45 protein-coding genes (2 of these 45 running past the window's edge) are annotated in these 57,671 nt (G+C 49.6%); 11 read left to right on the forward strand and 34 right to left on the reverse strand.

From position 1 onward, the window contains the following. Nucleotides 1-289: the start of a DUF421 domain-containing protein gene (locus tag ASF12_RS05975; protein ID WP_056030868.1), read on the reverse strand. 422 nt of this gene lie to the left of the window's left edge; only the first 289 of its 711 coding nucleotides appear in the window; its start codon is at nucleotides 287-289; its stop codon lies beyond the left edge, outside the window. Nucleotides 290-426: 137 nt separating this feature from the next. Beyond that, nucleotides 427-1,173, reverse strand: a complete 747-nt coding sequence (locus ASF12_RS05980; protein ID WP_056030872.1) for an IclR family transcriptional regulator — start codon at nucleotides 1,171-1,173, stop codon at nucleotides 427-429. Nucleotides 1,174-1,516: 343 nt separating this feature from the next. Here ASF12_RS05980 and ASF12_RS05985 point away from each other — a divergent pair, with 343 nt between their 5' ends. Further along, a complete protein-coding gene (locus ASF12_RS05985; RefSeq protein ID WP_235533052.1) occupies nucleotides 1,517-2,467 on the forward strand; it encodes an alpha/beta hydrolase in 951 nt (316 codons plus the stop codon). 103 nt (nucleotides 2,468-2,570) lie between these two features. Here ASF12_RS05985 and ASF12_RS05990 read toward each other — a convergent pair whose 3' ends face one another. The 11 genes from ASF12_RS05990 to ASF12_RS06040 form a co-directional block, all read right to left on the reverse strand. Then, nucleotides 2,571-4,205, reverse strand: coding sequence for a response regulator (locus tag ASF12_RS05990; RefSeq protein ID WP_056030878.1), 1,635 nt, complete (start codon nucleotides 4,203-4,205; stop codon nucleotides 2,571-2,573). 258 nt (nucleotides 4,206-4,463) lie between these two features. Continuing rightward, the gene (locus tag ASF12_RS05995; protein WP_056030882.1) at nucleotides 4,464-7,736 is read right to left on the reverse strand and encodes a glycoside hydrolase family 48 protein; all 3,273 of its coding nucleotides are present in this window, start codon (nucleotides 7,734-7,736) and stop codon (nucleotides 4,464-4,466) included. A gap of 44 nt (nucleotides 7,737-7,780) precedes the next feature. Continuing rightward, the gene (locus tag ASF12_RS06000; RefSeq protein ID WP_056032878.1) at nucleotides 7,781-10,345 is read right to left on the reverse strand and encodes a glycoside hydrolase family 9 protein; all 2,565 of its coding nucleotides are present in this window, start codon (nucleotides 10,343-10,345) and stop codon (nucleotides 7,781-7,783) included. Nucleotides 10,346-10,785: 440 nt separating this feature from the next. Beyond that, nucleotides 10,786-11,382, reverse strand: coding sequence for a DUF1129 family protein (locus ASF12_RS06005; RefSeq protein ID WP_056030884.1), 597 nt, complete (start codon nucleotides 11,380-11,382; stop codon nucleotides 10,786-10,788). 1 nt (nucleotide 11,383) lies between these two features. Beyond that, nucleotides 11,384-11,710, reverse strand: a complete 327-nt coding sequence (locus ASF12_RS06010; protein WP_056032881.1) for a PadR family transcriptional regulator — start codon at nucleotides 11,708-11,710, stop codon at nucleotides 11,384-11,386. A 224-nt stretch (nucleotides 11,711-11,934) separates the two neighbouring features. Next, nucleotides 11,935-12,528 carry a GTP cyclohydrolase I FolE gene (gene folE, locus ASF12_RS06015; protein ID WP_056030885.1) on the reverse strand — a complete coding sequence of 198 codons (594 nt, stop codon included), beginning with the start codon at nucleotides 12,526-12,528 and terminating at the stop codon, nucleotides 11,935-11,937. 40 nt (nucleotides 12,529-12,568) lie between these two features. Continuing rightward, a complete protein-coding gene (locus ASF12_RS06020; RefSeq protein ID WP_046232156.1) occupies nucleotides 12,569-12,808 on the reverse strand; it encodes a YneF family protein in 240 nt (79 codons plus the stop codon). Nucleotides 12,809-12,953: 145 nt separating this feature from the next. Next, a complete protein-coding gene (queG, locus tag ASF12_RS06025; RefSeq protein WP_056030887.1) occupies nucleotides 12,954-14,120 on the reverse strand; it encodes a tRNA epoxyqueuosine(34) reductase QueG in 1,167 nt (388 codons plus the stop codon). Nucleotides 14,121-14,207: 87 nt separating this feature from the next. Continuing rightward, nucleotides 14,208-14,810, reverse strand: coding sequence for a signal peptidase I (gene lepB / locus ASF12_RS06030; protein WP_056030889.1), 603 nt, complete (start codon nucleotides 14,808-14,810; stop codon nucleotides 14,208-14,210). 18 nt (nucleotides 14,811-14,828) lie between these two features. After that, nucleotides 14,829-15,371, reverse strand: a complete 543-nt coding sequence (locus ASF12_RS06035; protein ID WP_056032884.1) for a DUF402 domain-containing protein — start codon at nucleotides 15,369-15,371, stop codon at nucleotides 14,829-14,831. A gap of 139 nt (nucleotides 15,372-15,510) precedes the next feature. Next, a complete protein-coding gene (locus ASF12_RS06040) occupies nucleotides 15,511-15,933 on the reverse strand; it encodes a GNAT family N-acetyltransferase (protein ID WP_046232160.1) in 423 nt (140 codons plus the stop codon). A 358-nt stretch (nucleotides 15,934-16,291) separates the two neighbouring features. Here ASF12_RS06040 and ASF12_RS06045 point away from each other — a divergent pair, with 358 nt between their 5' ends. Continuing rightward, nucleotides 16,292-16,903 (forward strand): superoxide dismutase, encoded by a 612-nt coding sequence (locus ASF12_RS06045; RefSeq protein WP_056030892.1) that lies wholly within the window; start codon nucleotides 16,292-16,294, stop codon nucleotides 16,901-16,903. Nucleotides 16,904-17,166: 263 nt separating this feature from the next. Beyond that, nucleotides 17,167-17,964 carry a hypothetical protein gene (locus ASF12_RS35170; RefSeq protein ID WP_200931586.1) on the forward strand — a complete coding sequence of 266 codons (798 nt, stop codon included), beginning with the start codon at nucleotides 17,167-17,169 and terminating at the stop codon, nucleotides 17,962-17,964. Between the two features lie 103 nt (nucleotides 17,965-18,067). On the opposite strand, the gene ASF12_RS06060 is transcribed toward ASF12_RS35170, so the two are convergent. The 3 genes from ASF12_RS06060 to ASF12_RS06070 all read right to left on the reverse strand — a co-directional run bounded on the left by ASF12_RS06060 (nucleotide 18,068) and on the right by ASF12_RS06070 (nucleotide 21,720). Further along, nucleotides 18,068-18,988 carry a carbohydrate ABC transporter permease gene (locus ASF12_RS06060; RefSeq protein ID WP_056030900.1) on the reverse strand — a complete coding sequence of 307 codons (921 nt, stop codon included), beginning with the start codon at nucleotides 18,986-18,988 and terminating at the stop codon, nucleotides 18,068-18,070. A 91-nt stretch (nucleotides 18,989-19,079) separates the two neighbouring features. After that, the gene (locus tag ASF12_RS06065; RefSeq protein ID WP_056030903.1) at nucleotides 19,080-20,036 is read right to left on the reverse strand and encodes an ABC transporter permease; all 957 of its coding nucleotides are present in this window, start codon (nucleotides 20,034-20,036) and stop codon (nucleotides 19,080-19,082) included. 34 nt (nucleotides 20,037-20,070) lie between these two features. Beyond that, nucleotides 20,071-21,720 carry a hypothetical protein gene (locus tag ASF12_RS06070; protein ID WP_056030906.1) on the reverse strand — a complete coding sequence of 550 codons (1,650 nt, stop codon included), beginning with the start codon at nucleotides 21,718-21,720 and terminating at the stop codon, nucleotides 20,071-20,073. A 279-nt stretch (nucleotides 21,721-21,999) separates the two neighbouring features. Between ASF12_RS06070 and ASF12_RS06075 the strand changes: the two genes are divergently transcribed. Further along, nucleotides 22,000-23,874, forward strand: a complete 1,875-nt coding sequence (locus tag ASF12_RS06075) for a sensor histidine kinase (RefSeq protein ID WP_056030909.1) — start codon at nucleotides 22,000-22,002, stop codon at nucleotides 23,872-23,874. Then, nucleotides 23,852-24,622: a response regulator transcription factor gene (locus ASF12_RS06080; RefSeq protein WP_056030912.1), complete on the forward strand. Its 771-nt coding sequence runs from the start codon at nucleotides 23,852-23,854 to the stop codon at nucleotides 24,620-24,622. The genes ASF12_RS06075 and ASF12_RS06080 overlap by 23 nt, the downstream gene beginning before the upstream one ends. Nucleotides 24,623-24,718: 96 nt before the next feature. Here ASF12_RS06080 and ASF12_RS34265 read toward each other — a convergent pair whose 3' ends face one another. The 10 genes from ASF12_RS34265 to ASF12_RS06125 form a co-directional block, all read right to left on the reverse strand. Beyond that, nucleotides 24,719-24,889, reverse strand: a complete 171-nt coding sequence (locus ASF12_RS34265) for a hypothetical protein (protein ID WP_155972815.1) — start codon at nucleotides 24,887-24,889, stop codon at nucleotides 24,719-24,721. Nucleotides 24,890-24,915: 26 nt separating this feature from the next. After that, a complete protein-coding gene (locus ASF12_RS06085) occupies nucleotides 24,916-25,698 on the reverse strand; it encodes a hypothetical protein (RefSeq protein WP_056030916.1) in 783 nt (260 codons plus the stop codon). Nucleotides 25,699-25,968: 270 nt separating this feature from the next. Further along, nucleotides 25,969-27,123, reverse strand: coding sequence for a S1C family serine protease (locus tag ASF12_RS06090; protein ID WP_056030920.1), 1,155 nt, complete (start codon nucleotides 27,121-27,123; stop codon nucleotides 25,969-25,971). Between the two features lie 12 nt (nucleotides 27,124-27,135). Further along, nucleotides 27,136-28,389 carry a zinc ribbon domain-containing protein gene (locus tag ASF12_RS06095; protein ID WP_056030923.1) on the reverse strand — a complete coding sequence of 418 codons (1,254 nt, stop codon included), beginning with the start codon at nucleotides 28,387-28,389 and terminating at the stop codon, nucleotides 27,136-27,138. Nucleotides 28,390-28,717: 328 nt separating this feature from the next. Further along, nucleotides 28,718-29,467, reverse strand: coding sequence for a YceI family protein (locus ASF12_RS06100; protein WP_056030926.1), 750 nt, complete (start codon nucleotides 29,465-29,467; stop codon nucleotides 28,718-28,720). A gap of 145 nt (nucleotides 29,468-29,612) precedes the next feature. Continuing rightward, a complete protein-coding gene (locus ASF12_RS06105) occupies nucleotides 29,613-30,476 on the reverse strand; it encodes a M56 family metallopeptidase (RefSeq protein ID WP_056030928.1) in 864 nt (287 codons plus the stop codon). Then, nucleotides 30,460-30,870, reverse strand: a complete 411-nt coding sequence (locus ASF12_RS06110) for a BlaI/MecI/CopY family transcriptional regulator (RefSeq protein WP_056030930.1) — start codon at nucleotides 30,868-30,870, stop codon at nucleotides 30,460-30,462. Before ASF12_RS06110 ends, ASF12_RS06105 begins: the two co-directional genes overlap by 17 nt. Before the next feature lie 136 nt (nucleotides 30,871-31,006). Beyond that, the gene (gene galU, locus ASF12_RS06115; protein WP_056030933.1) at nucleotides 31,007-31,882 is read right to left on the reverse strand and encodes a UTP--glucose-1-phosphate uridylyltransferase GalU; all 876 of its coding nucleotides are present in this window, start codon (nucleotides 31,880-31,882) and stop codon (nucleotides 31,007-31,009) included. 78 nt (nucleotides 31,883-31,960) lie between these two features. After that, nucleotides 31,961-33,412, reverse strand: coding sequence for a sensor histidine kinase (locus ASF12_RS06120; protein ID WP_056030936.1), 1,452 nt, complete (start codon nucleotides 33,410-33,412; stop codon nucleotides 31,961-31,963). Continuing rightward, nucleotides 33,409-34,083: a response regulator transcription factor gene (locus ASF12_RS06125; RefSeq protein ID WP_056030939.1), complete on the reverse strand. Its 675-nt coding sequence runs from the start codon at nucleotides 34,081-34,083 to the stop codon at nucleotides 33,409-33,411. The genes ASF12_RS06120 and ASF12_RS06125 overlap by 4 nt, the downstream gene beginning before the upstream one ends. Before the next feature lie 144 nt (nucleotides 34,084-34,227). Between ASF12_RS06125 and trxB the strand changes: the two genes are divergently transcribed. Together trxB and ASF12_RS06135 are read left to right on the forward strand one after the other, a co-directional pair. Beyond that, nucleotides 34,228-35,172, forward strand: coding sequence for a thioredoxin-disulfide reductase (trxB, locus tag ASF12_RS06130; protein WP_056030942.1), 945 nt, complete (start codon nucleotides 34,228-34,230; stop codon nucleotides 35,170-35,172). Between the two features lie 206 nt (nucleotides 35,173-35,378). After that, complete coding sequence (locus tag ASF12_RS06135) at nucleotides 35,379-37,343, forward strand: glycoside hydrolase family 13 protein (RefSeq protein ID WP_081418633.1); 1,965 nt, start codon at nucleotides 35,379-35,381, stop codon at nucleotides 37,341-37,343. A gap of 163 nt (nucleotides 37,344-37,506) precedes the next feature. On the opposite strand, the gene ASF12_RS06140 is transcribed toward ASF12_RS06135, so the two are convergent. The 4 genes from ASF12_RS06140 to ASF12_RS06155 all read right to left on the reverse strand — a co-directional run bounded on the left by ASF12_RS06140 (nucleotide 37,507) and on the right by ASF12_RS06155 (nucleotide 42,741). After that, nucleotides 37,507-39,201, reverse strand: a complete 1,695-nt coding sequence (locus tag ASF12_RS06140; protein WP_056030945.1) for an alpha-amylase family glycosyl hydrolase — start codon at nucleotides 39,199-39,201, stop codon at nucleotides 37,507-37,509. A 4-nt stretch (nucleotides 39,202-39,205) separates the two neighbouring features. Continuing rightward, nucleotides 39,206-40,042, reverse strand: coding sequence for a sugar ABC transporter permease (locus ASF12_RS06145; RefSeq protein ID WP_056030948.1), 837 nt, complete (start codon nucleotides 40,040-40,042; stop codon nucleotides 39,206-39,208). Continuing rightward, nucleotides 40,039-41,352 (reverse strand): sugar ABC transporter permease, encoded by a 1,314-nt coding sequence (locus ASF12_RS06150; RefSeq protein ID WP_056030951.1) that lies wholly within the window; start codon nucleotides 41,350-41,352, stop codon nucleotides 40,039-40,041. Before ASF12_RS06150 ends, ASF12_RS06145 begins: the two co-directional genes overlap by 4 nt. Nucleotides 41,353-41,430: 78 nt before the next feature. Continuing rightward, on the reverse strand, nucleotides 41,431-42,741 hold the full coding sequence (locus tag ASF12_RS06155; RefSeq protein ID WP_327204898.1) for a sugar ABC transporter substrate-binding protein: 1,311 nt from the start codon (nucleotides 42,739-42,741) through the stop codon (nucleotides 41,431-41,433). A 419-nt stretch (nucleotides 42,742-43,160) separates the two neighbouring features. Between ASF12_RS06155 and ASF12_RS06160 the strand changes: the two genes are divergently transcribed. Then, nucleotides 43,161-44,192, forward strand: coding sequence for a LacI family DNA-binding transcriptional regulator (locus tag ASF12_RS06160; RefSeq protein WP_056030954.1), 1,032 nt, complete (start codon nucleotides 43,161-43,163; stop codon nucleotides 44,190-44,192). A gap of 461 nt (nucleotides 44,193-44,653) precedes the next feature. Here ASF12_RS06160 and ASF12_RS06165 read toward each other — a convergent pair whose 3' ends face one another. Further along, the gene (locus ASF12_RS06165) at nucleotides 44,654-45,514 is read right to left on the reverse strand and encodes a PstS family phosphate ABC transporter substrate-binding protein (protein ID WP_235533053.1); all 861 of its coding nucleotides are present in this window, start codon (nucleotides 45,512-45,514) and stop codon (nucleotides 44,654-44,656) included. A 500-nt stretch (nucleotides 45,515-46,014) separates the two neighbouring features. Between ASF12_RS06165 and ASF12_RS06170 the strand changes: the two genes are divergently transcribed. Both ASF12_RS06170 and ASF12_RS06175 read left to right on the forward strand, forming a co-directional pair. Next, a complete protein-coding gene (locus ASF12_RS06170; protein WP_056030958.1) occupies nucleotides 46,015-46,626 on the forward strand; it encodes a TVP38/TMEM64 family protein in 612 nt (203 codons plus the stop codon). 235 nt (nucleotides 46,627-46,861) lie between these two features. Continuing rightward, nucleotides 46,862-47,296 carry a Dps family protein gene (locus ASF12_RS06175; RefSeq protein ID WP_056030961.1) on the forward strand — a complete coding sequence of 145 codons (435 nt, stop codon included), beginning with the start codon at nucleotides 46,862-46,864 and terminating at the stop codon, nucleotides 47,294-47,296. A gap of 153 nt (nucleotides 47,297-47,449) precedes the next feature. Here ASF12_RS06175 and ASF12_RS06180 read toward each other — a convergent pair whose 3' ends face one another. Together ASF12_RS06180 and ASF12_RS06185 are read right to left on the reverse strand one after the other, a co-directional pair. After that, the gene (locus ASF12_RS06180; RefSeq protein ID WP_056030964.1) at nucleotides 47,450-48,079 is read right to left on the reverse strand and encodes a fumarylacetoacetate hydrolase family protein; all 630 of its coding nucleotides are present in this window, start codon (nucleotides 48,077-48,079) and stop codon (nucleotides 47,450-47,452) included. Nucleotides 48,080-48,117: 38 nt separating this feature from the next. Beyond that, nucleotides 48,118-50,115 carry an ABC-F family ATP-binding cassette domain-containing protein gene (locus tag ASF12_RS06185; RefSeq protein ID WP_056030967.1) on the reverse strand — a complete coding sequence of 666 codons (1,998 nt, stop codon included), beginning with the start codon at nucleotides 50,113-50,115 and terminating at the stop codon, nucleotides 48,118-48,120. 265 nt (nucleotides 50,116-50,380) lie between these two features. Here ASF12_RS06185 and ASF12_RS06190 point away from each other — a divergent pair, with 265 nt between their 5' ends. After that, nucleotides 50,381-51,139, forward strand: a complete 759-nt coding sequence (locus ASF12_RS06190) for an MBL fold metallo-hydrolase (protein WP_056030970.1) — start codon at nucleotides 50,381-50,383, stop codon at nucleotides 51,137-51,139. A gap of 77 nt (nucleotides 51,140-51,216) precedes the next feature. Here ASF12_RS06190 and ASF12_RS06195 read toward each other — a convergent pair whose 3' ends face one another. Then, nucleotides 51,217-57,671 carry the 3' portion of a 5'-nucleotidase C-terminal domain-containing protein gene (locus ASF12_RS06195; RefSeq protein WP_056030973.1) on the reverse strand. Its footprint extends 787 nt past the window's final position, so 6,455 of the gene's 7,242 nt are visible here — the last part of the coding sequence; its start codon lies off the right edge, out of view; its stop codon occupies nucleotides 51,217-51,219.

Genomic DNA, 57,671 nt, shown 5'->3' on the forward strand with positions numbered 1-57,671 from the left:
TCAACACGGTAGGGGAACCCGAGATCCAGCTGCGCATCTTTCGGCTTTTGAGAGCGATCAGAGAAAGCAGGAAAGACATAGCTGTAATCACAACCAGCGACAGCACGATGTATGTGGGTTTCAGGGTGGCATTAAACGCCAAATTCGCCGCCAGAGAGCCCAGCGTAATGCTGGTTACAAAATCGTTAAACGTCATATTCGAAAGAGTCTGCTTTCCGAGAATCCGGGGAATGAGCAGCAGCAGTCCTACTGCGACAATCGTCCGGATCAAAATTTCCACATACGTCATCTTCAAACCTCCTCCCCCCATTATTTCCAAAAGGAATTAAAAAAAGCAGCGCCCGCTTCACTTTTCCTCAAGTGAAGCGGGCGCTGCTTTTCTATTCATCCGTTCAGCATGCAAGCATGCAGCTGCCTTGCTGAACGCTATTTCATCATCGTGCTCATCCGCTTGGACGCTTCCAGCAAAATAGGAGCGGCATCACGCATTTTATCCATCGTCATGCGGCTTGCCGGACCGGATACGGATAAGGCTGCGACAAGCTTGCCTTCCCGTCCAAATATCGGCGCGGAAAACGCGGCTGCGCCAGGCTCCCGCTCCTCAAAGCTCGTCGCATAGCCCTGCTCCGTAATGTCCGCAAGCTGCATCTTATATTGATCGAGATCAATCGTAAACAGCCACGACGGATCGCCAAAAATCTCTTCCCGCACGAGCGGATCGGCGTAAGCGATCAGCACCTTGCTGGATGCCCCTGCGTAAAGCGGCAGCCTCGCTCCGATTGGCGCCACCCGGCGCACAGGCTGATTGCTCTGCACGGCCTGAATGCGAATCCGCTCCGAACCGTCGCGTACGTAAATGCTTACGGTCTCGCCCAGCTTATCTCGCAGACGCTCCATCTCCGGCTGCCATATGACCGCTGGATCATCGGTGCGGGATAAATGTGCAGACAGCTCCCATACTCGCATGCCAAGCCGGTAGCGCTCCGTTACCAGGTCGCGCTCTATAAAGCCTTTATCTTCAAGGGTGGCCAGCATCCGATGGACCGTGCTCTTATGAAGCCCTGTCCGCTCGGCGATTTCCGTCATAACCAGATCCTTTCCCGCTGTAAAACAGATCAAAATATCCAGCGCTCGTTCGACTGCGCGTACGGTTGATTTCCCTTCCTCCGCCATGATGTGCCACACCTCCCTCGTTTCATTAAGTGAAACTCATTCTCACACAGTATAACTCATCGAAGGCTTAATCGTAAAGAAAAGATCCTTTGATTACAAAAGCATTACAACACCTTAACAATACGTCGACATCAATTGACAGGCACTCCCGCTCCGCATACGATTAAAGTACTAGAAATGAGAAGCGTTTACATAGTTCGAGAGGAGGAGAAGGGATATGAGCACAACAATGATGACATCCGTTTCAATGGAGGGAACCTTCCCCCAGGGACTGCACCCTTTCCCTTCTCTGGATAAGCTCCAACTGCCACGCCCGAGCGCAAAAACCAGGAGGTTGCACGCATTGGTTGCCCTTATTGCCTCACTGCTTGCTTTATGCATGATCGTCGTCGTTATCTTCCACGCCTATGTGGCTTGGATGCTCGCCTATCCCTACGTCGCTCCGCTCACTTCCAATCCGAAGGCTGCAATCGGGCTTGATTACGAGGACGTGCTCATTCCAAGCATCAGCGGCAAAACCAACGTCAGCGGCTGGTACGTACCTGCCTACAGCGATGATTCGAACAGCGAGCCAGCTGCACGCACGATCGTGTTCAGCCATGGCTACGGCGCTAACCGTGAAGAAACTTGGGTACCGATGTATGATTTAACGAAGCTGCTTAATGGCCTTCATTATAATGTTATGCTTTTTGATTACGGCTACGCCTCTGCTACTGACAAAACGGCAGCAACTGGCGGTTTGGAAGAATCCCAGCAATTGCTCGCCGCCGTTCAATATGTGAAGGAGCAAGGCTCCAAGGAAGTGATCGTCTGGGGCTTCTCGATGGGGGCAGGAACCGCCATGCAAGCTGCACTGCAATCCAAAGATATTAATGGCATGATTCTTGACAGCCTGTTCGTGCCAAGCGCTGACTCGCTGTTCAACAATGTCAGTCAGGTTGTGAGCCTGCCGCGTTTTCCGTCTGAAGCATTGATCGGAGCGCTGCTTCCGCTATGGACAGGAGTAGGCATCGATTCCGTGCCGGCCGAGCAAATGATGAATACGAGCTACGATATTCCGATTTATATTATACATGGCACGCAGGATGTGAAGTCGCCATACACGACGGCTGAGCATATCGCAGACAAACAGACGAATCCATTGTCCCGCTCGTGGATCGTGCAGCAAGGACAGCATGAAATGCTGTTCCGCGAGCATCCGAGCGAATACATTCAGCGCGCTGCGCTTTTCCTCAGCCAAGTCAACCAGCAGGTGCTCGCTGATCAAGCTGATCCGGCAGCAGCCAGCGCCTAAACCAAGCGGCCTGCCGCAAAGCAAATGCCCCGCACACTGGAGCTTTTCCAGCAGCGGGGCATTTGCTTTGCATATAATTTCTACGATGAACCGTTACCGCAGCTCAAATTCCCGCCTCACCTTTGTAGCGCTTGCGAAACTCAATCGGCGAATAGCCTTCCTGCTTTTTGAACAGCCGTGAAAAATAAGAAAAATTGCTGTAGCCCGTAATTTCCGCCACATCGCTCACCTTCAGATCCGATTGGCTGAGCAGCTTCTTCGCGTATTCCATACGCTGGCTTACGATATAATCCGTTAGCGACGAGCCTGTCTCCTTTTTGAACAATCGGGATAAATACGCAGGGTTAAAATGCAGCAGCGAGGCAATTTCCTCCCGGCTGACTTCCTCGGACATTCGCGACTTTACGTATTGCTCGATTTGCTCTACTATAGTCGGCTCGCTCTCCTTCTGATTCGCCGCATGCTCAATGGCCATCTCAATGACCTGCCTCGTCCACAGGCGCAAATGGGCAAGCGACTTCGTGCACGGCGCACTTCCTTCCCGTTTGACGTTGATCGCGTCAATAACGTACCCAATTGAGATGCCGCTTTGATTGAAGGATTGATAGAGAGACGACAGCAAATGATAATAGAGCGCTTTCAAATCTTCTTTTGAAAGTGGATTTTCCTTGTCGTAGGAAGCGAACCATTCATCGACAGCCTGATACAGCTCCGCATGGCGGCCCTTCTGCAGCAGCAAGGCAATTTCCGCAGGCCAATCCTTGCGGCCAAACAGCTGCTCCGGCATCTGGTGCGCTTGCTCGCCCTCAACCCATACGTCCTTCATGTCACCCGCGCACTCCCGCTCCAGTTTAAGCAAGGAGGCGCTGCGGCTACCGAGAGTACATAGTGCACCTGGCAAGCTGATATAGCATTTTACCCGGCTGTAAAAATAAACCCCGCAATCTTCGACCAGCCCCATGCATCGCCTGCGCAACTCGGCAATGCTTCTCCCCTGCTCCTGTGCATGGTAGACGACGATGAACAGCTCGCCATTGCGGCTCTTGAGAACAGCGCCTGGCCAATTTTCCAGCACGGTTTCCTCTGCACGGTTCATGACCGCGTACTCCAATATTTCTTCATCCTTTATGCCAAAACGCGCTTTCCAGCCGGAGATGCTGACGAGCACCAGCATAAACTCGCCGCTATCTGCTGCATCCGGCTCCATTAAGGACAATTGGCTAAGCAGCGCTTCATTATTCGGCGTTTTCCCCGCAGGATAAAGCACATCGTTCCAGAAGCGCTCGACCAGCTCCTGCTTGTGATGGCGCAGCACCTTCTCAAACTTGCCCATTCGCCGTTTCAGCAAATTATGCTCCCGATCCTGCTCCAGCTTGCGCAGCGAGCGTGCTACCGTTTCCAGCAGCAGCTCATGTCTGACAGGCTTGAGCATATAATCGAAGCAGCCTGCACGCAGCGCCGCCTGGACATATTCGAAGCGATCATGCCCCGTAACAAAAATGACGCTGGCCGAAAATTGCTCCTGGTTCAGCCATTCGAGCAGCTCCAATCCATTTTCACCCGGCATTTCGATATCGCAGATAACAACATCAATCCGCTGGTCGCAAAAGATGATTCGCGCCTCTTCTACATCCATCGCTCCATACACTTCGCTTATTCCGAGCGATCTCCAATTTACCGTCTCCATGATACTTTTCAAAGCATAAGCTTCATCATCTACCACGAGAAGGCGATACATGATAAACACCCTCCTTTGCGCTTTGAAATGTTTATTGCAGCGGCCTGCTTCGCACAAGCCGACTATCGCTTGAATGCATCGCTTCCTTCCAAAAGTTTTCCAATTTAATCTTATCAAATTATGGATATTAACACAATATTTTCTCAATTGCCTGAGAGGGTTTTTCCATAAAGAAAAGAGGGCCGCGCAAGGCATATTCACCCAGCACGACTCCTCTTCCCTTCCGGCAAATTATTTACTTGGCCGCTGCTGCATTTTCTAAGGCTCAATGCCCCATACAAGCGTGCCGTTTTGGTAAAGCGTTACTTTATTCCAATCGACGAGCGAAGTTTTAGTCGCATCGAAGGAATAGTCATTGGCCTCATTCAAATTCGACCAATCATTTTTGGAGACACGCGTCTGGATTTGGCCGCTTGTGCCACCCGCTGCAATGGAGCCTGCTGCAGCTGTGAAGCTGATTTCCATATACGTATCAGCTGTTGCAGTCGGCGAATTCATAGTCACGAAGGAGGCATGCACATTGCTGCTGCCCACTTGCGCATAGTCGCTCCAGAAGCTATGCTGCTGCGTGCCGTCCGCCGTGAAGTAGTAGCGGATTTTCAGCGTGCTCAAGTCTACTGCAGTCGTGCCATCGTTCAAAATATTAAAGTGCGCCATCATCGCATTGTTCGTAGCATTCGTATCAGCCGCTCTATACTGGACCTTGAGATTGCCGCCGACTGGAGGTGCGACAGGCGTCACGGCTACCGTGTTGGACAGCGTCGTTCCAGCAGCATTTTCAGCAACAATTCGGTACGTATAATTGGTGCCATTCACGGCACTCGCATCCGTGTATGCCGTCGTTGTCAGGCCAGTAGCTACAGATGCAAATGCGCTGCCTCCCGAGGAACGCTCGACATTATAGAAGTCTGCTCCAGAAGCTGCTGTCCAAGACAGTGCCGCTGATGCATTGCCTGCAGTACCTGTCACGGTGAATGCACCAGGTACGACGGCGCCCGGTGCAGTAGGCGTAACCGCCACCTGTGCCGAGTTCACGGATTCGCCTACTGCATTTACGGCAGTAACCACATAATAATAGGTTGTGCCATTCGTAACACTTGTATCGCTGTAGCTTGTGCCGCTAACCGCAGTCGCTACTGTCGTGTATGGCCCGCCCGTTGTTGCAGCGCGCTTCACATTGTAGCTCGTTGCGCCAGGCGTCGTGCTCCAGCTCAGGCTCGCCTGTGCATTGCCAGCTGTTCCTGTCAGTGTCGCCGGAGCGCCAGGAACGGTTGGAGCTGCTGGCGTACCCAGCAAACGGTCATACTCGGCATAAGCCGTTGCAATATCTACCTGCGACCAGAAACGGTGGTACTTGAACGTCGGTACGCCGTTATCCCATGTTTGCGTCGTATTGTTCCACGACGTGTTGTATAGATTGGACAAGTACGACCATTGCGGATCCTGCTGAATCAGTGGACGCAAATCAGCGTAGCCGATATAGACGCCATTGCCGCCTTTTGCCGGATCGGAGGCTACTGCACCGCTGCCCGGAAGCGCGTTGCCTTGGCCAAACGTCCCCGTCCATCCGCTCGGGAAGTAAATTTCCTTCGTGAAGTAGCGGTTGTAATCTGCACGCTGCTCTTCTGTGACGATACCAACGCCATCATTGAAAGTCCAAGCCGTATCAAGGAGCTTCCCAGCCATTTCCTTCGCTTCGGCTGCCAGCGGCGTCAGGCTTCCCGTCTCTGCCTGCGTACCCGCTGCGAAGAACGCGAGTGCTTTAACGTAAGTGCCGAGCGCGCCAACGTCCTGGCTCGGATTAATCGTAGTCGCATGGTAGGTCGGATTGCCTGTGTAGGAGCTAAAGCCATTCCATGTATCCGGCTGGCCATTCCACTCTTGGCCTCCCGGAATCCAGAACTCGCCTGGCGCAGCTACAGTCGCTACGTTCACATTGGTTCCGCCCAGTATACGCTGGCCTTGCGCATTCAAATAGTAGCCGTCAGCGTCAGTAACCGGACGCTCATCAACGAATACATAATCCAATGTCCAGTCCACCCACTTCTGGATAACGGTTTTCGCCATTTGGAAGTTTTCCGAGCTAAGGTCGCCATTTTCAGCCAAAATATAATACAGCTCAGCTACGCGCTCAAGCGGCCATACTTGGAAGCCAAACCAAGTGTTCGAATCCGGATCATGATAAACCGGAGCTTCATCATAAGCCATGCCGTAGAATTTGCTCACGCCTGCCGGGTAAGCGGAATATTGGCCATTCCAGCTGTTCGTTGCACCACCGCCCATTGCGCCTTCAGACGATTGCAGCCACGTATAAAATTCCAGCTGGCGTTTAAGCGATGCGTTCCAGTCCGTCTGTGCCGTCGCAGACGAAGGGATAAGTCCGCCATCCTGAGTTGAAAGCGCATATGCGGCAACCGGGTTTTGGTAAGCCTGGTGCGCATGGCTTGCGCCGATACGCCAAGCCCAGTTTCCAGCGCCTTGCTCCAAGCCGCCGCCCCACGACGTATACCATGCCATCAAATACGAGCTGGCATCCTTGCCCGTTCCCGGAGTTGGCGTTCCGCCGCTAGCGCTTCCAATTTTTTGGAAGTATTTATCATACATGCCGTAACGGAGATAATCGCCCATCTTTTTCGCTTTATTCAAGTAAGCGGTATTGTTGTAGCCAAGCTCCTTCGCCCAATACATCACTTGTACGGCGCGGCCGTCCGCATCCGTCGCATTCGTGTAGCGCCACTGCTTAGCAGGCGCCTGATTTTCCTTCGTGAAGAGGGACATGAAGCCTTCGCCTGTTTTGCCGAAGGTCTGATTGTCCTGAGATGGATGCGGGATTGCCTCCCACACCGACTCCTGCTCGCCGCGCTGGAACGTATTAACGTAAGTAGATGTATGCGTTGGGTTTAGAAGATTCCCATAATTGTACCAATTGTCAACGTCGATCAACCAATGCATCAAATACGTTTGGTTGTTGCCGTACGTCGCTTTCAGCTCGGCATCCAGCGGATCTTTGCCCGCGGCATATTTGCCGGAAAGCTGCACCGGATATTGATCCGGGAACGGCTTTTCATCTGCATACGTCGCTGGGCTGTTCGGATTGTAAAAGCTCATCGTCGGCTGCTCTTCCTTGCCGTCTCCTTCATTGACTGGAATGATATACTTCTCCATATTGTCCCAGGCTGCTTCCAAATGGCTCCAGTCCTGCGTATAGTGGCCATACAGCGTCTCCAGCCATAGCCAGTAGCTGTAAGCCTCGGAAGTACTCATATGACCGTAATCCGGCGCTTCACTAATCAGCGTCTCAATGGAGTGATAAGGAATGCCTTCCGGTGAAAAATAACCGTTCGCCGGATTTTTGATCTGGTCGTACATTTGCAGGAAGCGCGACTGCTCAATGCTGACTGCCGCAGCAGCAGCCGCGGATACTTTGGGCGTAGAGCCCCAAAGTCCGGTGGACAGCGTGACGAGCAGCGTTGTTGATAGGACGAGTCCCGTTACTTTTTTCGAAGCTTTCAACGTAAATATCGGTTTCATATCTTCTTACCTCCCTAATTTGGAATAGCAGCTAACTTCTATTACTAAGGTTCGATTCCCCATACAAGCGTTCCGTTCTGGTAAAGCGTCACCTTGCTCCAATCGACGAATGATGTTTTTGTTGCATCGAAGGAATAGTCATTCGCTTCGTTTAAATTCGACCAGTCTGTTTTTGAAATGCGGCCTTGAATTTGACCGCTGCTGCCGCCTGCGCTGATCGAGCCTGCAGCTGTCGTAAAGGTGAGCTCCAAATACGTATCTGCCGTCGTAGTCGGCGTGCTCATCGTCACGAATGCGGCCTGCACATTGCTGCTGCCGATCTGTGCATAATCGCTCCAGAACTGATGAGACTGCGTGCCATCAGCTGTGAAGTAATAGCGAAGCTTAAGCGTATTCATAGCTACAGCGCTTGAACCGTTGTTGAAAATTTCAAACTGCGGCATCATCGCATTGTTCGTGGCATTCGTATCAGCTGCTCGGTACTGTACCTTCAGGCCATCAGCCGGAGTCTGCGTCGGCTGTGGCGTCGGACTTGGCGTCGTCGTTGGTGTTGGCGTCGACGACGGTGTCGGTGTTGGTGTTGGTGTCGGCGTTGGCGTCGGTGTCGGTGTCGGTGTTGGTGTCGCAGATGGTGTAGGAGTTGGTGTTACGCCTCCTCCATCAGGTGTTTGCCCAAATACGAGCGTTCCTGCATCGTATACCGGGATTTTCGCCGTCTTCACCGTTTGACTGGATGTAAGCCCTGCGTAAGAATAGTCATTGGCCGGATTCCATGCCCCTTGAGGACCGGAAATACGGAACTGGATTTCCTTGCGGAAATGCGGTTGGCCGCCAGGGTAGATTTTCGTGCCTGTAAAGTCCGCCAGCACATAATAAATGTGATTTGCCTCGTCAAATGGCTTCAGGCTAACGGCTGCGCCTTGATTATAGTTGGCAGTGACACTTACATTAGCTGCGGTGTAGCCAGCCGCATATACCTCACTTAAATCAATGAAGTAGCGGAAGGACAATTTGTCTCCCATACGGGCGGGCCATGCCGATTGATTATTCAGGAAAGCTTTGATTTCAGTAAAATTCGAGCTGGACTGATTCACTTGCGCTTCTACAAACATTTCATCGGCCTTCGTTTCGGCCGGAGGGAAGTTTGCAAGCGGCTGCTGGCCTGCGCCGTATAGCAGGTTCATTTTTGCAAGGGAAGCCGTAAAGCCTGCGTTGTAGTCCGTCGCTACCTCATTGCTGACGTAGTCGGTTATGGAATCGGTGTATTGATCCGATGCATTCGGTCCGCCAACCAATGCGCCATAAAGCGTATGACGGTGCGAGGTCGGGTTGCTTAGGCTGTCCGTCCACGAGCTGTGTGAAGTACGATGATGCGGGTGCTCCGGTGCATTTACGCCATAACCGACCACGTAGCTGCTGTTACGCGGATTATCGCCAAGCATATATTTAATCTGGCTAACGGCAAAATCGTTATAGCGCGCTTTTTTGACTGGGTCCGCTACAAAATCCGAATATACAAATGCCAGGAAAGAAGCATTCGCCGCATAGCGCAGGGAGCCCCATGAATCCAGCCATGCCAGGCCGCCCGGCGAATACGTAATTCGCGATCCGTTTGTTCCAACGGTCCAATAGTTCAAATTGCGCTCAGTCGATGCGATAAAGTCACTCGCCTCTGGTCTGCCAAGCTCAGACGTAATCCGGGCGAGCAGCAATTGCGCGCCATAACGCTTGTCATCCCAGCCGATTGTCCATTTGTAAGCCCAAGTGTTGCTTGAGCTGTCTGTATCCCAGTCATAAGCGGATTGAATGGCTTTATTCAAATAAGCGTTATCCTCTGTTGCCAGATACAGCCAAGTTGCTGCCCAAGTCAGCTCATCTTTATATCCGCTCCACGAATTGTAGAAAGAAGCAACATCGGTAATACAATCTGAGTATTTGCCCCGGTATGTGTCTGCAAAACTGTAAAGCTCCTTCGCGTGCTGGAGCAGAAGCGCAGAATAAGCCGGATCTGATTGCTTAAACACGATAGAGGAGGAAGCGAGTGCCGCCGCCGTCTCTCCTGCCAAGTCCGAGCCACGGCAGGTTTCCGTGATTTTAAAAGAAGGACGCGCCATTTGCATCACTTCTGCTGGTCCCCACCAAGCATGATCGGCATTGCCGGCTCCAACCTGCCCCCAAAGCTCATTAGGCGCTGTATGCGCTCTCACAAAATAATCGGTAGCCCACTTCAAATTGTCCAAAATCTCGTTCAACTGGCCAGCCTGCTCATAGCCTTCCTTATATTCATAAACCGACCATGCCAGCATAGTAGCTGAAAAAGCCATCGGAAGCCCAAATTTCACATGATCCCCAGCATCATACCAGCCGCCTGTCAAATCGACGCCATGATCGGCTCCGTCGAGCAAACCGGAATCGCCACGCCATTCGACACGGTTCGTGTCCGGAAGCGGTCCTGAACGCTGAGTCTCATAAAAATAAATCGCTTTCTGCAATGCCTCTGCATAATTATAATTACCTGCCGCCTGGACGCTCGAGATTGGCTGCAATGGCACGCTTCCTAGCAGCAGTGCGATTGCAAGCGCCTGAACGAGCACCCATTTGATCCGCATTTTGCGGTTTTTACTCAAAACCAACAACTCCTCTCATCTTTTTCACTGCCACTTGCTTCGTATTGGCATTGTCTCTGTTCTCTCCTCCTCCCGCTTCTATTCCGTCGCCCTCCCCACTGTATAAACTAATACGAGGGTCTAATACCATTTTATAGGATCAAATTCAGGTGGCACTAGTCCTTTAAATGACTTCTTTACTGTCACTTTAATGACTTTTTTGACGTTTTTTTCGTACAACCCCTACTTAAGCCATTCCTTTTTTAGGGATAATAGTACAAATTGTTCCATCATCTAGGAGCAGTTCCAGCCCACCGCTTGGGATGCCTAAAAAAACAAAAAAGACCCGAATGCCTTTCGCCTAGCCAGCGAAAACATTCAAGTCTTATGGAGTGTGTCCTTCCAGATCTATATGAGAACTTGAGGATTATTGCAAGCACGTTCTATTTTTTCTTTTTCAATAGCGGCCCAAACAAGGAGATCAAAATAATGATCAAGCTGACCGAGGCTATCCCATAAGCATAACCCCCATGAAACACGAGCTGCGGCTGAGCGGGCAGAAGACGATGAGCAAACACAACGAATCCAAAATACGCTCCCAGAGTAACCAGACTTATTGCACAAGTAATCCAAACGGATTGGCGCTTCGGCATGAAAGCTCCCTTTCTTAACGCGATCAACAGCCCACAAGCCAATGCAGAGGATAAAATGATATAAGCGATGGTTTCATATAACGGAATAATCAATTCCCCAGTGAAGCCCATTATAAAACGCCATAAAAGCAATAAAGGAAGCAAGAGGGCATACGTTTCAAGCTGCTCCCGCTTTGTTGGCTTAGGCAATTCCCGAATGATTTCATCACAATAGGACTTAGGATTTTGCCCAAAAACCTGCTCGAACGATTTCCCATCTTGTTGGGCCGTTAATAAATGGTCCTCCAGCTCCATAAGTATTTCACTGGCTTTCTTGTCAGAAACAGAGCTGCTGCGAACGTAAAACTTCATTTCGTTTAATAACGTTTCATTTCGTGGATTCAGCATCCTACACACCTTCATTTCCTAAAATTTGGTTTACTGCGACACTTAGCTCTTTCCATTTGCCGCGAAACAGCTCAAGCTGCTGCTCCCCTTCCGGGGTCAGACGATAATATTTGCGGTTTGGCCCAGATGCAGAGGGCCGCTGCGTACTCGTTATAATCTGCTCTTTCTCCAATCGAAGCAAGAGTGGATATATGCTGCCTTCCTTAGCGAACACGAAGCCATTTACGGCGAGCTTCTCCATAATTTCATACCCATATGTCTCCTCCTCAGCTATAACTGCCAGCAGACATCCTTCCAGTACCCCTCTAACCAATTGACTAGACACGATCAAACCTCCATTTCGCAGCCATCCCACTATATTGCAAAGCAAGGTAGCGGATTAAAAAAAGAACTAACTTGTATTGCAAGTTAGTGACTTAATCTTATAATGGTTCCCCCTTTTTTGCAAGCCCAACATTTTTCGATCAAAAAAAACCGCTCCACAAGCTGGCGCATGATGCACACTGGCCTGTGGAGCGGTCTTTGGTTATCCAATCGCTACTACGAAAAAAATTAGGACTTGAGCAAAGCTAAAAATTCGGAGCGCAGAGCCGGATTGGAACGGAACTCTCCGCGCACCGCCGACGTCACCGTCATGCTGCCAGGCTTCTTCACCCCGCGGGAGCACATGCACAAATGCTCGCCTTCCACGACGACCATAACGCCATGCGGCTGCAATTCCTTGTCTAAAATATCCGCGATTTGGCTCGTTATCCGCTCCTGTACTTGCAAGCGTCTTGTAACGGCTTCTACTAGGCGAGCCAGCTTGCTGAGGCCAGCAATCTTGCCGCTTGGAATGTAACCAATATGTGCTTTGCCGAAAAATGGCGCCATATGATGCTCGCACTGGCTGTAATAGATAATATCTTTTACAATAACCAGCTCTTCATGCTGTTCATCGAACGTAACGCCTAGCACCTCGCTCGGATCAACCTCATAACCTGCGAAAATCTCTTCATACATGCGGGTGACGCGTGCAGGCGTCTCCAGCAGCCCTTCCCTTTCCACATTCTCGCCAACAAGCTTCAAAATTTCCTTCACATGAAATTCAATCTGCTCCCGGTTCTGAATGACTTTAGAGTTGACGTAATCTTTCTTTCCCGCCATGCGGACCACCCTCTTTTTCGCTAATCAACAGCTGATGCCGTTATCTGCGCGGCATCTTCTGATTTTTGTTCATATTCTGGTTCTGGTTTTTCATCATGTTCTGGGCACGCGTCATCTGCTGCTTATTCAGATTATAGCCCATTTGCTTCGCCATCTTTTGAATCATTTCTGGATCGCTTTGCATTTTCTCTAGCTGTTTGCGCAAGTAGAATACGCCGATGAAAAACCCACCGACTGCCCCCACGATTAATGTCACAATCGGAATAATGTAACTCCACATAAAAAGCAACTCACCTGACCCTTTCCCGACTTAAACTTGTCTATAATGACCCCTATAATAGCATGTAAACTTGACATTCGCAAACGTTGGAAGCGCAAACGGCGTACCCTATTCCAGCAGCCGCCAAACGCAGGCGGCGGCTGGATCAACGAGGGACCGTATCGGCTCCTTCTGCTAGCGAATGCAGCGCCTGCTCCATATAGCGCCGCGCGTCATCATCCGCCTCCTGCAGCAATGCCTGCCGGATCGCTTCCTCTGCCTCTGCGCCGCCAATGCGGCCCAGCGACCATGCTGCCGTTCCCCGCATAACCGGGCGGACATCCTGGCGCAGCACTTGAATGAGGTCCGGAACTGCACTGGGATCTTTAAAATTGCCCAGCGCAATAACGGCATTGCGCTGAATGGGCTTTTTGCCCCTCCAAGCAGAAGAGCTGCTCGCATATAGACGTTGAAATTCTTTATTGCCAATCGTCAGCAGTGGGGTAAGCAGCGGCTTAACCAGCTCATGATCCGGCTGAAGCTCTGGCTGATGCGTCCAGTTTTTGCCCCGGTTTACCGGACATACTGTCTGGCATGTGTCGCAGCCGTACAGGCGGTTGCCGATTTTTCGCATGTAGCCGTCTTCTACAAAACCTTTCGTCTGAGTAATAAACGAAATGCAGCGGCTCGAATTAAGCTGGCCTGGGCCCACGAGCGCATCCGTCGGGCAAGCATCAATGCATTTGGTGCATTCGCCGCAGCCATCGGTCACTTCCTCATCTGGCTCCAGCGGCAAATTCGTAATCATTTCGCCAAGGTAGATCCACGAGCCAAGATCCTCGGACAATATTGCACAGTTTTTGGCGCTCCAGCCTAGTCCAGCGCGCTCGGCAACGGCCCGATCGGATAAAGCTCCAGTATCGACCATGCTTTCAGCCCGAAAGCCCGGTACGCGCTCTACGAGCCAAGCTTCAAGCCGCCCAAGCCTGTTCCTCAGCACCTTATGATAATCCTCGCCCCAAGCCGAGCGGGACAAAATGCCCCTTCTCGCTCCCGGCTCCGATTTAGGTGGTTGATGGAGCTTGGAGGGATAAGCGATCGCGATGGCGATAATCGATTGCGGCTGGTCAAACAACAGCGCCGGATTGGTACGCTTGTCAAGGTCCGGCTCTTCGAAACCAGACTCGTAGCCAAGCTCACGGTGCGAAATAAGCCGCTGCTTCAAGGTGGTGAACGGATCAGCAGAAGCGACGCCAATTTTGTCGATGCCGAGGCTGCGCGCGGCGGCTTTCATTTCTTTTTTCAATGCAGCGTAATACGCTCGTTCCTCCATCCCTTCACCTCCCATAAGCTTAAGCCTGATGTTTGATTCGCCGTTCTCCAATCACTATGGCTGGGTCTATAAACGCTTTAATTAAATCTATAACGACTTTATTTGTTTGTATGGCCATACGATAAACTGCGCCTTGCCCTCAATCGCTGAAAGCGGAACCGTTCCAAACATCCGGCTGTCCTTGCTCGCCCGCGCATGACGGTTGTCGCCCATCACATAATAACTGCCTGCCTCAACGGTGAGCGGCATCATGTCCAAATCCTCAATGTCCGTATCAATATACGGTTCGTCCACAAGCTCGCCATTGCGATACAAATGCTTGTCCGAAATTTCAATTTGGTCCCCTGGCAAGCCCACGACGCGTTTTACCAGCAGCTCCTGCTCTTTGCCAAACGCAGAGGGGTCCTCCAAAATAACGACATCGCCGATTTTGGGCGTACCGATCAAATAAACGAATTTATTTACAAACAGCCATTCCTTCTCCTGCAAGGTAGGCTCCATGGAATGTCCCTCTACGGTCGAAAGATTAAACACAAACAGATGCAGCACTGTAACGAGAATGAACGATATGCCAACGGTTTTTACCCATTCCCAAAGCTCCTTCGACCAGCCCGGGCGCTTAAGCGCTCCAAGCTGCTCCTGTCCTTCAGCTTCGCCGCTGCTGCCGCCGTCAAATGAAAATCTATCCATTCCTTAACCGCCTCCGCCCTATAAGCTTGTGCGCCATGTTTCATAATAAGCGATAATCACTTCGTCATCAAAAGGAACAGCTTGCTCGTCCATCCGCAAAAGCAGCTCATCCAGCCCTTGCAGCACATGCTCCTGCACATCTCGCGGGTAGTCGTACTTCGCTTTATGAAGCTCGAACTCATCCTCATCTACAACCTCTCGGCTGCCGTCTGGCAGTCGGATGACATCCAAATCGTAGTCGATATAGGTGAGCAGCTCACTATCCCAAGCAAATGGTGAAGCGAGATTGCAGTAATAGCGAATACCGCCTTCCTCAAGCAGCGCAACCACATTATACCACTGTCCGGGCAGAAAAAAAGAAACCGCAGGCACCTGGCTCATCCAAACCTTGCCGCTGGCCTCCACAATGGGTGTCTCAAAGTTGATCGTCACCTTAAAGCCAAGTGCGGCATGCTGCGGAATGAGCAGAGGTGCCGGAATAAGCCAATTATGCTGCCAAATGCGGTGGATGCTGCCATCGTGCTTGGAGCTCCTGATGACGCAATGCTGATAGGGATCCATGTTGTTCTCCTTCTTGCAGGCGCTAAGCGCAGCGCTTAAATAGCCCTCTTTATAAAATAGAAAAGCATATCCCATCGCCAAAAGCAATGGCGATGCAGATATGCCCTGCAAACGGTTATTGGACAGCCAGAGGCTTGTCCTAACCTGCTATAATACTTAGCTGTTGGAAAGAGCGGAAAAAATCTTTGGACACATAGCCCAGCGATTCATAAAGCGGCAAAACGGCTTCATTATGCTCATCAGCTGTAATTAAAATTTTCTTTACTTGGCGTTGTTGGAATCTTAGGCGCAAAGACTCGATAAGCGCTTTGCCAATTCCTTGACGCTGATGGTCCGCATGAACCGCAACACGATAATAGTAGCCCGTGTTATTATCAATCGTACCGATAATGACACCTACAACTTCCGACTCATAGAGAGCGACGAGAACAAGCTCGCTATCCCATGACAATTGACGCGCAAAAGCTTCCATTGTTTGCTCGTAACATTCTTCAGTTAATACATCCGCAAGAAGAGCCGTTAGCAACCTGTAATCTGATAATTGGAAGGAACGAACATTCATTATCGATACACACCTCTATACCATGTCATTGTGCTGCAATTTAATCATTATACTACATCTTCTATCGTTTTCCTTCACAAAATTTTAAAATTTGTTTAAAAAAATCTAAGAATTTAGCGAATTATGACTGAAAACGCTTTAAATTAAGCGCTTACATAAAGTTTTAGCCGATTTTCGTGCATTTGATTGGTTTTTCTCCCGCTTATGCATAATTACTTTAACAATATGACATGCTACTTAAGTCTACCTTATCTATTAAAATTCGACTTTTGAAACATCAATGTTGATTTATGTGATTGGATAGGGGATAATAAGAAGAGTAATTTACATATTCTAATTTTAGGAGGCTGTTTATATTATGGCACATCAATTACCAGCACTTCCGTATGCTAATAACGCTCTTGAGCCCCACATCGACGCTCTGACGATGGAAATCCATCACGACCGTCACCACAACGCTTATGTAACAAACCTGAACGCTGCTTTGGAGTCCGCTCCTGAGCTGCAAGGCAAATCCATTGAGGATTTGATTGCTGATCTGGCTAGCGTACCTGAAGCGATCCGTACAGCGGTTCGCAACAATGGCGGTGGACATGCTAACCACAGCCTGTTCTGGGAAACAATCGGTCCTGACGCTGGCGGCGCTCCAACTGGCGCACTGGCAGCTGCGATTGATAGCGAGCTGGGCGGCTTCGATACATTCAAAGCTGACTTTGCAAAAGCTGCTGCTACCCGCTTCGGAAGCGGCTGGGCATGGCTTTCCGTGAAAGACGGCAAGCTTAAAGTTGCAAGCCTGCCGAACCAAGACAGCCCGATCATGGAAGGCGAAACACCGCTTCTTGGTCTGGACGTTTGGGAGCATGCTTACTACCTGAACTACCAAAACAAACGCCCTGACTACATTGCAGCGTTCTGGAACGTTGTAAACTGGGCTGAAGTTGGCAAACGTTACGAAGCAGCTGTTAAATAATACAGCTTGCCGTTTAAAGCGGAGTCTCCACTTGGAGGCTCCGCTTTTTTTATATAAGCCGATTATAATTCCCCCCTTATAATGGGCTTATATTTCACCCGCGAAACGGCAGCTTTGCCGCCAGAGGACGGTGACAGCCGTTTACGCTTGGTTGTTTTCCAGCTTTCCAGTAAAACTATGCACAAGGATAGGCATTCGCCGCATAACATGAAGTAGGATAGTTAAATGCCTAACTCGACGTGCAAAGGAGTCTGACCTATCGCATGAACGATACTTACGGTTTCACCAATGAGCAAGTGCAGATTTATGTCCCGCCATCTCCGTCTTCCCGCGCAGGGCAAGACTGCGGCTGTGGCGGCCCGCGCATGCTGATGCCCGGAATGCCTGGCGGCGGCCCGGGACTATTCCCGCCTGGACCGGGGCCAGGGCCATTCCCTCCGGGACCAGGGCCATTCCCTCCGGGACCAGGGCCGTTCCCTCCGGGGCCAGGGCCATTCCCTCCGGGACCAGGGCCATTCCCTCCGGGACCAGGGCCATTCCCTCCGGGACCAGGGCCATTCCCTCCGGGACCAGGGCCATTCCCTCCGGGACCAGGGCCATTCCCTCCGGGACCAGGGCCGTTCCCTCCGGGACCAGGGCCGTTCCCTCCGGGGCCGTTCCCACCGTTCCCATTCCCGATTCCGCTGCCGATTCCTATTCCGTTCCCTCCGGGACCACAAGGGAGGGTAACGGTCGTTATTAACGGAGGACGGGTGTTTCCAAACGTTACTCAGGCGTACCGAGTTATCCACCGTATCGGCATGACGATTTATCAGGCGCTGTGGGAAACCGGAGTTGTCCGGTTTGGCTTCAACGGACAAATTACTTCGATCAGCGGCATTCCGATCGGTGGCAATATCAGCTATCTGCTGCGCCTGAATGGCAGAGTTATCCCATCCACGCTGCTGAGCTTCCCGCTTCAGCGCAATGACGCCGTAGCTCTGGAACTGATTTACTCCCCTTCTGGCCGCCAGAGCGATGAGGATTTAGCTGACATTTCCGATGTCACACAGCAGTCCTAAAATAATGGATAAAAAAAGAGCGGGCCTACGAATAACGTAGGCCCGCTCTTTCCAATTCCTGACCAGCTTCAGCTCCCGCTGCAACAAGTGGACAAGCTTTCCTTTATTCCTTGACGCCGCCGAGCGTCAGCCCCGTAACGAAGTATTTTTGCAAAAACGGGTATACGATAATAATCGGCACGGTAGCTACAACTGTAATAGCAGCCCGGATCGACGCTGGCGTTACGATGTTCGCCTGAATATTTTTGCTGCTGGCGAAGGCCGACTCTGCTGTGCCTCCAACGCTCATATTGGCGGATTGCAGCTTTTTCATCAGCTCATATTGCAGCGTGCTTAAGTTAATATTCGAGGAATTATATAAAAAAGTATCGAACCAGCTATTCCATTGCCCCACCGCGACGAACAGCGCAATCGTAGCAATGACGGGCAGGCTGAGCGGCAATATGATCCGCATAAAGATCGAGAAATGCGTCGCCCCATCTATTTGCGCAGATTCTACCAGGCTCTCGGGCAAGCCTTCCATAAAGGATCGCATGACTATAAGGTTGAACGCGCCAATAAGTCCCGGGATGACATACACCCAAAACGTCCCGTACAGATGGAGGTTTTTAATGAGCATATAGGTTGGAATCAGGCCGCCGCTGAAGTACATCGTAAAGATGAAGATGAAGGAAATCGGCCCCCGCAGCACATAATCCTTGCGGCTTAATGTATAGGCCAGCATTGCTGTGCAGAACACGCTGCTTACTGTACCGAGCAGCGTCCGGGCAACGGAAATAAAGAAAGCATGATAAATGAGCCCATCCTGAAACAGCGTGCTGTAATTAAGTGTCGTGAACTCTCGCGGCCACAGAAAGGTGCTGTCCCGAACCGTATCCTGCGCCTGATTAAAGGAAACGGCGAGCGTGTTCAAAACCGGATAAAGCGTAAGCACGAGCAGTGCTAGCAGAAATACGGTATTGCATAGGTCAAAAAGCAAGTCAGCTGCCGACCTCTTTGACCTGCTGAGTGTCGTCGTTGTCATCGTCTCCTCCTGTTCCCTATCGCCTAGCATGAGTGTAAAACAGGCTTTTGCCCTCCAGGACCGGGCGGCAAAAAGCTCATTTTTTCTCCGATTAAAACAGCCTCTCCTGCCCCATCCGCTTCGCCATGCGATTCGCGGCCAGCAGCAGCACGACGCTGATAACCGTCTTGAAAATGCCGGCGGCGGTTGCAAACGAGAACCGCGACAAATTAATGCCGTATTTTAGTACAAATATATCGATCGTCTCGGAATAATCCACCACCATTGGTGTTTGCAGCAAATATTGCTGTTCAAAGCCCGCATCCAAAATATGCCCAATATTCATAATAAGCAGAATAACGATGATGCTGCGAATGCCGGGCAGCGTAATATGCCTTATTTTTCGAAACCGTCCCGCTCCATCGATGCTTGCCGCCTCATAGAGCGAAGGATCAATCGTCGTCATCGCTGCCAAATAAATAATGGCACTCCAGCCGATCTCCTTCCACACATTTGAGGCGCCAATAATCCACCAAAAATAATGCTGCTCGGAAAGCCACATGATCGGCTCCTTAATAATATGCAGGCTCACTAGCAGTTTGTTGACAGCCCCATCTATGGAAAGCACGTTCATAATCAAGTTCGCGGCCACAACCCACGATAAAAAATGCGGCAGGTAGCTGACCGTCTGGACGATACGCTTGAACATGATTTTGCGCACCTCATTGAGCAATAGCGCCAGACCGATCGAGCTGACGAAGCCGAACACAAGATTAATCAAGCTCATCGCGAGCGTATTGCGTATGACGCGGATAAAGTTCTCATCTTGAAACAATTCGCGAAAGTTGGCCAGCCCCACCCATTCGTTATCCAGCATCGCCGAGCCAAGCTTATAATTTTGAAAAGCCATCATCCACCCATACAGCGGCAAGTATGCAAAAATAATGACGTACACCACAAAAGGAATCGACATGACCATTAGCGCCTTCTGGCTGCGCAGCTTGCTCCACTTGCCCCGACTTTTTTTGATTCCGGCATGCTCTTTCACTCGCTCAACCGTTACAGACATCGCACGCTCTCTCTCCCTCCTCGCCGCGAGCTCCTTACCAATTCTCTTGGCGGTCCTTCACCTTCGTCGTCAGCTCATCGAGCCAGCCTTGAACGTCCAGCTTCTCTACGGCAGCGACATATTCATTCCAATATTTTTCGAAGTCATCGGCGTTTTTGGCAACGACCATTTGCGGTGGATATTTTTTATTAATATCGTTAAGCTTCTGGTTGAATACTTTGTTTGTCTCCGTCAGCTCGATGCTCCAGAGCGGGAAATATTTGCGGTTCAGATTCGGGCCGTCGAACAGCTCCTCGTAAGTCGTTGCGCCGTAAGCCTTCAGCAGTTCCTTATCCATTTCATCATATCCGGCGGCAATCTCTTCCGGCTGCTGATACTGCTGGTAGCTGTTGCCGTCAGCCATCGTGCCCGAAGAGCCTGGCCAGTACCAGAGGATGTTGCCGGTTGTTTTCAAGCCGTTTTTCGGATCGGCAAAAAAGTCCCGCTGCTCCTGATTGCGATAAAACCGCCCGGTGTCGCTGACCGTATAGTCTTCGCCCGCCACGCCCCAGTTGCGCAGCAATTGTCCTTCTTCGCTTGCCATGTAATCGGCATATTTGATCGCCGCTACAGGATCCTTCGCATTTATCGTAATCGAGAAGCCCATATTGTAATTCATCGAAGGCACATCCAAATAATCCGGCTGAATGGTATCATCGAAGGTAAGCTGGAGCGGCACAAACATCCGGTTCGCCTTGCCCTGCTGCTTCAGGGAGTCAAGCGCCGTCTGGAACTGCCACTTCTGGTCAAACATCCCCAGCACCCGGCCGCTGGACAGCTTAGCCAAATACTGCTCATAGTTCATCACAAAGGCTTCCTTATCGATCATGCCTTCCCGGTACATTTCATGCAGCTTGGCGTAATACCGCTTCGTAATGTTTTCGTCCGTCTGATAGAAGGCCAGCTTGTTCGCCACCGGGTCAACAATAGCCCGAGAATCGTTAGGGCCGCCGGCCAAAAATTGCATCGCAGTCGTCAACGTGAAATTGCGGTTGTCATAGGTCAAAATTTCAAAAGGAATCGTATCCGCGCCATCGATTTGCGGGTATTTTTTATAATAGGCGCGCAAAACATCGACGTATTGGTCAAACGTCGTAATTTTCGGATAGCCTGCGTCCTTGAGCACTTCCTTCTGTATCCAGAAGGCTGCGCTAATGCCCTTAATCGGCGTCCCCGTAGGCGCAACCTGCGGCAGCGCATAAATATGTCCATCTGCTGTTTTCAGCCGTTCCCAATAGGGCCCATAGATGCGCTTAATGTTCGGGGCATGCTGCTCAATTAAATCCTCCAGCGGGATAAGCGCATTCGCATCCTCGAATTTAACCGTCTGATCCGTATTGATGAGGTCAGGGTAATCGCCTCCGGCGATCATTACCCCTACCTTCTGCTCCTTCTCGCCGACGAGCCGCTCATATTTGATCTTTACTCCTGTTTTCTGTTCAATCATGTCGCCAATTTTTGTATGCTCGGGAACATTGTCGCCGGGATCAAAGATGAAATAGCTGAATGTGGTCAGTTCCTCGCCGCTGTTATTTTTGCTGGTGCCAGCAGCCGTATTCGTACTCTCCGTGCTGCATCCTCCTACTATCATCGACAAGGCCAAAGATGCCCCCATGATCCATGTAAGCGCTATTTTTTTACTCAAGATCGTTGCCACCCTCCCTTTAATATAAATTAACTGTATCAAACAGGAAGCTGCCCAGGTACCCGAAAAACCTTAACATCATACCCCGCAAATCTAATGAGATTGACAGCTATTGCTTCAGCTATGGGCTGGTAAATTACCAAATTCTCTTAATTTAGGGTAGCTATTTCAACAAATAAGTGTTAATTTTACTAATGAAAACGCTTAATTAGCTTTCAAATGACACTATTATACTAACAGAATGGTTTTGTTAGTTTTTAGCCAAAGGAGCAGCACGCGATGAAAATGATGCAAAACCTCCGTCCCTTCCGCTGGAACGACTTGCGGCTGCGAAACAAGCTGATGATTTTATATTTTGCCGCTGTTTTTATTCCGGTCATGCTGACGAATACGTTTTTCTATACGATCACCGCAGGCAATGTCAGAACGGAGAAGGTCCAGGACCTTCGGCAATCGCTTGAAAGAAACAAGGATAACTTTCGCAAAATGCTGGAGGGCGTCATCAGCTTCTCCTCGGTCATCTATAATGATGGCGTCCTCTATAGCGCATTGGATCGCACTTATGCGAGCGAAAGCGAAGTTATTGCAGCCTATGGCGAGGTGCTGAACAACTCGATTAACCGCTTCGTGCCACTGAATAAGCAGTTTTATAATGCGTATTTGTTTACCGACAACGACAGTCTGATTCACTCGGGCCTCCTGCAATTCATCGACTTGCAGACGAAGCAGGAGGGCTGGTATCAAGCGACTACCGATCAGGCGCGAAGCCGAAAATGGCTGCTTTATACGAACACGCCGACCGCGACTTGCAGGCAAACTGGGGCAACAGCTGCTTCGTTAGCAGCCAGCGAGGAGACAGGCGCGGGAGCAGGGTCGGCCGAATGCGGCGCTCCTTATTTGAGCGTGATTCGCGAGCTTGATTTTTACAAAGCCTATTCCAGCTACCATAAAATTCTCAGAGTAGATATTTTGCCGCATTATTTGGAAAACACATTGTTCGATCATTCGTTTCCCGGTGAAATTTATTTACTGAATCCTCAGGGCGATGTCATTTATTCGTCGGAGGCAGAGCCGCCAGCTTTCATCCATGAAGAAGCTCAACGGGGCAAAACCATTATCGCCAGCGCGTTTGAAGGCGTCGATTATCTGAAAGGCTGGGAGATGGTAGGCATCTACCCTAATGAGGTTGTCAATCAAAGCCTGCTTGATTCGCGCAAATTTATTATTTATTTGACGTGCGCAAATCTGCTATTTCCGAGCATTATTATTTTGCTCATTGCCCGGTCGCTCAATCTTAGGCTGGGCATGCTGCTCGGCGGCATTAAACGGGTGAAAAACCAGCGCTTTGAAATGCTGAAGGCCAAACCGGCATCCGATGAAATCGGGCAGCTGACCGAGGAATTTAACCGAATGACGCAGCAGATCAACGGCCTCATCCAAGATGTGTACGTGGCGGAGCTGGACCGGAGGCAGGCGCAGTTTAATGCTCTGCTAAGCCAAATTAATCCGCATTATTTGTTTAATACGCTTGATGCCATTCGAATGAATTGCGTCATTAAAGGTGAAGAGGAAACGGCATCGGTCATTAAGCTGCTCGGCCGCGGCTTTCGCCGATCGCTGAGCTGGGGCGAGGATATGATTCCGCTTCAAGAGGAGATGGCATTCGTCACCGACTATTTGGACATTCAGCATTTCCGCTTCGGCCACCGTCTCTCCTATCAGCTCGATATTGATGAGGAGGTGCTGGAGCTGCCCCTGCCGAAAATGAGCATCCTTCCGCTCGTTGAAAATGCCTGCATTCATGGCATTGAATATTCCGAGCAGCCCGGCAGCATTACCGTATCGGCTAAGCTTCACAGCACTCGCGTAGTCATTCGCGTGTCGGACAATGGCATTGGCATGGAAGAGGAGAAGCTCAGACACTGGCTTGCCCGACTGGAGCAATCCGGCGTGCAGCATCAGCAGGGCAAGCATGTGGGGCTGAAAAATGTATATGACCGGCTCAAGTGGCATTTTGGGAGCGAGTTCAGCTTTAGCCTCGATTCCCGTTATGGGGAAGGCACAACGATTGAACTGCAAATGCCCGCTGCCTTCGCTAAGGATGAATTTATAGGTGAAAGGAGAATCGTCGATGTTGAAAACGTTGATCGTTGAAGATGAGCCGCGGATGCGTGAAGGGCTAAAAAGAATTATTTTTTGGGAAAAGTACGGCTTTAATGTATGCGGGGATGCGGAAAATGGACGGCAGGCGCTCGAATTAATCGAACGCGAGCAGCCCGCGCTAGTCATTACCGACATTCGCCTGCCCGGCATTACAGGGCTTGAGCTTATGAAGGAAGTAACAGGGCGCATGGATACCTGCTTTATTGTCATATCCGGCTATGACGAATTTGAGTATGTGAAGACGGCGCTTATCTGTGGCGCTGTTGATTATATTTTGAAGCCAGTGGAGGAGGAGCAGCTGATTGGCGCTCTGCTGCGGGTGAAAAAACGGCTGCTCAAGGCTTTGCCCAGCACAGCCTCCAGCGCAGGCGGCACTGCGGAACCGGAGATAGGAATTGAGATGGGGATGGGGATGTCTTCGGATGATCCTATCGCTTTTGTCAAAGAGTATGTAGCCTTGCATTATCAGGAGCAGGTGACGATGAAGGAAATTGCCGGCAAAACGTATCTCCATCCCTTCTATCTCGGGCAATTGTTCCGCAAGGCAACCGGTATTTATTTCAACGATTACGTCCATCAAATTCGCGTGGATAAGGCGCAGCTGCTGCTCGCCACAACAAGCAGCAAAATAGCCGACATCGCTGCTGGCGTCGGCTATCCAGATCCGGATTATTTTGTGCAGCAGTTCAAGAAGATTACTGGCTGCACCCCTTCCCATTTTCGAAAAAACCAGCTTTAGTGTGTCATTTCCGTAATGTTAATTTGGATACCTGAAAAATATGATGCTTTCAGGAACACTACTAATCCAAAAATATATATTAATTTCAAAAAAAGTTTAAGTTCGAATTGAAAGTTGGATAATAGAGCTTAGAATACCGATGATTCCTGCTACTATCAGGATAATAGATATCTTCTTTTGTGATATATCTGTGATTAATTTAAAGATACCTAATCCCACAAGAACAATCGCGATAAATAAATTAATGTATAAAAGCCAACTGCTCATTTTATTACCTCCAAACTTATACTATCTTATGAACGTGCCCAAACATAGTAAACAGGAGGAGCATATAAACCTCTAAAATAGATACCTTTGTTTCCACCCAAACTGTCTGCTAAACCAATAGCAGCTCCTCCAAACCATACTACTGCAGCAATAATTCCTGTTACTGCTGCAGTACCAGCAGTAATAATACCGGCCGCTTGTAACGCTGAGGCAACAGCAGCAGAAGCTGCTCCGGTATTCAAACCATTAATTAAAACCTGCGTTGCATACTCAGATAGAGAAAGTTCCCATCCCCACCAATAAAAATACAAACCAACAGGAGGATTATAACTATCTGCATGTACAGTATTTCCATTAAAAGAGAGGGAGTAGTTTGTTTCTCCCATCTCAACGGATATGCCTTGATCCCTATTAATGACATCTTCAAAAAAGATATCATATTCTACATAAACGGTTTTGTTAGTCTCTAAGTTACCCTTTTGAATATCTCCTGTTGAGTATACACGAAAACTTTCGTCCGTAACAAGATTACCGGACTCTATTAGATCATTAATATTATGGACACTGACTACAAGATGATCGAGAATTTCTTGTTCTACTGAGGGTTCTCCAATAATTTCGAAGGTGCCGTCAGGATTCCTATTTAAGTTATTTTCTTCAATTTCTTTTATAGCGGTATATAAATCCTTTTGATATTGAATATTCTCTTTAACAGATGAGTCTATTGGAGTTGCTGCAAAGCTAAAGCTATTAAGAAAGAGGGTGAAAAACAGGATCAAAGATAGAGCCAAACTTATTCTTTTTCTCAAAAATGATCAACCTTTCTTTAATTTGGTATTAGTAGTGTTCATTAACTTATTGTAACTATAAAAATTAAATTGTCAATAATTAGAATTTATAATGAAGAAATTATTAGTAAATAATCATTCCTATTTCACATTGCCGCAATAACCCTCGGATCGATAGGAATAGGAAAAAATGTCAATTCAAAAACATTAATCATTATTTCCCTCCAATTATTTAGCAGACAAAAAGCCAGCATTCCTCATTCGGTATGCTGGCTTTCTCTGCAATTAGCGTTAATGCTGTTCTTTCTCATGTGCGGCCTGCTCAATGACCTTGCCTCTGCCGGTTATCAGCTTGAGCTGATCGTTCTCATAGCCGACCTCGTAAATCACCTGATATTTGCTCAGCTTGTTTTTGCCGCTTACTCGTTCATCTACTGAAATAATCGCCGTTACAGTCGCTTGCTGATCGTTGTTGACCGTGACATGCATATCGTCGATGACGACATTGCGCGTTGGCATATAACCTTCCCGAAATGCGTCATAGCTTGTACCCTCTTTCCAGCTGCCGCCCAGCAAGGAATAGGCATAAACATAATCGGCATTGTTCAAGCTGTCGTAAAAATGAGTAACCAAGTAGCTGGCATATTCACTCATCGTCGCTTCCTGCTTTGCCATGCCCGTGCTATTCGTGCCCTCCTGCTCAGGCAGCACCTCCATCGGCTTCGTCGACCAGGCTTCCACCGTTGCCAGCACATTGACGATTGGAATGCTGAACCCGATCGAACCTTGCTCAATGCCTGCTGAATTAATCCCGAGCACTTCGCCTGTCTCTCTTCTGACCAGAGGGCCACCGCTGTTTCCTGGCGCAATGGGCGCAGAAATTTGATACAAATCCTTATACGAATACGGTTCAATCGTAAAATTACGGCCCAAGCCGCTAACGATGCCAGTCGTTACTGTATTTTGAAAACCAAGCGGACTGCCGATCGCCATCACTTCATCGCCGATTTCCGCTTTTTTATTGCGAACCATCTTAAGCGGCTTCTCGCCAACCAGTCCTGGGACGCGGACAACCGCGACATCCGTCTCCGTGCTGATGCCAATTACTTCGCCATCAAGCTCCCGTGCATCAGACGTGTGGATTTTCACCTTATGAACGCCGGATACGACATGCGCATTGGTGATCAAATCACCTTGATTATTGTACAAAAAGCCTGATCCCTGCTTGCCATTGCCGCTTTCAATCATGACGACCAGCTTCTGCGTTTCATAAATGACGTCTTTAAGCGGCTTGCCTGTTTTCTCCGAGCGCGTATCTGACACGGCAAGCAGCGGCTTGCCACTGAGCTGCTTGGGAATTTCGGAACGGATAAATACGACCGCTCCAGCTCCAAAAAGCAGAAAAGCAACGGACATTATAAGGCTAAGCCAAGTTCCTTTTCTCATCAATATCTTCTCCTAGTCCAAATACCATGTGACATGATCGATGACGACAGTAGCATCGGTCTCTTCAATGCCTTCCACAGTTGCGTCGAAAGTAAAGGATTCGTTAGGCTCTATATAGTTAGGCATGGCGATAGACGTACCCTTCTTTAAAATCTGTTTATCCTTGCCGCGCACCGAATATTGGATTTCAACGGAATAAATCGGCCTAGTGGCAGCATTTTTGAGCAAGGCATGGATTTTGAAGATGCCCGTTTCATCAAAGCTCGTATCCACCTTCACCACTTCAACGGCCGCCGTTTGGTTAAGCAAATCCTCTTCCGCCGCTTTCTGCATCGCACGCTCAATTCTTTCCTGCTCCGCCTGCTCAAAAGCCTGCTTCTCCGCATGAATGCTTTCAAGCAGCTTCGTCAAGTTCGTATCCTCCGGGGCATAGGCCATTCCCTTCTGTACCATGGCGATCGCCTCGGAGAAGCTTTTTTTCTGAAGCAGCTCCTTCGTTTGCTGCTGGCATACAATCGCGATTTTGTCCACAATCTGCTTGCGCACAGCTACCGCTTCTTCGCCGCCTAAACCATTAACGGTATTAAGCTTCACCGCCAAAGCATCCAGCGAATTTATTTGGTCCAGCTCATTTTGCACCTGTACAACGACCATTCTAACATTTAAATCGGCAAACGCCTCGCGCAGCGGAGAAAAAATCTGCTCCTCCCGGCCTGCAAGCAGCGTATTCAGCTGCTTCACTAGCGGTCCAGCCTCCGTCAAAGATCCATTGTCCAGTTCGCTGGCAAGGAGGTTAATTTTATTTTCGATCGCAACCGCCTCGTTGACAATATCCATATCATCCTGAAGAGCACCGTAGGCTGGACGCACCTTCGCTGCCTTCTCAAGCTGGACCATCGCTTCGTGATATTTGCCTCCCCAAGCTTTCTGCTTCGCTTGCTCGTGCCATTCGGCGACATGATCATTCAAATCGCTTTCATATATGTAATAAGAAAATACCCCGGCAGAGGTCGAAATGAACACAACAACAGGCACAAGCGCAATAATAAACTTACGCCCAGCTCCGGCACGGGTTCTTCTGTTTCGTACTGGCGCTTGCTCTGGCACTAATGAGGCGCTTGCCTCCCGAATGAATAATTCATGCTCTTGAATGACAATGGCCTGCGTCTGCTCATTTGCCTGCGCGTCCTGAAGCAGCGGTTTCCCGCATTTGCTGCAGTAAACGGCACTAGGCTCGTATTTATTTCCGCAATGTTGGCAATGCACCTGTGCTCATCTCCTGACGCAATCAAACTTTAATCGTCCTTCCCTCTATTCTATATGAAATAGTAAATGATCTCCATTTTTAAATGATGGGAAATTTAAAAAATTTAATAAGCTTAATAAACTTATGGTTGAATTAGGCGAGCATGCCTGCTCGCTTCACCCGCATCAGCTTTAGCCTATCATAACATTCCTTTTGAATTAGCCAAAATAAGATAATTACCTTATTGATATATGTTTACGTTTCCTTCTCCATAAAAAAAGCAAGAGCAAGGCCTAAGCCCTGCTCTTGCTTAAAGAAGATACCGCTTGGCGGCTCGCCAATCGCGTGTTAGGCATTTTGCGATAGAGTAAGGCGCAGCTGCACGGTAACGTTATTTTCGGTATCCATCACGACGTTATGCGGATTCTGCATGCCGAAGTCCTCAAACGTGACGACCGTCTCGCTCTCCACATTCAGCTTGCCGTCGCTGTATGCCGCTTGTCCTGTAAAAGTAACTTCCTTCGTTATCCCTTTAATCGTCAAGTCGCCAGTCATGATGAGCGGGAACGTTTCGCCGTCCTTCACTTCCGTTGGCAGCGCCTCAAATGATGTCGCCTTGAACGTGGAGTTCGGGAAGTTGGTCACATCGAGAAAATCCGCTCCCTTCACATGCCCATCGCGCTGGCTATTGCCCGAATCTAGTACGTTCATATCGAGGCTTGCATCCGCCGCATTAGCTGCCGCATCCGCCGTATCTACATTCCAAGTGCCTGTTACACCATTTACTTCGAAGTTAACTGTCTCACGGGAAGTCGTAACCGAGAAATACACATTGGAGGTGGAATCAATGGTCCATGCTCCGTTTATATCCGCCACAGCGCCAACAGCAGCCGTCTGCGTACCACTTGCACTATTAGTAGAGCCAGAACCTGTGCTAGTCGTACCTGCTGCACTGTTTGTAGCGGCCGCTTCCGTGCCAATAACACTTTTGATTTCCTTGTTGTTGCCCGTAAACGAATCATACATGGCATATGCACCTGCTCCACCTAGCAAAACAACCGCAACGACAGCACCAATAACCACATTTTTCTTCTTCATTGTAAAATCCTCCTTTGTTTTTAAAACTACATTGTGTAGTGTTGTAAGTTATATAAAGGCGAAGCGCGCCTTCCCCTGAAGGGAGCTATGCGCTTCGCATAAAGCTTGCATTTTGAAAGATTAGTATGGCGTCAAGCTTGAACTTCTACAGCATAATAGGAAGATACATGACGGAAATCGATCCGAAGGTCAGTATGGATAATACCAATGCCACCACTGGACAACGCATGCTTAGCTCTTGCGACTCGGGATTCAGCAGCCTCATTAACCGATAATTAATCGAATGGTCGGCGAAAGAAGCATGGACAAAGGTCCGGCTGCTCCGTTCCCCACGGCTGTATTTCACAAGCTTGAGCAGCGCGCTGCCAAGACTATGCTCGCTCACCTGGCGCTGCAATGCGAATTGGTCGGCTAACAGCTCACGGGTCGTTTTGTACTGCTCGACTCCAAAGCGAAGAATCGGCATGTACCACAGCACCGTTGCGCCTACCTGCAAAATCAAAATCATCAGCGGATCGCGATTTCGGTAATGAAAGTGCTCATGCTCGATGACCGCCTCAAGCTCTTCCTTATCAAGCAGACCGAGAAGCCCAGTAGATAAAATGATTTTGGGACGAAGAAAACCAAGCGTCAGCGCAATCGGTTCTTGATGCGAAACGACCATGATCGCTTTGCTGCCTGCAAAATACCGCGCATTCAGTTCCTCCGTTAAACCGCCATGCTCTAAAATGCTCATTTTACGGTTTGCAGCCCGTACGCCGAGACAATGCTTCACCGTAACGTACAACAGATGCACGAACGTCCCAAAAACGGCAAGCTTCATAATGTAGCTAAGGAGCAGCAGGCTGTACCTCTTAATGAGGCTCTCGCAAATTTCAAATACATTAAACGCCGCCTTCTCCCAGCCGAACAGCGTATGCGTCGCATACATGCCCATTTGCAGCAGCGTGAACCCAATCAGCATCAGGCACAAGCCAAACATCCATTTCGACCTAAGACTCCAGCTCATGGCGTCTGCCCTCTTTAAGCGATTTGATTTTTTGCTCCAGCTTATCCAGCAGTTCCTCATCAACCTCTTCCATCGCATCGAACATATAGTTGACGACGAGCGGGCCAAGATCTTCAAGAAGCTCCCTGGATTGAATGCTCAGAAACTGCTCTTGCGTATGCACAGGCGTATATTTCGAAGGCTTGCCTGATGATTTCACGAGCAGCCCCTTGTCTACAAGCCGATTCATGACGGTCATAACAGTGTTGAAATTTAATGGCTTGTCCTGTTCGAGCTTATGCTGTACATCCTTGATGTAGCTATCAGGCTGCGACCACAGGATGGTCATAATCCTTGCCTCCAGCGGGCCAAAAAACCTCTCCAGCCCTTTTGTCTGAATGTCACTTGTTCCCAAGACTGCCTCACACCTTGCTATAACTACTTAATGTAGTGTTATTATAAAACCGGTTTATGAAAATAACCTTAAAAAAAGATGAGCAGGAAATTAATTTACTAAATTGACACAAAAATACATCATCGCCTCATGCAGACTAGCTATGCGTATAGGCAGCCAGACGCTCCAGCACATAGCGGCGGACGTCTTCCCGCAAATCTTCGCGCTCCAGCGCAAAATCAATCGTCGCCTGGACAAAGCCCAGCTTATCTCCAACATCATGGCGCTTGCCCGTAAAGCGATGCCCAATAATCGGCGACAGCTCGTTCAGCCGTTGCAGGCTGTCCGTTAATTGAATCTCCCCGCCTTTGCCTGGCTCGGCCTTAGACAAGAGGTCAAAAATAGCCGGCTCCAGCACATAGCGCCCAACAACAGCCCAATTCGACGGCGCCTGCCCAGGCAGCGGCTTCTCGATCAGCTCACGGATATGTCCCGCCTCGTCCCGAATATCGGCAATGCCATACTTGTGCGTCTGATTCCATGGCACTTCCATAAGAGCCACGACGGAGGAAGAATACTGCTCGTAACGATCGATCATTTGCTTCAGGCACGGCGGCTCAGATGTCAAAATGTCATCTCCGAGCAGCACCGCAAATGGTTCGTCGCCAATAAAACGCTGCGCGCACAGCACCGCGTGTCCCAGACCAAGCGGCTCCTTCTGGCGAACATAATAAATGTCAGCCAGCTGCGAAATTTCTTTCACAACTTTGAGCATTTCCTCGTTGCCGCGTTCCTCCAGTTCTCCTTCAAGCTCAACCGACTTGTCAAAATGATCCTCGATCGCCCGTTTATGGCGGCCGCTCACAATGACGATGCTGTCGATGCCCGACTGCACCGCTTCTTCTACAATATATTGAATCGCTGGCTTATCTATTATCGGCAGCATTTCTTTAGGCTGCGCCTTCGTTGCTGGCAAAAACCTTGTGCCAAGTCCGCCTGCCGGGATAATCGCTTTGCGTACCTTTTTTCCCATACGTCGCCGCCTCCATCTTTCGCTAATTGTTCGTGTAGAGCTCTCCTCATCATACCTTGTCTTGGCTCCTGTTTCCAGCTAGCCAACGTCATTTTCACCGCTGGCGGTCGGAGCCGCTTGCAGCAGTGCTGAATGAAGCGGCAGCATGACCCGAATCGTTGTGCCGGATGGTGTCCCTTTGCTCCCGCCGGCTAATACGCTTGATTCGATTTCAATTAAACCTTCATGAATATCGACGATTTTCTTCACAATCGACAGCCCCAGTCCGCTGCCGCCTTTCATCCGGTCCCGCGCCGCATCCGCTTTATAGAAGCGTTCGAATACCCGCTCCTGATCAGCGGGGGAAATGCCGCTGCCGCTATCGGCAATACGCACGATTGCGCAGCCGTTTTCCTCGGACAGCGTAATGCGGATGTGCCCATTATCCGGCGTAAACTTCATGCTGTTCGCCAGCAGATTGTTCCAAACCTGGCTCAGCTGATCTTCATCCGCGACGATGACCGTCTCCTCCATCAGCAGCTCAACCGTGAGCCGCTTCGCCATCCACTGCGGCTCGCATGAAAGCACAACGTCGCGCAGCTGGCGGTCCAGCCTGATCGCACGCGGCTCAAAGGGATGCTGCTTCGAGTCCAGCGAAGCCAGCTTAAGCAAATTCTCGCTCAGCCGGGACAAGCGGCTGCTCTCCTGCTTAATAATGCCGACGTAGCGATCGCGTTCCTCATCGGTCAGCTGCTCGCTGCGCAGCACCTCGGCGAACCCGCCGATTGAAGTCAGCGGCGATTGAATTTCGTGGGAGACGTTGGATACAAAATCCTGCCGCATCGTCTCCAGCTGCGACAAGCCTACTGTCATGCGATTGATGCTGTCGGCCAAATTGCCGAGCTCATCCCGGCGCTGCACAGGCAGCTGCACAGTAAAATCTCCGGTGGCGATGCGCTTCGTCGCTTCGGTCATCATTTTCAGCGGCTTGACCAAGTAGCGGGCCGCAATCGGAATTAGAATACAGCCGACGACCAGCAGGGTGATCAATATGGTGTAGGTGTTGCGCTGAAAGCTGCGAATTTCCGGCACGCGATCGGGCCGAACGAAGAACGCCCAATCACTCTCGCCAAGCACAGCTTTGCGCCCCAAAGCCGGAGGCGACGACGGCCGGCTGGTTTCGCCCTCCTCCTCGCTGGACAGCATTTGCAATTGTCCAGCGAAAACATTTTCGATAATTGCCGGGGTTAGAAGCTGTGTGATTTCCGCACTGGTCTTGCCCGCCTCAATGATTTCGCCACCACGGCCAACGGCTACAATCGCTAAATTTTGCATATCGGCAACCTGCTTGATGAATATGCTCAAGGATTTCGGCGAGGAAGCCGCATACAGCTGCTCAATCCGCACAATCGAGCGATCCAGCTGAGCCGGAAATTGTCCGCTTAAATCCCTTGTGAAAATTTGATCCGCCATCCAATAAGCGATGCCCATGCTGATGACCACTATGACCAGAAACGTCCAGGTCACGCGAACATACAGGCTGCGAATCATTCAAGCTCCTCCATTCGATAGCCGAGTCCGCGAATCGTGACGATCCGAATGCCCGCCTCTTCCTCGGTAAAGCGCTCGCGCAGCCGTTTGATATGCACATCCACCGTCCGCTCATCCCCTTCATAGTTCATGCCCCATATTTGCTCAATCAACTGTTCCCTTGAAAACGTTTTGTCCGGGTAGCTTGCCAGCTTGAACAACAGCTCAAACTCTTTAGGCGGCAGCATGATCCGCTTGCCAGCCATCGTGACATGAAATTCACTCAAATTGAGAATCAGCTGCCCCAGCTCCACGGTCTGTGAAGCCGCGATGCGGTAGCGCTTAAGCAAAGCCTTAATGCGTACAGCCAGCTCCAGCGGCTCAAATGGCTTAACCATATAATCATCGGCTCCGAGGCCGAAGCCTTTTACCTTATTCGCCGTTTCGCCTTTAGCGGTCAGCAGCAGCAGCGGCATATCATACGAGGCGCGCAGCGTTTCGCATAAGGTCCAGCCGTCCATGCGCGGCATCATGACATCAATAACAGCCAAATCCGGCAGCACCGTCTCCAACCGCTCCAGCGCATCTTGTCCATCCTGTGCTTCTATAATTTGAAAACCTTCACGGCGCAGCAAAATGCTGACTAGCTCACGAATGTTTGGATCGTCATCTACGACTAATATTTTCGGCATGCGGATCACCCCTTTTGTTCGACTTTCCTTTACCATAATACATATAGATGAATTTAAGATGAACATGTTTGACAGTACCCGTTAATTGTAATAATTTTAAACTAGAATTTATGATCAGAAGCTATCGAATGGAGGCAATCATTTATGCATAAAACAATTATTATCGGTACTGGACCTGCGGGATTAACCGCTGCTATTTATTTGGCTCGCGCCAACATGGAGCCGCTCGTTATTGAAGGCTGGCAGCCAGGCGGCCAACTGACGACAACGACCGAAATCGAAAACTTTCCCGGCTTCCCTGACGGCATTCTCGGCAGCGAGCTGATGTCCAATATGCGCAAGCAAGCGCAGCGCTTCGGCGCTACGTTCCGCACAGGCTCTGTAAAAAGCGTTGATTTCAGCAAACGCCCTTATACGCTTGATGTTGAAGGAATCGGCGAGCTGCAAGCTGAATCGGTCATTATTTCAACCGGCGCTTCGGCGAAATATCTCGGCATTCCCGGCGAGCAGGAGAACATTGGACGCGGCGTCAGCACTTGCGCAACCTGCGATGGTTTCTTTTTCCGCGGCAAAAAGATTCTCGTTGTCGGCGGCGGCGACTCCGCCATGGAGGAATCGGTGTTCCTGACTCGCTTCGCGTCGGAAGTAACGGTCGTTAACCGCCGCTCCGAGCTGCGCGCTTCGAAAATCATGCAAGACCGCGCTCGCGACAATGACAAAATCTCCTGGAGCCTCGATCGCACCCCGCTCGAGGTGGCAGCCGGAGATACCGGGCTTCAGGGCCTGAAAGTCCGCAACAATGAAACAGGCGAAGAAGAGCTGATTGAGGCAGACGGCGTGTTCATTACGATCGGGCATACGCCAAACACAGGCTTCCTTGGCGGTCAAATCGACACCGATGAGCAAGGCTACATTATTGTGAAGCCCGGAACTTCCGAGACGAACATCCCTGGCGTATTCGCCTGTGGCGATGTACAGGATCGCCAGTATCGCCAAGCGATTACTGCTGCTGGCAGCGGCTGTATGGCGGCGCTCGACGCCGAGCGTTTCCTGGAAGCCCAGGCTCATGCCGCTTCGGTCCATGCTTAAGCTCATTTTTCCAAAACAAATGATGGCATCATTTCCCTTTTAGATGTATAATCAAAGCTGAAGATAAAGGCAATGCTACCCAAAACATTACGATCGAATACGGATCGATTATGAAGAAGGTACAACCTCGCTAAGAAGGTGCGGGTTGTACCTTTTTTGCGTTCTTCTTGCTCGTTTAAGCCATTAAACTTGAGGAGAGTGGAATGATGTTATTGGAAGCTATTTATCATCGACCAAAGCAAAACTGGGCGTATGCCTACGACGGAAAAACGCTGCATATCCGCCTGCGCACCAAAAAAGGCGATATGGACCAAGTCCACGCCATCGTTGGCGACAAATATGCCTGGAAGGAAACCCAGGAACTGATTGAGATGTCGCTGCTATCCTCCGACGCCTTGTTCGACTATTGGGAAGCTGCGGTAATACCGCCTTTTCGCAGGCTGCGATACGCCTTCCAGCTGACTAGCGGCTTGGAGCAGCTTATTTTGACGGAAACAGGCTTTCATGGAGCGATGCCAGAAAACTCGAACAGCTTTTTTGACTATCCGTATATTAATCCAATTGATGTATTTGCCCCTCCTGCATGGGTGAAGGATGCTGTATTTTATCAAATTTTTCCCGAGCGGTTCGCAAACGGCGATGCTGCTTTGAATCCTAAAGTGACTGAGGCTTGGGGCGGCGATCCGACTCCACGCAATTTTTTTGGAGGCGATCTTCAGGGGGTCATTGACCATCTGGACTACCTCGGCGAGCTTGGAATAAACGCTATTTATTTCAATCCTTTATTTGAAGCTACGACTAACCATAAATACGATACCGAGGATTATATGAAGGTAGATGCGCATTTCGGCACGAATGAGAAGCTCAAGGAGCTGGTGGACGCCTGCCATCAACGGGGCATACGCGTGCTGCTGGATGCGGTATTCAATCATTCCGGACGAACGTTTCCACCATTCGTTGATGCGCTTGAGCGCGGCGCGTCATCACCTTACGCCGATTGGTTTCATGTGCGGGAATGGCCTTTGCGTGTAGTAGACCGCATACCGACCTACGAGACGTTCGCCTTCGAGCCGCTGATGCCAAAGCTCAATACCGAGCATCCCGATGTTAAGGAATACTTGTTTAAGGCTGCCCGCTACTGGATTGAAGAAATCGGAATCGACGGCTGGCGGCTCGATGTCGCCAATGAAGTGGATCATCAGTTTTGGCGCGAGTTCCGAGCCGTTGTGAAAAAAGCGAATCCCGAAGCCTACATCCTCGGTGAAATTTGGCATGATTCGATTATGTGGCTGCAGGGCGATCAATTCGACGCCGTCATGAATTACCCGTTCACGAATGCTGTACTCGACTTTTTCGCTTATCAGACAATGGATGCTTCCACCTTCGCTAATGCGCTTGGCGCTCAGCTCGCCGCTTATCCGCAGCAGGTAACCGAGACGGCTTTCAATTTGCTAGGCAGCCACGATACGCCACGACTATTGACAGTTTGCGGAGATGAGCTTGGCGCGATGAAGCTGGCCACCCTGTTCAAGCTGACCTATCCCGGCGTCCCGTGCATTTATTATGGCGATGAAATCGGCTTAAATGGCGGCGGCGATCCCGAATGCCGCAAATGCATGGTGTGGGAATCAGAGGGACAGAACGCTGCGCTGCTTGATTTCTTTAAGCAAGCGATCGCTCTGCGGCGCAGCCATGCCGCTCTTCGCGGTGCGGACATTCGCTTCATCCAAGCCGATGAAACAGGGCGCATCATCGTTTATGAGCGCCGTTCAGGCGACGAGCGAATCGTTATCGCGATGAATGCCGGAGCCGAACCGGCTGAGGTTAGCATTCGCTTAGACGATAAAGCGGTCGAGGAAGCTTCGCGGGAGGTCGCCGCAAGTGCAGACGAAAGCAGCGTAGATCTGAGAGCGGAAAGCACGAGGAGCAGTAAGGCCAGCAGCACGTTAGAAAGCACATCAGTGAACGGAATAACGAGCAGAATTGGCGATTTGCCTGCAGCAGGAGCCTCAGCAGAAGCAGCAACAGAAGCCGCCCAAGCGCTAAGCGGGCGTTATGAGTGGGTGTCTCTGCTTCGTCATACCGAACAAACCCGATATGCAGAGTCCAGCAGTATCACACTGCAGCTGCCAGCTTATGGCTATGAGGTGCTGCTGCAACAAAAGCTGTAATAGCAGCAGGCGAATAGCAGCAGGCGTAAGCTTTATTTTTAACCTTAAAAAGGAGAAAGACAGGCAGCAAACTCGCCTGTCTTTCTCCTTTTTCACAGTTTCGCTTCAAGCGCGGTTACGTTTCAAGCAAGGCTGCCTTAAACTCAGCCCCACTCCAGTCGCCTCATTTTACAATAATCACACTGTATGGCGGCAAGCTTATGAGCCCTTCTTGAATCTCCACCTCTTTATGGCTCGCGCGTATCACCTTATCGAATAAGCCGAACGGCTCCTGCTCATGCAGCTCGGCAATCTGCTGCTCATTGGACAAATTAATAAGCACGAGCACCCGTTCCTTAGCAGTTGCCCTTATATACGAGCTAACCTGCCTCAATGGCGGATCAAGACGATATTCCTCTATGCCGCCGTCCCGCAGAGCCGGCAGCTCATTGCGCCAGCCAATCAGCATTTGATAATACGCCAGCAGCGATTGTTCGTCGTTGAGCTGCGCTTCCACAGATATTGCATTCGGGTTGGCATTTGAGCTGGAACGTTCCCATGTCGTTTGCCCTTCACCGCCACTTAATGCGGAGTACCAAAGCATCGGCTCGCGAATATGCTCATCTGGCTTCATGCCCTTCATGCCGATTTCTTCCCCATAATAAATGAAGGGATTGCCGGGCAGTGTCAGCAGTAAAGAGGCCGCCGTTTTGGCATGCGCTGCATTTCCGTTCAACAGTGACATCACACGATTTTGATCATGGTTGCTCAGAAAAGGAGCATCAGCAAACGCCCCTCCAGAGGCATCTCCATACAGCTTATAGGCCCGATTCAGGGAAAAAGCAGCATCCGGGTCACTCTCATAACTCGCTGCGCGCAGCAAGCTCCCCGCCAAGTCAAAGTTAAAAGCCGAATCAAATGCCCGATCCAAATAGGGCGCAACAATCGTCACTGAATCCCATACCTCGCCAATGAGAAAGACGCCTGGGTTCACCTTCGCAAGTCCGCTGCGAAATTGCTGCCACCAGCGCTGGTTGTTATTTTTCACAGCATCACGGTTAACCGTCGAAGCAAAATCGCCATAAATATGTTTGGCTGCGTCAAGCCGAAAGCCATCAAGGCCCTGCTCGAGCCAAAACTGCCCAATCTGGATCATCTCGTCCCTTACGGCAGGCTCATCAAAATTCAAATCCGGCATCCCTTCCCAAAAAACACCCAAATAACGGCCGCTCCCGGCAGCGTGCCAAGGATTGCTCCCAACGGCCCCGTCCAACTGCACCCGCTCATCCTGTTCAGCAAAATGATACCAGCTGCGATAAGGGCTTGCAGCATCTGCCACTGCTTCCTTAAACCACGGATGCTCCGTGCTTGTATGATTTACGACCAAATCCATAATGACCTTAATATTTCGCTCATGTGCCTCTTCCAGAAGCTTGTGCAAATCCTCCATCGTCCCATAATCGGGATTTATCGCATAATAGTCTGTCACATCATAGCCATGATAGCTTGGCGAGGGCTGAATGGGCATAAGCCAAATCCCCCCTATGCCAAGCTGCTTCAAATAATCCAGCTTTGCGGTTACACCGTTCAGATCGCCAATGCCGTCGCCATTCGTATCATAGAACGACCGCACGAATATTTCATAATACACAGTGGAGGGCTGTTCATCCACTTCATAGCTGCCTACTTCTGAGCTGGGCGTGGGGCTGGGGCTGTCGCTGTCACTAGAACTAGAACTAGAACTAGAACTGGGGCTGGAGCTGAAGCCAGAGTCGGAGCTGCAAGCGGCAACGAGCAACAGCAGCGGCAACAGAATAAGAGCAGCTAGACATGCCTCTTTAACGCTGGCGTACTTTCCATCATCGGCTCTAATCCCCATCGCCTTACCCCTTCGAAGCGCCAGATGTGAGTCCCTGCACGAGAAACCGCTGGAGAAAGATGAAGAGCAGCGTAATCGGTATCGCAATCAGCACGGAGCCAGCAGCGAACATCGTGAAATTGCTATTTTGCAGCGAATTGACCAAATCCCACATTCCCACTGCCACTGTCCAGTTTTCCTTCGTACGCAGCACCAGCCTTGCGAAAATAAAGTCGCCCCATACGCCAGTAAACGAGGTCAGCGCCACGTAGGTGAGCATTGGCTTTGACAGCGGCAGCATGATTTTCGCAAATACCTGCAAATGCGATGCTCCATCGATTCTGGCCGCTTCATCCAAGCTGCGGGGAATCGTATCAAAGAAGCCCTTTACAATAAATCCGCCTAGCGCGGCCCCAGCCGAATAGACGAGAATAAGCGCCATATGCGTATCAAGCAAATTTAATTGCAGCAATATAATGTAGATCGCAATGAGGCTCATAAAGCTCGGAAACATCCCGAGCACCAGCATAACCGTCAATGCTGTCTTGCGTCCGCGAAAGCGGAAACGCGATAAGGCGTACATGCTGAGCGTAACGAGTATCGTCGATAAAATCATCGTGACGACGGCAATTTTCAGCGTATTCAAATACCATGTGCCATATAGATAGGCCTTGCTCGTAACCAGCTCCGCATAATGGACAAGCGTAAATTGTCTGGGCCAAAAATGCTCACTGTACAGCGAGCCCCCCGGACGCAGCGAAGACAACACGACCCATAGCGCCGGATAAATTGCGACTGCCGAGATCAACAGCAGCAGCGCATAGCTCAAGGTTAGACGGACGTTATTTTTCCATTTCCTCATTGGATCATATCCTCCTCTTTGAACGATTTCGAGCGTCGGAAATTCCAGATCGAGAAAATAGCTACGATTAAAAAGATAATAATGCCAACGGCGGAAGCCACATTATATTTATTGTTATCGAGCGTCAGCTTATACAGCCAAGTAATCAGCAGATCGGTCGCCCCAGCAAACTGATAATCACCCTTCGCTGGATTGCCTCCCGTCAGGAGGAAAATCACATTAAAGTTATTAATATTGCCTGCAAACTGCATGATCAAAATCGGCATCGTTGAAAACAAAATAAACGGCATCGTAATAATGCGGAATTTTTGCAGCGTCGACGCCCCATCCACATCAGCAGCCTCGTATAAATCACGCGGAATTGAAGTCAAAATGCCCAGAATAAGCACCATGCTGACAGGTATGCCAATCCACATATTGACGGTAATGACCGTCACCTTGGCCCAGAAAGGATCGGTCAGCCACGGCAGTTCGCCAAGCCCAAAGTAGCCTAAATATTGATTAATCGGCCCGAATTGGCCATTAAACAAATTTTTCATCACCAATAATGAAATGAGCTGCGGAATCGCATACGGAATAATAAAAATCGTGCGCCACAGCTTCCTGAAGCGAATACCTTTCTGCTCGATCAACAGAGCAACGAGAATTCCGCCAAAATAAGTCGTAACCGTCGCCAGCACGGCCCAAATAATCGTCCAGAACAGCACGCCAACAAACGTATGGCTCCATGACTTCATTTTCACAAGATCGACAAACGTCTTGAACCCTACCCAATCGACAAGCTTCGCCGGCGGAATATGATCAGGAGCAGAATAGTTTGTAAAAGCGAGCATGACCGTAAATACGATAGGCATAATCGTGAAAAAAAGCACGCCCAGCGCCGGAAGCGCCAGCATAAAATAAGGAAAATAAAAGGTCGTAGCATGCTCATACGATTGTCTGAACGTGTTTACAGCCTTCTTCTCATCCCGCAGCTTGCCATTGCGATATGCATCCGCGATATTCCACACGTACACGCCCAGCAGCACAAATACGAGAAATAAAATAATCAACCCGTCCAATATTAAAAAAATCGAGTGGTCGCCCTTGACCATTTGCGCCACTTTGCCAACCTTTACGAATTTCTGCGTCTTCTCTCCTAATGTAACAAGGCCCCAGATCGCCCCACCAAGTCGTGGAGCAATATAGATGAAGCCCGCCACTTCTATCAGCATAAAAAGAATGCCCTTTAACCACTGCCGGTTATAAATTTGTCCTAAACCTTGCAGCACGATCGATAATAGTACAGCAATTGTGCGATGCTGCTTCATTGCGCTCCGGCCTCCCTCCGACTAAAAATCACCCGCCGCTGCTCCTCCGGCGGGTGAAAACAAGCTGTCGCTATCGTTCTATTGATTGGCAATAGCATCTTTAATTTGCGCTACCGAGTTGTCGAGAGTCGCTTTCACATCTTTTCCCCCGTCCCAAATATCAGCGATGCCTGCTGTAATCGGCCCCCATACACTTGCCATTTGCGGGATAGCTGGCATTGGCGTAGAATGCGAAAATTGCTCATAGAAGGCTTTCGTAATTTCATCGTTTTGAATTTTAGGATCCTGAACAGCTTCTAAATTTGCCGGAATCGTGCCGTTCATTTCAAAGTTGCGAAGCTGCGACTCTTTCGTAGACAGGAATCGTGCAAACAGCTTCGACGCATTCGGATATTTCGTAAACGCGTTTACATAATAGCCTTGAACGCCAGAGAAAGAGCTCATCGGCTTCCCGTCAATCGATGGCAGCGGCGCTACGCCAAGATCCATTCCGGCCGCCTTGTAATCCGCGAGTGACCATGGTCCATTAATATCCATCGCCAAGGAGCCTTCGATGAACAGTCCCTTTTTAATATCAAATGTAATATCTCCTGTATTGAGCGGCAGCAGGCTTTCTTTCAACGAAGCAAGGAACTTGGCGCCCTCGACAGCCGCCTCATTGTTTAGGCCAATGTCCTCTTTATCTGTATTATTGCTGCCGAACATATATCCCCCCGTAGTAGCAAGGAAAGCATAATCATAATAAAATTGCTGAAGCTCCCACATAATCGTATATTTATTTTTTTTCGGATCATTAAACGTTTTGCTGAAAGCGATGACCTCGTCAAACGTTTTCGGAGGGGTTGAAATGAGCTTTTTGTTGTAAAGCAGCGCATACGTTTCAACGGAACGGGGATAGCCATATAGGATGTCCTCAAAAGTTACCGCGCTTACTGCATTGGGATCATTTTCGCTTGCCGTTTCTTCTCCGAACCAATCATTCGGCAGCACGAGACCCGCAGAAGCGGCGCGCCCGATCTGATCATGCGGGAATACAACGATGTCCGCTCCCAGCCCTGCCGGCCCATCTGTAGTCAGCTTCGTCACCTGATCCGGATTTTCAACCTCCTCCAGCTTGACGGGAACGCCGTATTGCTTCGTAAACTCCTGCGCCAAAGCTTCTACAAACGCGCGCTGGGATTTGCCTTCCCAGATGATGAGACTTGCTCCATCCTCCGGCAGCAGCTCGCCTTCTTCCTCAGTCACCGCATTATTTCCACCAGACTCTGCAGGCGGCGAAGAAGCTTCCGGCGTAATCGCATTATTGCTGCCTTTTCCCGTATTGCCGCATGCCGCCAAAGTAAATACGAGCACACAGACGATTAATACTCCCAACCACTTTTTCATCATTAAAAATCCCCCTCCATAATGTGTTGCCTCTGTTGCACGCCTACCGATACCGATGCTTCAAACGTTTCCCTCTGTTTTGTGCAAACGTTTGTACAAATGATCGTGCGAAAAGTATTCAAGCAGCTTGAAATCAATAAAATAGCTTGAGTCTATTCGATAATCGCAATGTAAGCGCTTGATTAATGAATTCATCATACAATATGGACAAAGGTTTGTTAAAACGTTTGCACAGCTCAAATTGCTGGAATTATCCATTTGTTTCGCTTATTCACTGCATTTTCCTTCCATTTGCTTATAATTTCATCATTTTTCCACTTTTGTGATGCAGGCATATTTACTTTTCGATAGCGCTTGCATTAACATGTAACTGTAGTGTTCAAACGATTGCATAGTTCAAGTGACAGGAGCCCGATTAAACGATGGTAACGATAAAAGATATTGCAAAAGCGGCAGGCGTGTCTCCTTCGACTGTATCAAGGGTCGTCTCCAAGCACCCCCGCATCAGTAAAGAAACCGCAGATAAAGTAAAACGCATTATGGCGGAAATGGGCTATCATCCGAATGCGATGGCTAAAAGCCTCGTCTCCAAAACAACCAATACATTGGCTATTATGCTGCCAAGGCCTGCGGAGGAGCTGTTCCAGGACTTTTTCTTCGGGGAGCTGCTGCGCGGCATACTGACCCATTCCACTAGAGCCGGCTATGACATGCTACTTACCACCGCCACAGGCGAGCATGATGAAATTGAAACGGTATCCCGGCTCGTCCTTGGACGCCGGGTTGATGGCGTCATTCTTTTATCCGCCCGCGTGAAAGATCCGCTTATTCAATATTTGAATGAGCAGCGATTTCCGAGCGTGCTAATTGGGCGTACAGACGATTCGAATCCGCATATTTTAACGGTCAACAACAATAATGTGCAGGCGGCTTATGATGCGGCCCAGCATTTGATTTTGCAGGGCCACGAGCGAATCGGCTTTGTCAGTGGACCGCGGAATTTGACCGTTTCTTACGACCGAATGGAGGGGTATCGCCAAGCTTTAGCTAACGCTGGGCTGAAGCTGAACTCGGAATGGGTCGTTGAGGGGGAGTTTTTGCAGGAAAGCGGTTTTCGAGCGATGTCTTTTCTGATGGAAATGCCTGATCGCCCTACCGCGCTCATCGTCATTGATGATGTAGTCGCCTTCGGTGTTCTGCGTGGATTAACGGAGCTTGGCTATTCCGTTCCAGACGATATCTGCATCGTAAGCTTTAACAATATCGCCCTCTCAGAGCTTGCCACGCCTCCGATCAGCTCCACCGATATCGGCACTTATCAGCTTGGCTACACCGCCTCGCAGAAGCTTGTCCGCCTCATCCAAGACGAGCCGATTCACCAGTCCAGCACCATTATTCCGCATCGGTTGATCGTCCGCGAGTCCTCGATGCATGTTCCTGTTAAGAAGGGCTGAATGAAGGATAAGAAGCATTGTTTCATTTTGATTTAAGTGCTGATAGCTGAGCTTGGGGCGCGCACTTTATTTTTGAAGGACAGAGATTCCGCTATTATGGATTTTTATTCGATTTCAGGGTTTAAGCGGACAGGAGATCCGTTATCGCCCTAAAAATCCCGTCAAAATGGGGATGGACAGCGCATTAGCGGCTCCTGTGTCCGCGTAATATCCTAAACCCGTGATTCTGTTGAAATAACGGCTGCTGTGTCCACCAAAGTCTATCTTCCGCAGGGCGGAAGCCACTGAAACGAAAATATGAAGCTGCCTTTTCTCACGTAGGATCACATCCGGATCACATCCATAAGAGGTTTCATTCCTGGTTGATGCGGGAATACGCTTGATGCTAATTCCGATCAGGATCTGGCTCGCTCATGCTCGCATACACGCCCTTGTAATGCCCGTTCGTTACAAAATACATATTACGGATTCAGCGGCGTGTACCCCGTTTTCTCAATCAAATATTGGCCTTGCGGAGACAAAATCCAATTTATAAAAGGCTGTACTTTGGGGTTGTCACTACCTGCTGTAATTGCATAAAACGGCGCCGTAAGCGGATATGTACCGTTTCTAATATTCTCGCGGTTCGCTTCCACGCCGTTTATTTTCAGCAAATGGATTTGCTGCTCTTGCACCATTTCGGTGGCGTAGAAAAGGAATGAAAAGCCGATCGCATTTTTATAATTGCGGTAGTTTGCGGTTTGTTTAATGATATCCCCCATCCCGGAATTAACATCCTCTTTCGCGGGCTCCATCAGCTGCTTTTCCTTCATGATTTTTTGCAGCATCGTCTGGCTGCCGCTATTCTCTCGGCGCTGGAACGGCCGTATCTTCTCATTCACTCCCCCAACCTGCTTCCAGTTCGTCACTTCTCCGGCATATATGCTTTGAATCTGTTCCAGCGTCAAGTCCTGCACCTCATTGCGGCTGTTTACGAAAAAGATAAAAGCCTCATAGCCAATCGGCGTCAGCGCAAGCTCCACACCCGCCGCTTTCGCCTGAGCTTCCTGATCCTTGGACGGTGCAGGTGCAAAAATAAGATCGACATCGCCTTCAATTAGACGATTATACGCATCCTCCGTGCCGTTCACCTGAACCTCACTGTCCTGCCCATAGTAGGGATATTCCTTTTGCTTATATACCGCCTGAACGAATGTCGCATACATCGGATATAGGGCGGTTGAGCCATCCAAATGCGGCAGCTTGCTGCGGATTTTAAGCGATGCCGGCTCTGGCAGGGATACCGCCTTCGTTCCCTCTCGGAAAGGTTCATAATCTCTCATATTTATCGCCTGATCATCGACGATTTTCAGCTTCTCTATATGTGATTCATATTTACTGTAACCTAGAGTAGTAATGATCACCAAAACAGCTATCAAAGCAATCAGAGTGGTCACTTGGTCATCTTTAAGAACTCCGATCAGCCAGAATAATACTAAAATTAGTACGGTTGCTGAGGTTGCCCACACCAAGCTTCCATAAAACCTCGAACTAGTCGAAAGCAACACAAAAATAGAAATCAACCAAGTTATACAAATAATAGGACTTCCTATTAGGAAGAATGATAATGCAATCGTTCCCCAATGCCTCATCTTCTTATTCAACGAATGCTCCCCCTTCTATGCCCCATAGGCTTTTTTTCCTATTTTAGCGAAAGGCCAGCATCCAGCTAGTACCAAGTTTATGTGGTACTGGCATTTCACACTATCCTTTGTTGCACCCGTTACTATGCAAAGGCTAAGATTAAAGAAGTACCGCTAAGGACATGCTAAAGGAGATAGTTATGCTGAAATGGGTTTCCGCCATTATTTATGCTTTACTGCTCGCCACCGTTTTTATATACAAAAACAATCTGCTCGATTGGCTGCAAAATGACACGCCCTCTGTATTTATCGTCTTTCTCGTCGCTCTGTTTCTCGTACTCGTGCCCGTCGTTCCGTTCAAAATCATGATTGCCTTACTCGGTTTTATGTATGGACCGCTGCTCGGGGCATTGATTAGCTGGCTTGCTGCTTCACTTGCTGCCATCATCATATTTTTGCTGGCTCGCTATCTCTTCCGTGAGCAGGGACAAGCTTTCCTCCATAAATTCAGCCAACTGGATAAGCTTCAGGCCACGATGGAAAAACGGCCATTTCTGACGATTTTGACAGCGCGTCTAATTCCGATCATTCCGCATATGGTCGTCAATATTTATCCTGCGGTTACTTCTGTACGGCTGCTTCCTTATGCCGTTGCCTCGGCTCTTGGCAAAATCCCGTTTATGCTGCTATTTGCTTATATGGGACAAAATATGTTTAAAGATTGGGCCAGCTTCACCTTATTCGCGGGTGTGTACGCCGCTTTTTTCGCCTTGTCTTATGGCGGATACCGCCTTTGGTTAAAAAGACAATGAAACGCATAAAATAGCCCTGTTTGTTTAGCAGCTTGTTTAAAATAATGCCCGGACGTTTATAGTATGTTATCGGATGAATGCAGTGAGGCGAGCTTGACAAAACGCTTGTTATTTGTAATAATTATAAATAAGTAATTATTATAAATTAAACAACAGCCATTCCAGCCGTTGCGTTCTCGCCAAACAAGCTGCTCTTTACGAAACATAAAATCAGGAAACGAAAGGATGAACGATCATGAAAAAAACACATGAGGTCTTAAATAAACAAATCGCTAACTGGAGTGTCCTTTATATTAAATTGCACAACTTCCATTGGTATGTGAAGGGCTCGCAATTTTTCACCCTGCACGTGAAGTTCCAAGAATTTTATGAAGAGGCCGCTTTGAATGTGGATGAGCTGGCTGAGCGCCTGCTTGCACTGGAAGGCAAGCCTGTCGCAACAATGAAAGAATATATGGAGACGGCTTCCATCAAAGATGCTACAGGCAAAGAAACCGCTACTGCTATGGTTGAGTCTCTTATAACGGACTTCTCGACGATTATCGAGGAGCTCAAAGCCGGCATGTCGATTGCGCAAGAAGCGAATGATGAGACGACAGCCGATATGCTGCTTGCGATTCACACCGCGCTTGAGAAACATGTATGGATGCTGAAAGCTTTTAACGCTTAATTCAAAAAAAATCAGGCCGCCTAAACGTATAGGCGAACCACATAATTAGCTGTCACAGCCTCTCCCCCAAGGGCAGGCTGCGACGCAAAAAAACCTTCAAACTCTGCGACCTGCGCGGGTTTGAAGGTTTTTTAGTTGCTTGAATCCGACCGATTATTTGAGCTTAATTGAACAGCTAGCCACTTCTTTGCCTTGCCACAATGCCGAGAGTTTGTCGCCATCCTGCAAGGCCGCAACACCTGCTGGCGTTCCGGTAAAAATAAGATCACCGGGCCCAAGTCCGTAGTTGTCATTAATATGCCGGAGCAGCGTGCCAATATCAAACAGCATATCGGAAGAATTGCCATGCTGTGCTTCTTCATTATTGCGAAGCAGCGCAAAATCATGCGCCTTCAGCGCTTCCGCACCAGGATACGGCAGCCATGCGCCAAGGGGAGCGGAGCCTTTGAAGCCTTTGGCCGGAAGCCATGGCTGGCCTTTGGCCTTGATCTTGCTTTGCACATCGCGAAGCGTCATATCAAGCCCCATCGCTAAACCGTCGATGCATGCATCAGGATCCATGCCCGGCTGAAGCGCCCGGCCCACACGCAGCACCAGCTCCAGCTCGAAATGCACCTCGCCTTGATCGCCCGGCAGCTCCACTACGCTGCCATCCATCGGCACAAGCGCATGAGTCGGCTTTGTAAATACCATTGGCGATTCAGGCACCTCATTGCCCAGCTCTAATGCATGCAAACGATAATTCCGCCCAATACAATAAATGTTGCGTACTTCTGAAAACATCTCCATCTCCCTCTCCCGTTTTATAGGCTCGCTTTTAATTAAACCTTCTTCTGAGCAGCAATTTGCTCCGCAAGCTCGTTAAGCTCAGTCCAGCGCTCCATGAGCTGCTCCAGCTTTTCTTCAAGCTGCTGCTGCTCCTCCGATAGCTGCTGAATCAGCATCGAATCGCTGCCGGATTCCTCCATGCGCTGTACAATGTGCGCAAGATCATTTTCAGCCTGCTCAATCCAGCCGTCAATTTGCTCAAAATCCTTTTGATCCTTGTAGGACATTTTGAGCGCACGTTCCTTGCCGCCGCCCGTTCCGGCTTTTGCGTTTGATTCCCCCGCCGCACTCTTGCTTCCAGCAGCGCTCGCCGAGCCTGCCCCAGCAGCAGATTTCGTACTTCCGCCCGCCGAGGCGCCACCTGTTGCTGGCGATGTACCAGCCGCCGCCGAGCCATACTTTTCTACAAACTCCTGATATTCGCTATAGTTGCCTGTATGCTGCGTAATGACGCCATCCTCAAAGGATAAAATTTTATCGACTGTCCGGTCAAGGAAGTAACGATCATGGGATACGACGAATACGACGCCCGGAAAATCATCCAAATAATCTTCCAATACGGCCAAAGTCGCAATGTCCAAATCATTCGTCGGCTCATCGAGAAGGAGCACGTTCGGCGCCTTCATCAGCACGCGAAGCAGTTGGAGACGGCGCTTCTCGCCGCCTGACAGCTTGCTGATCAGGCTCCATTGCATCGCAGGAGGGAACAAAAACCGCTCCAGCATTTGCCCTGCTGAAATGAGCGAGCCATCCGCCGTCTTCACCTGCTCCGCACCTTCGCGGATAAATTCAATGACGCGCAGCGACTCGTCCATCTCTTCATGCTCCTGCGAGAACCAGCCGAGATTAACGGTGAGGCCCAGTTCAACTGTACCTTCATCCGGTTGCAGCCTGCCCTCAATCAGCTTAAGCAGCGTAGATTTGCCGCTGCCATTGCGTCCGATAATGCCTACACGGTCCTCCGGTACGGCAATATAGCTGAAATCGCGAATGAGCGTCCGCTCGCCAAAACGTTTCGTCACCTTTTCAAGCTCGACGATTTTGCGTCCGAGGCGAGTCGAGGCAACCGATACATCCATTTTTCCCGCGCTTTGCTTAGGCGCCTGCGCCTTCAAGTCCTCGAAGCGATCAATTCTCGCCTTCTGCTTCGTCGTTCTCGCCTTGGCTCCGCGCCTAATCCAGGCCAGCTCGCTGCGCAGCAGGTTTTTGCGTTTGCTTTCTGTTGCCGCCTCGCGCTCTTCCCGCTCCAGCTTAAGCTCTAGAAAGCGGCTGTAGTTCGCTTCATAGAAATAAGCACGTCCGCCGTCCAGCTCAATAACCCGATTACTGACCCGATCAAGGAAATAGCGATCATGGGTAATCATAAGCAGTGCGCCTTTGCGCTTTTGCAGCATGCCTTCCAGCCAAGCGACCGAATCATTGTCAATATGGTTCGTCGGCTCGTCCAAAATCAAAATGTCCGAAGGCTGGAGCAAAGCCGCCGCCATCGCTACCCGCTTGCGCTGTCCACCGGAAAACGTCTCGACCTTCTCGTCAAAATGAAGAATGCCAAGCTTTGCGAGCGCAATCTTCGCTTCACTCTCAAGCGTCCAAGCGTCGAATTCATCCATCCGCTGGTTCGCTTTAATCAACCTTTGCTGGAGCGCCTCGTCACTTGGATGAAGCTCCAGTGCTTCAAGCGCCTCCACATGCTCGCGCACAGCACGCTGCTGCGGCGAATCGCCGCCAAGCACATGCTCAAGCGCCGTTTCCCCTAGAGCGAATACCGGGTCCTGTGAAAGCATGCGAATAGTCACCCGGTTCCCAATGGAAATGTTGCCTGCATCGGCTGGCTCAAGCCCGGCAATCACTTTAAGAAACGTCGATTTGCCCGTTCCATTGACGCCGATAATGCCGATTTTGTCGCCATCCTCGAGACCGAAGGTAACGTCCTCGAACAGCATTTTTTCCCCGTAGCTTTTCGTAATATGTTCGACTGATAATAAATGCATCGCAATAACCTACTTTACATCAGAAATAGTTATTCCAAGCCAGCTTCTCCTACCATATAACACTTGGAGAAGCCGCCCTTTCCAACTATCATATCATAATCCGCGCCCCTCCACCCCGCTTAGCAGCCACCTCAATTAAGTATTGACAAAAATATTTTTATGTGGTATAATATAATATTTTATTATTTACACCTTTATATTTATCCCTTATGATATAAAAGCTTGGCCAAGCACAATCTGAGCTGATGTTGATCGGAGGGATCGTATGCTACTTGCAAAAGGCATTGCCATGCTGGAGATTACAGCTGCCATCATGGGAAAATCCACAACGATTTACCCTACCCTTATTTGGGATAATGATCGCCAAATCCTTATAGACACTGCCCACCCTGGGCAGCTTCCATTGATTCAGGAGGCCGCAGCACAAGAAGGCGTTCTCCTCGAGCAAATAACCGACATCGTACTTACCCATCAAGATATCGATCATATTGGCAGTCTGCCAGCTGTCATTGAACAGGCTGATTACGCTCCGCGTGTATGGAGCAGCGACATCGAGAAGCCCTACATCGAAGGACGCAAGCGTCTGCTCAAAATAACCGACGAGGCGCTCGCGAACCTCGACCTGATGTTTCCGCCGGAAACGCCCGCTGCATTCCGCGCCGCTTTTCGAAAAATGCTGGAGCATCCGCCCCACGCAAATGTGACAGCGCAGCTGCTGGGCGGCGACAAGCTTGATGTATGCGGCGGCATCAGAATTATTAATACGCCGGGACATACACCCGGACATATCAGCTTATATCATCACGCGAGCCAAACATTAATAGCCGGAGATGCGCTGATCGCAGAAAATGGCAAGCTTGCCCCTCCTGCATTTGCTGCCACGCTCGATTATGGAATGGCGCTGCAATCGCTCAAAGCGCTTGCAGATTACCCCATCCAGCATGTTATTTGCTATCATGGCGGTTTATGCAGCGGTCAGCTTAATGAACAAATTGCTCAAATTTCTGATGGAGCTGCTGTTTAATCAAAACAAAGGCCGTCCCAAAGCAGTGTAAATACTGCCTTGGGACGGCCTCGCTTATTTCATTAACTGCCTTTTACTTATTTGCTTGCTTCAGCGTATTTCGTTGCATTCAGCAGCAAGGTGACAACCTCAGCCCTCGTTGCCTTAGCATTTGGATTGAACTTATTGTTCGCCCCTTGTACAATGCCTGCTTTGGCTGCCGCAGCTACATAAGGAACTGCCCAAGCCGGAATCTCTTTCGCATCGGCAAAATCTACCTTTGCAGCCGGATCAACCGGAAGGTCTAGTGCACGTACCATAATGGCCGTCATTTCAATTCGGGTCAATGGGTTGCTTGGTCGGAACGTATTGTCCGCATAACCGCTAATGAGTCCCGCTTCTAACAGCTGTGCTACGAAGGAGCGTGCCCATACAGGAATTGCATCCGCATCGCGGAAATTCGGCACTGTCGTTGCAGCTTCCAGCTTAAATGCACGGCTTACCATCGTTACAAACTCTGCACGAGTCGCATTCGCCTCTGGACGGAACGTACCGTCGGTGAATCCTTTTACAATTCCTTGCTCTACCGCCTGCTTAATCGACTGCTCTGCCCAATGTCCTGCTACGTCCTTAAGCACAACCGGAGTTGGCGTCGGGCTCGGATCTGGACTCGGGGATACAGAAGGTGTTGGACTCGGGCTAGGTGTGCTTGTTCCCGGATTGCTCGTGCCAGGATTTCCTGTGCCCGGGTTTCCAGAGCCTAACAGATCAGTAATTCTTCCTTGAATACCGATATCTACTGTACCAATTTTCTCCAAATAGTCGTTAAATACTTCGTAATCAACTAAATTCATTTCGTAGAAGCGTCCAGCATCCTTCGCCGCCTTCATAGAAAGGTAGAAGTCACCGCCGTTTGCCATGAATGAGTTTGTCGCTACGATGTAATACGCATTTGGATCAATTGCTACATAATTCCCTTGCTCGTTCAATACTTCTACTTTCACGATTCTTTCACCATTTTGAGTTATAACACCAGTAACGGAGTTATAAATCTCAGGTTTTTTTGTCGAATCGAAGGAGAAGCGCATGCCTGCTACTTGCGGGAATCTACCTTCTTCACTCGTTGGCGTAGATCCGCTGACGCCGTTTTCGAGCGCCGCAGTAATTTCTGCACCTGTCATTTTCAGCGCCGTCAGATTGTTGCCAAATGGCATAACCGTCAGCAAATGGCCAAGTGTAATGTCTCCAGCAGGAATGGAATCGCGGATGCCGCCTGCATTTTGAATCGTGACATAACCAGCGATGCCCGCTTTGTCGATCAATGGGCTATTTTTCACCTTGTCCAGCATGCCGTCCGCAATCAGGTTTCCAAGATTTGTTTCCTGTCTGCGCACATTTTTGCGAAGGCCATCGAGTGCAACGTTCGTCTTGCCGACAACGGTCTTCTGAAGCTCTGCGATTGGCGCTTTGAATTCCTCCAATTTCGCCGTATGCACAGGGTGAGCGTTAAATTTATAATTCGAGCCAATCTTCTCGTCTACGTTAACCAGCTCGCCATTCCATACTACAAGCTCGCCTTGAGCATCAAAAATCGCATCGAGCTTGCCTAGATATACGCCATATTCTCCCGTTTGCACAATCAGGGTAGAAGCCGCGTCAGCCGTCTTCTGATAAACAGTCGGCTCGTTCAGCTGCGTATGCGAGTGGCCACCGACGATAATATCAATGCCCTCAACTGCTGCTGCCAGCTTGAGATCCTCGCCGTAGCCCAAGTGAGACAGCACGATGATTTTGTTGACGCCTTTCTGCTCAAGAGCTGCAACTGTTGCCCGTGCGCTATCTACATAATCCTCAAATCTTACCTGTCCTGGAGAAGCGAGCAGTGCAGTATCTGGTGTTGTCAATCCAACGATACCAACTTCTTCGCCGACAAATTGCTTAATAATCGCCTTGTGAATCTCCGCCTTATTATCATCGGAAGACGAGGAGTACACAATATCATCATTGAACAAAGCATTAAGCTCTGCTTCGCCGCTGAAATCAACATTCGAGCTGACAAACGGGAAGTTGGCCCCTCTGATGAATGCCGCCAGCGTCGCTGCATCCTTATCAAACTCATGGTTGCCGAACGTCATGGCATCGTATTTCATTTCGTTCATGAACCATAGATCAGCAAGTCCTTTGAATTGATTGAAATACAACGTACCCGAGAATACATCGCCCGCATCCAGCAGCAATGCATTTTCCTTCTCACTCTTCAAGCCCATCGCCGCGTTTATTCGGCGCGGTGCATTATCCAGATGAGCATGGGTGTCGTTTGTATGAAGGACACGCAGATCGAATGCGTTCTGCACATTCGTAATACGCCCCTCTACTCCAATGTTTACCGTACCCACCTTGCTCAAATATTCATTAAATACTTCATAGTCTACAAAATTCAGTTCATAGAAGCGTCCAGCATCCTTCGCTACCTTCATGGACAGATAGAAGTCACCGCCGTTTGCCATAAAGGAGTTCGTCGCTACGATATAATAAGCCTCTTTATCAATGTCAACATATTTGCCCTTGTCGTTCAGTACCTGAACCTTTAGGATCCGTTGACCTTGCGACGTAATTTCGCCGAGCACGGAGTTGTAAATCTCCGGTTGCTTCGTCATATCATAGTAGAATCGCATGCCTGCCACTTGCGGGAATCTGCCTTCCTCACTAGTTGGCGTGGAGCCGCTGACGCCATTTTCGAGCGCAGCAATGATTTCACGCCCCGTCATTTTCAGTGCTGTCAGATTGTTGCCGAAAGGCATAACCGTCAGCAAATGACCAAGTGTAATATCGCCCGCAGGAATCGAATCGCGGATGCCGCCTGCATTTTGAATCGTCACATAACCGGCAATGCCTGCTTTGTCGATTAATGGGCTATTTTTCACCTTGTCCAGCATGCCGTCTGCAATCAGGTTACCAAGATTCGTTTCCTGTCTGCGCACGTTTTTGCGAAGGCCATCTAGCGCCACATCCGTTTTGCCTACCACCGTTTTCTTAAGCTCAGTCAAAGGAGCATTGAACTCCGCTACTTTAGCTGCAGCAGCTGGATCAGCCGCAAATACATATTGCGAGTTAACCTGTTGATCGACATTTACCAGCTTGCCGTCCCATGAGGTCAGCTTGCCCGCAGCATCGAATTTCACGTCCAATTGACCGAGATTCACGCCATATTCGCCCGTTTGAACGATAAGCGTTGCTGCTGCACTTAGATCTTTACGGTATACAAAAGGTTCATTTAATTGCGTATGCGAGTGGCCGCCGACAATAATGTCAATGCCATCTACTTCAGCCGCAAGCTTCTGATCTTCCGTATAGCCGATATGGGACAGCGCAATAATTTTGTTGATGCCAAGCGATTCTAGCTGCGCAACCGTCGCTTCTGCGCTTGCTTTCACATCGCTGAATACAACGTTGCCTGGAGATGCAAGCAATGCTGTATCTGGCGTTGTCAGGCCGAAAATACCAACCTTCTCGCCATCCACCACTTTGATGAGCGCTGGGTAAATTTTAGCATCATTCGCTGCATCACTCACTTGAGGAATGCTGTTTACGAATTTGCTGCCAAGCTGCGTTTCGCCGCTAAAGTCCACATTTGCCGCAACGAACGGGAATTCTGCGCCATTAATGAACGCTGCGAGCGTCGCTGCATCCTTGTCAAACTCATGATTGCCGAAGGTCATCGCATCATATTTCAGGTAGTTCATGAACCACAGATCAGCAAGTCCATGGAATTGGTTGAAATAGAGCGTACCCGAGAATACATCGCCTGCATCAAGCAGCAGTGTATTATCGTCGCGCAAGCTATTGATTGCCGTTACTCGGCGCGCCATATTGTCCAAATGCGCATGCGTATCATTGGTGTGCAATACACGCAGGGAGAAATCATCGTTGCCAACAACCGGCTTGCTGCCAAGATCAAGCTGGGCAAGCAGCGGATCATGGTCACTCACGCGTCCCATTGAATCTGTATAGTCTGCATTGACATGGACAACTTCTATATTGGAATAGTCTTTCAGAGCATCATTAACCAGAATGTGGTCAAGCGTCTGGGAGTTGCCATCGTAAATATAAGAATAACGATCCTTCTCCGGCATTGTCTCAACCAGATTAGTCAGAGCGTCCTTCTTCAAAATATCAAGCGTCTTCGAAAACTGGAAGTCATTCAAATCGCCTAATACCGCAACGTTCACATTAGGATCGCTAGCCACAAGCTGCGATACGAAGGAATTTACGATTCCAGCTTGCAGAGCACGCTGTGTTTCACTGCTGCGGATAACCGGCTGGATCGTTCCCCAAGGAAGGCCGTCCCCGCCTTTGGAATTAAAGTGATTTGCAATGACTACAACGCGTTTGCCTTGGAAATTAAATTCAGCGGCAAGCGGTTTGCGCGAAGCATTAAAGGCTGCATCCGTTGGGCTGATTCGGCCCGGATTCACAGACAGGCTGCCATCGCCTTTCACCTGTACAGCAGTTGTCGAGTCGCCTTTCGTTCCAGTCGCAAGGCTTACGCGCGCTGTATTGTACAAATACCCTACGCGGATATTTCCGCCCGGAGCTCCGCCATCCAGCCCATCTACCGGAGCAATGTCCGTATAAGCATAAGTCGGGCCGCCTTTGGCAACAACAGCGTCGATTAACGCTTGGAAGCTTTGGCTCGCATCCGTAACGCCATTGTTTGTTTCGCCATTATTATCCTGAACCTCCATAAGCCCAATAATGTCAGGCGTTTTGAGGTTGTTTACGATAATGCCGCCGATTTTTGCAGCTTTAGCCGTTTGGCTGCTGCTGAAATTTTCTACGTTGAAGGTAGCAATTGTCAGCTTTTCAGCCGCAGCTACCGTGGACGCAACACCCTGCGCACGGGAGGAATACGTAATAGCTGGCAATGAGCCATCCGGAATGAGCTTGAATAAATTGCTCGTATAATTCAATACACCTGTAATCGGGCCATTAAATTGGTCGCCTGTTTTAATATCCTGGCCGGCCGGCTTAGCCGCGATATACATTTTTTGCGGATTCAGACTGCTGTCGAATGGCTGCGTGCCATCACCTGTAAGCACAATGCCGCCTGCATCGGTTTTAATCGGATTGTTAGCGCCATTGTCGAAAGTAACTGGCGTAACCGAGTTGGCATAAGGGCCAGTAATGCGGGCATCATTCAACTGGATGCGCATGCCTTCCAGGCTTTCGAAGAAATCAATCGCATCGCCATCGGGATTAAATGCTCCAAAGCTGTCGGTATCAATGGCGTTCGGTACGATACGTCCATTTGCACCAATAACAATTGGCGCAGGCAATGGCTGCGAAGGAAGTCCCTTCGTAACATTTGTAGCGGTAATTTGCGTAACTGTCAGTGCCGGGCTCGTGCCATATTCGACAACTGTGCCATCTACCGTTACCGCATCTCCTAGGGCAACGCCGTGAGCCGCTTTATACACTTGGATCGCTTCTGAAGTAGCAGGATCGCTATCGATGCTGCTATCTGGCTCCTGCATGTAGAAGCTGCTTGCGCTTACTGATGTAACGATACCGGAAACATTGGTTACCGCTACATTTTCATAAATAGAACGATGGGTTTTGCCTTGAATCGTATGAATTTTGATGCCGTTTGTGTTTTGCAGCACCGTATACTCGAATGTATATACAGAGCTCGTGTCGGCACCCGCCACTACGATTGCTTTAATCGTTGTATCTGCATTAATGACAATTGGCGCACTGTAGACTGCGCTTGCCGCTGTCGGCGTAGTGCCATCCGTTGTAAAATGAATGACGCCGCCATCCATCAGCGTGCTGAGCGCAACCGTTCCACCCGTGGCAATACCGCCAGAAGGTACGCTGGCATTTACAGACAGCTTGCGCTCTACGATATCGGAAGAGTTTCTTGGAACAAGCTCCATACCGACACCCGTGTAATACGTCATTACGCCAGTTACTTGCTCAAACGTTTTGTTCAGAGCAAACGCCGCATCCGAGGAATAAATTGCAATTTCCTGGCTGCTGGCAGCATCCGTCGCATAAAACACGCCGCTTGCCGCACGTTTGATTGTAATATCATTGATTTGCACCAGACGGCCTTCGGACAAATTGCGAACCGCATCACCCGTGCCAAAAGCCGTTGAAGTAATGACCGTTGGCCCAGGAACCGCACCCTGACCGTTAACTGTCACATAACCGCCTGTTACCAGATCCGTGTCCAGCTGCAGCATGCCATTGTACAGCGAGGTTTGACCGTAAACTTCAATGTCATCGCCTGGCTGCGCACCTGAATCCGCGCCTCTAACAACGACAGCAGAAGTGGCATCCTGAACAAACAGATTTACTTTGCCGCCAGATTCTGTGCGATGGGAAACTGTCCCATGCGTCACAAGCTTAGAGCCTACTGCCGCGCTTCGCACATCCGAAATCGCAACCGGTGTAAGGTTCGCAAGCGTATAGGCAAATTCAGTCAGGCCGCTAATTGTGCCTTCTGCATTTTTCACATACGCATGAATGGTCATTGGAGCTGTAACTTCGA

Origin of the sequence: Paenibacillus sp. Leaf72, from assembly GCF_001422685.1 — a bacterium.
Classification (GTDB): Bacteria; Bacillota; Bacilli; order Paenibacillales; family Paenibacillaceae; genus Pristimantibacillus.

Bases quoted from the DNA above. Each gene is read 5' to 3' on its own strand.
- ASF12_RS05980 (WP_056030872.1), bottom strand. From the start codon at position 1,173: ATGGCGGAGGAAGGGAAATCAACCGTACGCGCAGTCGAACGAGCGCTG.
- ASF12_RS05990 (WP_056030878.1), bottom strand. From the start codon at position 4,205: ATGTATCGCCTTCTCGTGGTAGATGATGAAGCTTATGCTTTGAAAAGT.
- ASF12_RS05995 (WP_056030882.1), bottom strand. From the start codon at position 7,736: ATGAAACCGATATTTACGTTGAAAGCTTCGAAAAAAGTAACGGGACTC.
- ASF12_RS06000 (WP_056032878.1), bottom strand. From the start codon at position 10,345: ATGCGGATCAAATGGGTGCTCGTTCAGGCGCTTGCAATCGCACTGCTG.
- ASF12_RS06005 (WP_056030884.1), bottom strand. From the start codon at position 11,382: ATGCTGAATCCACGAAATGAAACGTTATTAAACGAAATGAAGTTTTAC.
- folE (WP_056030885.1), bottom strand. From the start codon at position 12,528: ATGGCGGGAAAGAAAGATTACGTCAACTCTAAAGTCATTCAGAACCGG.
- ASF12_RS06020 (WP_046232156.1), bottom strand. From the start codon at position 12,808: ATGTGGAGTTACATTATTCCGATTGTGACATTAATCGTGGGGGCAGTC.
- queG (WP_056030887.1), bottom strand. From the start codon at position 14,120: ATGGAGGAACGAGCGTATTACGCTGCATTGAAAAAAGAAATGAAAGCC.
- lepB (WP_056030889.1), bottom strand. From the start codon at position 14,810: ATGGATAGATTTTCATTTGACGGCGGCAGCAGCGGCGAAGCTGAAGGA.
- ASF12_RS06035 (WP_056032884.1), bottom strand. From the start codon at position 15,371: ATGGATCCCTATCAGCATTGCGTCATCAGGAGCTCCAAGCACGATGGC.
- ASF12_RS06040 (WP_046232160.1), bottom strand. From the start codon at position 15,933: ATGAATGTTCGTTCCTTCCAATTATCAGATTACAGGTTGCTAACGGCT.
- ASF12_RS06045 (WP_056030892.1), top strand. From the start codon at position 16,292: ATGGCACATCAATTACCAGCACTTCCGTATGCTAATAACGCTCTTGAG.
- ASF12_RS35170 (WP_200931586.1), top strand. From the start codon at position 17,167: ATGAACGATACTTACGGTTTCACCAATGAGCAAGTGCAGATTTATGTC.
- ASF12_RS06060 (WP_056030900.1), bottom strand. From the start codon at position 18,988: ATGACAACGACGACACTCAGCAGGTCAAAGAGGTCGGCAGCTGACTTG.
- ASF12_RS06065 (WP_056030903.1), bottom strand. From the start codon at position 20,036: ATGTCTGTAACGGTTGAGCGAGTGAAAGAGCATGCCGGAATCAAAAAA.
- ASF12_RS06075 (WP_056030909.1), top strand. From the start codon at position 22,000: ATGAAAATGATGCAAAACCTCCGTCCCTTCCGCTGGAACGACTTGCGG.
- ASF12_RS06080 (WP_056030912.1), top strand. From the start codon at position 23,852: ATGTTGAAAACGTTGATCGTTGAAGATGAGCCGCGGATGCGTGAAGGG.
- ASF12_RS34265 (WP_155972815.1), bottom strand. From the start codon at position 24,889: ATGAGCAGTTGGCTTTTATACATTAATTTATTTATCGCGATTGTTCTT.
- ASF12_RS06090 (WP_056030920.1), bottom strand. From the start codon at position 27,123: ATGAGAAAAGGAACTTGGCTTAGCCTTATAATGTCCGTTGCTTTTCTG.
- ASF12_RS06100 (WP_056030926.1), bottom strand. From the start codon at position 29,467: ATGAAGAAGAAAAATGTGGTTATTGGTGCTGTCGTTGCGGTTGTTTTG.
- ASF12_RS06105 (WP_056030928.1), bottom strand. From the start codon at position 30,476: ATGAGCTGGAGTCTTAGGTCGAAATGGATGTTTGGCTTGTGCCTGATG.
- galU (WP_056030933.1), bottom strand. From the start codon at position 31,882: ATGGGAAAAAAGGTACGCAAAGCGATTATCCCGGCAGGCGGACTTGGC.
- ASF12_RS06120 (WP_056030936.1), bottom strand. From the start codon at position 33,412: ATGATTCGCAGCCTGTATGTTCGCGTGACCTGGACGTTTCTGGTCATA.
- ASF12_RS06125 (WP_056030939.1), bottom strand. From the start codon at position 34,083: ATGCCGAAAATATTAGTCGTAGATGACGATCCAAACATTCGTGAGCTA.
- trxB (WP_056030942.1), top strand. From the start codon at position 34,228: ATGCATAAAACAATTATTATCGGTACTGGACCTGCGGGATTAACCGCT.
- ASF12_RS06135 (WP_081418633.1), top strand. From the start codon at position 35,379: ATGTTATTGGAAGCTATTTATCATCGACCAAAGCAAAACTGGGCGTAT.
- ASF12_RS06140 (WP_056030945.1), bottom strand. From the start codon at position 39,201: ATGGGGATTAGAGCCGATGATGGAAAGTACGCCAGCGTTAAAGAGGCA.
- ASF12_RS06145 (WP_056030948.1), bottom strand. From the start codon at position 40,042: ATGAGGAAATGGAAAAATAACGTCCGTCTAACCTTGAGCTATGCGCTG.
- ASF12_RS06150 (WP_056030951.1), bottom strand. From the start codon at position 41,352: ATGAAGCAGCATCGCACAATTGCTGTACTATTATCGATCGTGCTGCAA.
- ASF12_RS06155 (WP_327204898.1), bottom strand. From the start codon at position 42,741: ATGATGAAAAAGTGGTTGGGAGTATTAATCGTCTGTGTGCTCGTATTT.
- ASF12_RS06160 (WP_056030954.1), top strand. From the start codon at position 43,161: ATGGTAACGATAAAAGATATTGCAAAAGCGGCAGGCGTGTCTCCTTCG.
- ASF12_RS06165 (WP_235533053.1), bottom strand. From the start codon at position 45,514: ATGAGAGATTATGAACCTTTCCGAGAGGGAACGAAGGCGGTATCCCTG.
- ASF12_RS06170 (WP_056030958.1), top strand. From the start codon at position 46,015: ATGCTGAAATGGGTTTCCGCCATTATTTATGCTTTACTGCTCGCCACC.
- ASF12_RS06175 (WP_056030961.1), top strand. From the start codon at position 46,862: ATGAAAAAAACACATGAGGTCTTAAATAAACAAATCGCTAACTGGAGT.
- ASF12_RS06180 (WP_056030964.1), bottom strand. From the start codon at position 48,079: ATGTTTTCAGAAGTACGCAACATTTATTGTATTGGGCGGAATTATCGT.
- ASF12_RS06185 (WP_056030967.1), bottom strand. From the start codon at position 50,115: ATGCATTTATTATCAGTCGAACATATTACGAAAAGCTACGGGGAAAAA.
- ASF12_RS06190 (WP_056030970.1), top strand. From the start codon at position 50,381: ATGCTACTTGCAAAAGGCATTGCCATGCTGGAGATTACAGCTGCCATC.